General features: G+C 72.2%; 46 protein-coding genes (2 of these 46 running past the window's edge). 17 read left to right on the top strand and 29 right to left on the bottom strand.

Annotation, left to right across the window (positions count from 1 at the left end; all coding sequences use genetic code 11):
• A protein-coding gene (locus B4N89_RS06745) for a DUF3093 domain-containing protein (protein WP_078974948.1) crosses the window boundary here: on the top strand, positions 1 to 219 show its end. It extends 231 nt beyond the left edge of the window; 219 of the gene's 450 nt are visible here — the last part of the coding sequence; its start codon lies beyond the left edge, outside the window; the stop codon is at positions 217 to 219.
• Positions 220 to 483: 264 nt separating this feature from the next.
• Here B4N89_RS06745 and B4N89_RS06750 read toward each other — a convergent pair whose 3' ends face one another.
• Entirely contained in the window at positions 484 to 780 is a 297-nt protein-coding gene (locus tag B4N89_RS06750; protein ID WP_078974949.1) for a DUF4193 domain-containing protein, read from the bottom strand.
• Positions 781 to 1,030: 250 nt separating this feature from the next.
• Here B4N89_RS06750 and B4N89_RS06755 point away from each other — a divergent pair, with 250 nt between their 5' ends.
• The 3 genes from B4N89_RS06755 to B4N89_RS06765 all read left to right on the top strand — a co-directional run bounded on the left by B4N89_RS06755 (position 1,031) and on the right by B4N89_RS06765 (position 3,858).
• Positions 1,031 to 1,549 carry a gamma carbonic anhydrase family protein gene (locus B4N89_RS06755; protein ID WP_201260799.1) on the top strand — a complete coding sequence of 173 codons (519 nt, stop codon included), beginning with the start codon at positions 1,031 to 1,033 and terminating at the stop codon, positions 1,547 to 1,549.
• Positions 1,550 to 1,669: 120 nt separating this feature from the next.
• Positions 1,670 to 2,668, top strand: a complete 999-nt coding sequence (locus B4N89_RS06760; RefSeq protein WP_078974950.1) for an ABC transporter ATP-binding protein — start codon at positions 1,670 to 1,672, stop codon at positions 2,666 to 2,668.
• A complete protein-coding gene (locus tag B4N89_RS06765) occupies positions 2,665 to 3,858 on the top strand; it encodes an ABC transporter permease (RefSeq protein WP_161500650.1) in 1,194 nt (397 codons plus the stop codon). Before B4N89_RS06760 ends, B4N89_RS06765 begins: the two co-directional genes overlap by 4 nt.
• Positions 3,859 to 3,931: 73 nt before the next feature.
• Here the strand turns inward: B4N89_RS06765 and B4N89_RS06770 are convergent, their stop codons facing one another.
• From B4N89_RS06770 to B4N89_RS06780, 3 genes are all read right to left on the bottom strand, one after another.
• The gene (locus B4N89_RS06770; protein WP_078974952.1) at positions 3,932 to 4,882 is read right to left on the bottom strand and encodes an acyl-ACP desaturase; all 951 of its coding nucleotides are present in this window, start codon (positions 4,880 to 4,882) and stop codon (positions 3,932 to 3,934) included.
• 246 nt (positions 4,883 to 5,128) lie between these two features.
• A complete protein-coding gene (locus B4N89_RS06775; protein ID WP_101897009.1) occupies positions 5,129 to 6,646 on the bottom strand; it encodes a sensor histidine kinase in 1,518 nt (505 codons plus the stop codon).
• Positions 6,647 to 6,654: 8 nt separating this feature from the next.
• Positions 6,655 to 7,308, bottom strand: a complete 654-nt coding sequence (locus B4N89_RS06780; RefSeq protein ID WP_078974953.1) for a response regulator transcription factor — start codon at positions 7,306 to 7,308, stop codon at positions 6,655 to 6,657.
• A gap of 409 nt (positions 7,309 to 7,717) precedes the next feature.
• Here B4N89_RS06780 and B4N89_RS50650 point away from each other — a divergent pair, with 409 nt between their 5' ends.
• Positions 7,718 to 7,891 carry a hypothetical protein gene (locus B4N89_RS50650; protein WP_020555845.1) on the top strand — a complete coding sequence of 58 codons (174 nt, stop codon included), beginning with the start codon at positions 7,718 to 7,720 and terminating at the stop codon, positions 7,889 to 7,891.
• Between the two features lie 162 nt (positions 7,892 to 8,053).
• Here B4N89_RS50650 and B4N89_RS06785 read toward each other — a convergent pair whose 3' ends face one another.
• On the bottom strand, positions 8,054 to 8,845 hold the full coding sequence (locus tag B4N89_RS06785; RefSeq protein WP_078974954.1) for an inositol monophosphatase family protein: 792 nt from the start codon (positions 8,843 to 8,845) through the stop codon (positions 8,054 to 8,056).
• Entirely contained in the window at positions 8,842 to 10,017 is a 1,176-nt protein-coding gene (locus B4N89_RS06790; protein ID WP_078979160.1) for a ferrochelatase, read from the bottom strand. The genes B4N89_RS06785 and B4N89_RS06790 overlap by 4 nt, the downstream gene beginning before the upstream one ends.
• A 176-nt stretch (positions 10,018 to 10,193) precedes the next feature.
• Between B4N89_RS06790 and B4N89_RS06795 the strand changes: the two genes are divergently transcribed.
• Positions 10,194 to 11,522: a D-arabinono-1,4-lactone oxidase gene (locus B4N89_RS06795; protein WP_078974955.1), complete on the top strand. Its 1,329-nt coding sequence runs from the start codon at positions 10,194 to 10,196 to the stop codon at positions 11,520 to 11,522.
• 23 nt (positions 11,523 to 11,545) lie between these two features.
• Here the strand turns inward: B4N89_RS06795 and B4N89_RS06800 are convergent, their stop codons facing one another.
• Positions 11,546 to 12,418 (bottom strand): hypothetical protein, encoded by an 873-nt coding sequence (locus B4N89_RS06800; protein WP_143657878.1) that lies wholly within the window; start codon positions 12,416 to 12,418, stop codon positions 11,546 to 11,548.
• A gap of 478 nt (positions 12,419 to 12,896) precedes the next feature.
• Here B4N89_RS06800 and sepH point away from each other — a divergent pair, with 478 nt between their 5' ends.
• A complete protein-coding gene (gene sepH / locus B4N89_RS06805; protein WP_078974957.1) occupies positions 12,897 to 14,027 on the top strand; it encodes a septation protein SepH in 1,131 nt (376 codons plus the stop codon).
• Between the two features lie 77 nt (positions 14,028 to 14,104).
• On the opposite strand, the gene B4N89_RS06810 is transcribed toward sepH, so the two are convergent.
• Positions 14,105 to 14,947 carry a sulfurtransferase gene (locus tag B4N89_RS06810; protein ID WP_078979161.1) on the bottom strand — a complete coding sequence of 281 codons (843 nt, stop codon included), beginning with the start codon at positions 14,945 to 14,947 and terminating at the stop codon, positions 14,105 to 14,107.
• Between the two features lie 110 nt (positions 14,948 to 15,057).
• Between B4N89_RS06810 and B4N89_RS06815 the strand changes: the two genes are divergently transcribed.
• The gene (locus tag B4N89_RS06815) at positions 15,058 to 15,837 is read left to right on the top strand and encodes a VOC family protein (protein ID WP_078974958.1); all 780 of its coding nucleotides are present in this window, start codon (positions 15,058 to 15,060) and stop codon (positions 15,835 to 15,837) included.
• A gap of 493 nt (positions 15,838 to 16,330) precedes the next feature.
• Here the strand turns inward: B4N89_RS06815 and B4N89_RS06820 are convergent, their stop codons facing one another.
• The 3 genes from B4N89_RS06820 to B4N89_RS06830 all read right to left on the bottom strand — a co-directional run bounded on the left by B4N89_RS06820 (position 16,331) and on the right by B4N89_RS06830 (position 21,373).
• Positions 16,331 to 17,497, bottom strand: coding sequence for an alkaline phosphatase family protein (locus tag B4N89_RS06820; protein ID WP_078974959.1), 1,167 nt, complete (start codon positions 17,495 to 17,497; stop codon positions 16,331 to 16,333).
• Positions 17,494 to 18,081, bottom strand: coding sequence for a DUF5998 family protein (locus tag B4N89_RS06825; RefSeq protein WP_161365428.1), 588 nt, complete (start codon positions 18,079 to 18,081; stop codon positions 17,494 to 17,496). Before B4N89_RS06825 ends, B4N89_RS06820 begins: the two co-directional genes overlap by 4 nt.
• 559 nt (positions 18,082 to 18,640) lie before the next feature.
• On the bottom strand, positions 18,641 to 21,373 hold the full coding sequence (locus tag B4N89_RS06830) for a bifunctional GNAT family N-acetyltransferase/acetate--CoA ligase family protein (protein ID WP_078974961.1): 2,733 nt from the start codon (positions 21,371 to 21,373) through the stop codon (positions 18,641 to 18,643).
• A 123-nt stretch (positions 21,374 to 21,496) separates the two neighbouring features.
• Between B4N89_RS06830 and B4N89_RS06835 the strand changes: the two genes are divergently transcribed.
• The 3 genes from B4N89_RS06835 to B4N89_RS06845 all read left to right on the top strand — a co-directional run bounded on the left by B4N89_RS06835 (position 21,497) and on the right by B4N89_RS06845 (position 24,843).
• The gene (locus tag B4N89_RS06835; protein WP_078974962.1) at positions 21,497 to 21,835 is read left to right on the top strand and encodes a VOC family protein; all 339 of its coding nucleotides are present in this window, start codon (positions 21,497 to 21,499) and stop codon (positions 21,833 to 21,835) included.
• Positions 21,836 to 21,865: 30 nt separating this feature from the next.
• Positions 21,866 to 22,876 (top strand): pseudouridine-5'-phosphate glycosidase, encoded by a 1,011-nt coding sequence (locus B4N89_RS06840; protein ID WP_078974963.1) that lies wholly within the window; start codon positions 21,866 to 21,868, stop codon positions 22,874 to 22,876.
• 245 nt (positions 22,877 to 23,121) lie between these two features.
• The gene (locus tag B4N89_RS06845; RefSeq protein WP_078974964.1) at positions 23,122 to 24,843 is read left to right on the top strand and encodes an AMP-binding protein; all 1,722 of its coding nucleotides are present in this window, start codon (positions 23,122 to 23,124) and stop codon (positions 24,841 to 24,843) included.
• Positions 24,844 to 24,915: 72 nt separating this feature from the next.
• On the opposite strand, the gene B4N89_RS06850 is transcribed toward B4N89_RS06845, so the two are convergent.
• Positions 24,916 to 25,623, bottom strand: a complete 708-nt coding sequence (locus B4N89_RS06850) for a hypothetical protein (RefSeq protein ID WP_078974965.1) — start codon at positions 25,621 to 25,623, stop codon at positions 24,916 to 24,918.
• A 164-nt stretch (positions 25,624 to 25,787) separates the two neighbouring features.
• On the opposite strand from B4N89_RS06850, the gene B4N89_RS06855 reads away from it, so the two are divergent.
• A complete protein-coding gene (locus B4N89_RS06855) occupies positions 25,788 to 26,192 on the top strand; it encodes a hypothetical protein (RefSeq protein WP_143657879.1) in 405 nt (134 codons plus the stop codon).
• A 446-nt stretch (positions 26,193 to 26,638) separates the two neighbouring features.
• On the opposite strand, the gene B4N89_RS06860 is transcribed toward B4N89_RS06855, so the two are convergent.
• From B4N89_RS06860 to B4N89_RS06875, 4 genes are all read right to left on the bottom strand, one after another.
• Entirely contained in the window at positions 26,639 to 29,131 is a 2,493-nt protein-coding gene (locus B4N89_RS06860) for an HAD-IC family P-type ATPase (RefSeq protein WP_235618496.1), read from the bottom strand.
• Between the two features lie 77 nt (positions 29,132 to 29,208).
• A complete protein-coding gene (locus B4N89_RS06865; RefSeq protein ID WP_078974967.1) occupies positions 29,209 to 30,573 on the bottom strand; it encodes a M16 family metallopeptidase in 1,365 nt (454 codons plus the stop codon).
• Positions 30,570 to 31,889: a M16 family metallopeptidase gene (locus tag B4N89_RS06870; protein WP_078974968.1), complete on the bottom strand. Its 1,320-nt coding sequence runs from the start codon at positions 31,887 to 31,889 to the stop codon at positions 30,570 to 30,572. The genes B4N89_RS06865 and B4N89_RS06870 overlap by 4 nt, the downstream gene beginning before the upstream one ends.
• Positions 31,890 to 32,017: 128 nt before the next feature.
• Positions 32,018 to 32,263, bottom strand: a complete 246-nt coding sequence (locus B4N89_RS06875; RefSeq protein WP_078974969.1) for a DUF2630 family protein — start codon at positions 32,261 to 32,263, stop codon at positions 32,018 to 32,020.
• A gap of 251 nt (positions 32,264 to 32,514) precedes the next feature.
• Here B4N89_RS06875 and B4N89_RS06880 point away from each other — a divergent pair, with 251 nt between their 5' ends.
• On the top strand, positions 32,515 to 34,983 hold the full coding sequence (locus B4N89_RS06880) for a DNA gyrase/topoisomerase IV subunit A (RefSeq protein ID WP_078974970.1): 2,469 nt from the start codon (positions 32,515 to 32,517) through the stop codon (positions 34,981 to 34,983).
• Positions 34,984 to 35,094: 111 nt separating this feature from the next.
• Here the strand turns inward: B4N89_RS06880 and B4N89_RS06885 are convergent, their stop codons facing one another.
• Complete coding sequence (locus tag B4N89_RS06885; protein ID WP_078974971.1) at positions 35,095 to 35,568, bottom strand: HD domain-containing protein; 474 nt, start codon at positions 35,566 to 35,568, stop codon at positions 35,095 to 35,097.
• A gap of 113 nt (positions 35,569 to 35,681) precedes the next feature.
• Between B4N89_RS06885 and B4N89_RS06890 the strand changes: the two genes are divergently transcribed.
• The gene (locus tag B4N89_RS06890; protein ID WP_078974972.1) at positions 35,682 to 36,611 is read left to right on the top strand and encodes a sucrase ferredoxin; all 930 of its coding nucleotides are present in this window, start codon (positions 35,682 to 35,684) and stop codon (positions 36,609 to 36,611) included.
• Here the strand turns inward: B4N89_RS06890 and B4N89_RS06895 are convergent.
• The 3 genes from B4N89_RS06895 to B4N89_RS06905 form a co-directional block, all read right to left on the bottom strand.
• Positions 36,605 to 38,218 carry a solute symporter family protein gene (locus B4N89_RS06895; protein WP_078974973.1) on the bottom strand — a complete coding sequence of 538 codons (1,614 nt, stop codon included), beginning with the start codon at positions 38,216 to 38,218 and terminating at the stop codon, positions 36,605 to 36,607. The two genes, B4N89_RS06890 and B4N89_RS06895, sit on opposite strands and share 7 nt — an antisense overlap.
• Entirely contained in the window at positions 38,215 to 38,595 is a 381-nt protein-coding gene (locus B4N89_RS06900) for a DUF485 domain-containing protein (RefSeq protein ID WP_235618497.1), read from the bottom strand. The genes B4N89_RS06895 and B4N89_RS06900 overlap by 4 nt, the downstream gene beginning before the upstream one ends.
• Before the next feature lie 403 nt (positions 38,596 to 38,998).
• The gene (locus B4N89_RS06905; protein WP_078974975.1) at positions 38,999 to 41,119 is read right to left on the bottom strand and encodes a DNA gyrase/topoisomerase IV subunit B; all 2,121 of its coding nucleotides are present in this window, start codon (positions 41,117 to 41,119) and stop codon (positions 38,999 to 39,001) included.
• Positions 41,120 to 41,505: 386 nt separating this feature from the next.
• Between B4N89_RS06905 and B4N89_RS06910 the strand changes: the two genes are divergently transcribed.
• Positions 41,506 to 41,736 (top strand): DUF7455 domain-containing protein, encoded by a 231-nt coding sequence (locus B4N89_RS06910; protein ID WP_020555816.1) that lies wholly within the window; start codon positions 41,506 to 41,508, stop codon positions 41,734 to 41,736.
• Between the two features lie 142 nt (positions 41,737 to 41,878).
• Here B4N89_RS06910 and B4N89_RS06915 read toward each other — a convergent pair whose 3' ends face one another.
• From B4N89_RS06915 to B4N89_RS50655, 6 genes are all read right to left on the bottom strand, one after another.
• Positions 41,879 to 42,745, bottom strand: a complete 867-nt coding sequence (locus tag B4N89_RS06915) for a S1 family peptidase (RefSeq protein WP_235618498.1) — start codon at positions 42,743 to 42,745, stop codon at positions 41,879 to 41,881.
• A 163-nt stretch (positions 42,746 to 42,908) separates the two neighbouring features.
• Positions 42,909 to 44,498, bottom strand: coding sequence for an RNA polymerase sigma factor (locus B4N89_RS06920; RefSeq protein WP_201260800.1), 1,590 nt, complete (start codon positions 44,496 to 44,498; stop codon positions 42,909 to 42,911).
• 270 nt (positions 44,499 to 44,768) lie between these two features.
• On the bottom strand, positions 44,769 to 46,424 hold the full coding sequence (locus B4N89_RS06925) for a SpoIIE family protein phosphatase (RefSeq protein WP_078974977.1): 1,656 nt from the start codon (positions 46,422 to 46,424) through the stop codon (positions 44,769 to 44,771).
• 310 nt (positions 46,425 to 46,734) lie between these two features.
• A complete protein-coding gene (locus B4N89_RS06930; RefSeq protein ID WP_235618499.1) occupies positions 46,735 to 47,589 on the bottom strand; it encodes a FadR/GntR family transcriptional regulator in 855 nt (284 codons plus the stop codon).
• A gap of 167 nt (positions 47,590 to 47,756) precedes the next feature.
• Positions 47,757 to 48,518, bottom strand: a complete 762-nt coding sequence (locus B4N89_RS49645; protein ID WP_078974978.1) for a hypothetical protein — start codon at positions 48,516 to 48,518, stop codon at positions 47,757 to 47,759.
• Complete coding sequence (locus tag B4N89_RS50655) at positions 48,515 to 49,993, bottom strand: ABC transporter ATP-binding protein (protein ID WP_201260801.1); 1,479 nt, start codon at positions 49,991 to 49,993, stop codon at positions 48,515 to 48,517. The genes B4N89_RS49645 and B4N89_RS50655 overlap by 4 nt, the downstream gene beginning before the upstream one ends.
• A 164-nt stretch (positions 49,994 to 50,157) precedes the next feature.
• On the opposite strand from B4N89_RS50655, the gene B4N89_RS06945 reads away from it, so the two are divergent.
• A complete protein-coding gene (locus B4N89_RS06945) occupies positions 50,158 to 50,610 on the top strand; it encodes a hypothetical protein (RefSeq protein ID WP_078974979.1) in 453 nt (150 codons plus the stop codon).
• Between the two features lie 138 nt (positions 50,611 to 50,748).
• Here B4N89_RS06945 and B4N89_RS06950 read toward each other — a convergent pair whose 3' ends face one another.
• From B4N89_RS06950 to B4N89_RS06960, 3 genes are all read right to left on the bottom strand, one after another.
• Positions 50,749 to 51,456: an NUDIX hydrolase gene (locus B4N89_RS06950; protein ID WP_078974980.1), complete on the bottom strand. Its 708-nt coding sequence runs from the start codon at positions 51,454 to 51,456 to the stop codon at positions 50,749 to 50,751.
• Positions 51,457 to 52,019: 563 nt separating this feature from the next.
• Positions 52,020 to 53,969: a glycogen debranching N-terminal domain-containing protein gene (locus tag B4N89_RS06955; protein WP_161500651.1), complete on the bottom strand. Its 1,950-nt coding sequence runs from the start codon at positions 53,967 to 53,969 to the stop codon at positions 52,020 to 52,022.
• Between the two features lie 128 nt (positions 53,970 to 54,097).
• Positions 54,098 to 55,309 (bottom strand): DUF4192 domain-containing protein, encoded by a 1,212-nt coding sequence (locus tag B4N89_RS06960; protein WP_078974982.1) that lies wholly within the window; start codon positions 55,307 to 55,309, stop codon positions 54,098 to 54,100.
• Between the two features lie 314 nt (positions 55,310 to 55,623).
• Between B4N89_RS06960 and B4N89_RS06965 the strand changes: the two genes are divergently transcribed.
• Positions 55,624 to 57,671: the 5' portion of a RecQ family ATP-dependent DNA helicase gene (locus B4N89_RS06965; RefSeq protein WP_235618500.1), read on the top strand. The gene runs 142 nt beyond the window's last position; 2,048 of the gene's 2,190 nt are visible here — the first part of the coding sequence; its start codon is at positions 55,624 to 55,626; its stop codon lies beyond the right edge, outside the window.

Genomic DNA, 57,671 nt, shown 5'->3' on the forward strand with positions numbered 1-57,671 from the left:
GCGCTCGGCGCGGGCGTCGCGCTCGACCCCGAGCAGGCGCGCGCGTTGCGGATGGAGAACGCCGACCCGCGCGCGTTCATGCTGTTGCGCGCCTACATTCCGGGGGCGGCGCGGATCGAGGTCGTCGACCCGGCCGATCCGACGCCCTACCTCTACCTGTCCTCGCGCAACCCCCGGCGCCTGGTCGACGTGGTGGCCGCGCTGCGCGCCCGCGCCTGACTCGGCCGCGGGCGGGCCCGGTCCGGCTCGATCGAGCCGAAGGGGCTCGATCCGGACCGGCGCCGACAGTCAAGAACGCCCGCCCTGTGCCGGCGGACGTTCGACTTCGTACGTCATGCGTGCGTTTTCGGTGTCTCCCGTGCTCCATGTCGTGTCCTTGTGTTCAAGGACGCTCGGCGAACGTCGACGGTCCAACTCCTGCCGGTACCCGTGTGGCGTGTGCAGGGTTGCCGTTCATCGCCGGTCGTCCTCGACCGAACACGGTCAGGCGCAGTCGCTGCAGATCGGCTGGCCGTCCTTTTCCTTGGCCAGCTGGCTGCGGTGGTGCACCAGGAAGCAGCTGGAGCAGGTGAACTCGTCGGCCTGCTTCGGGACGACCCGGACGGACAGCTCCTCGTTGGAGAGGTCCGCGCCGGGAAGCTCGAGAGACTCGGCCTGCTCGAACTCGTCGACGTCGACCGAACCGGCCGACTTGTCCACGCGCCGAGCCTTCAGCTCCTCGATGCTGTCTTCGTTGATGTCGTCGTCGGTCTTACGCGGGGTGTCGTAGTCGGTTGCCATGTACCTCTCCCCCTCCGGGTGGATCTGCGGTGCTCAGTCGTGCGGGCACCGCCCCTGAACCTTCATTGGACGATGCCTTCAGCGCTCGTAACGCGCGAGGGGCCGGAGTTGTGCCCGACCCGAAGCGCAGATTTTGCCTTACATCAAGGCTCGTTACGCAATCGACACCCAACCGAACCCCCAAAGAGGTGACTTGGTTGGATGGGGGGCCACTGTAACCCCGTACCGCCCTGCACAACCAGGAGGAATCGTGACGGTCTACGCGCTGGGTGATCAAGTACCCAAGGTGCACCCCGATGCGTATGTGCACCCGGACGCGGTCGTGATCGGCAGCGTGGAGATCGGCGCGGATTCTACGGTGTGGCCGGGCGCGGTATTGCGCGCGGACCACGGCCGCATCGTGATCGGCGAGCGCACGTCGGTACAGGACGGGTGCGTCCTGCACACCACGGCGCCGTGGCCGACGGTAGTGGGCGACGAGTGCGTGATCGGTCACATTGTGCATTTGGAGGGCTGTGTGATCGAGGATCGGTGCCTGGTCGGCAACGGCGCGGTGGTCATGCATCAGGCCGTGGTGCGGACGGGTGCGCTGGTGGGAGCGGGTGCGGTGGTCGGAAACCGGATCGAGGTGCCGTCCTACGCGATGGCGCTCGGGGTGCCGGCGAAGATTCGGGAGAACGCGGTCGCGCCCGGCGCGTTCGCGGAGGCGGTGCGCAGCTACATCGACAACGGCCGCCGATTCCGTCGCGACCTGCGCCGCCTGGACTGATCCGCCGCCGGCCCGCCCTGACCGGATGTGTCCGATCGCACACGCGGGCGCCGGTTTGAATGCCCGGATCGACCCGTATATAAGTGCGACACGGGGGGTTGAAACCATACGGGGAGATACGTGCTCGAGTTGGCCGGCCTGGACAAACGGTTCGGCGCGAAGGTCGTCCTGGACGACCTCTCGCTGACCGTACAGCCAGGCCAGATGTTCGGATTCGTCGGCACCAACGGGGCGGGCAAGACCACGACCATGCGCATCGCGCTGGGTGTGTTGGCGGCCGATCGGGGTGAGATCCGCTGGCGGGGCGCGCCCGTCGATCGCACGGTGCGACGACGCTGGGGATACATGCCGGAGGAACGCGGCCTGTATCCGAAGATGCGCATCCGGGACCAGCTGGTCTACCTGGCCGAGCTGCACGGGATGTCGCGGACCGAGGCGCAGGCCTCGGCCGCGCGCTGGTTGACCCGGCTGCGGGTGGCGGGCGCTCCCGGGGACCGGCTGGAGACCCTGTCTCTGGGCAATCAGCAGCGGGTGCAGTTGGCCGCCGCGCTGGTGCACGAGCCGGAGCTGCTGGTCCTGGACGAGCCGTTCTCCGGCCTGGACCCGGTCGGTGTGGATGTGATGGCGGGGGTGCTGCGCGAGCGCACCGCGGCGGGGGCCTCGGTGGTCTTCTCCAGCCATCAGCTCGAACTCGTCGAGTCGCTCTGCGACGCGGTCGGGATCATCAACGGCGGGCGCATGCACGCCTCGGGCACGGTGGCCGAATTGCGCGGCGACGATCGCGCGGTGCGCTATCGGGTGCGCGTCGCGGGGGCGCCGGCGGGCTGGGCGGACGCACTGCCGGGCGTGCGGGTGCTCGGCGCGGCCGAGGAGGACGCGGTGCTGGTCGAACTGCTGCCGGGAACGAGCGAGCAGGCGCTGCTCGACGCGGCCCGGGCGGCCGGGCGGGTGCTCGCGTTCGCTCCCGCCGCCCCCTCCCTCGCCGAACTCTTCCGCGAGGTGGTCAACGGCGAGGGCGCCGACCCGGAGGCCGGCGAGCCGCCGGTCTCGCACCCGGAGGCAGGCGGCACCGCGGGCGCGAACCCGACGGTCGGCAAGGAATCGGAGGTCGGCGCGTGAGCACCGGTGGCAGCACGTTTTGGTCCGCCGTGCGGCTGGTCGCGCGCCGCGAGTTCACCGAGCGCATCCGGGACCGGGGTTTCCAGATCTCGGTGGGCGTCATGCTGGTGATCCTGCTCGCCTCGGTGGCCATCCCGGCCGCGATCGGCGGCGGCTCGGAAAAGTACGACGTGGCCTTCCTGGGTCCGCAGCAGGCGCAGCTGGCGCAGACCGCCGAGCGTCAGGCGGCGCTGCTGGACGTGGACGTGCGCGTGGGCACGGTGGCCGACCGCGCGGCGGCGGAGAAGGCGCTGGCCGACGGCAAACTGGACGCGGTCGTGGCCGACGGCCGGATCCTGGTGGACACCACGCTGTCCGACCCGCTGGCGGCCGTGCTGCAGAGCGCCTGGGCCACCGTGGAGCGCGATCTGCGGCTGAGCGCGAGCGGCATCGACCCGGGCGCGGTGAACCAGGCGTCGGCGATCCGACCGATGCCCAAGACCACGCTGGATCCCGACGCCGACGAGCGCGACACGCGCAAGGGCATCGCCTTCGTCGGCACCCTGGTGCTGTACGGCATGTTGATGCTCTTTTGCATGTGGGTGGCCAGTGGCGTGGTGGAGGAGAAGTCGAGCCGGATCGTGGAGATCTTGCTGGCCACCGTGCCCGCCCGGGCGCTGCTGACCGGCAAGATCCTCGGGATCGGCCTGCTCGGGCTGCTGCAGATGCTGGTGACCGCGGTGGTGGGACTGGCCGCGGCGTCCGCGTTCGGCAGCGTCGAGTTGAGCGGGGCGATGATCTATCCGGTGGCGCTGGTGCTGCTGTGGTTCGTGGTGGGCTACGCGCTCTACGCGTGCATGTTCGCCGCGGCGGCGGCGCGGGTGTCCCGCCAGGAGGATCTGCAGAACGTGATCACGCCGATGACCTCGCTGCTGATCGCCTCGTTCCTGGCCGCGATCTTCCTCGGGCAAAAGGGCGGCACGATCGCCCACGTGCTGTCCTACATCCCGCCGTTCTCGGCGATGCTCCAGCCGCCGATGACCGCCGCCGACGAGGTGTCGGTGGTGGAGAACCTGGTCGCCTTCGCGATCGCGCTGCTCGCGCTGGTGGGCCTGGTTCGACTCGCGGCCCGGATGTACGAGGGCGCGGTGTTGCGGATGGGCGGCAAGGTCGGCTTCAAGGAGGCCCTCGGCACGGCCCGCAAGGGCTGACCCGGCACCGCGTACGACGGGCCCGCCGCCTCCGATCGGGAGGCGGCGGGCCCGTCGCGCGTCGTGGTGCCGGTCAGGCGCGGTTGGCCGCCTTGCGGGCCTCCAGGGCCAGCCGGCGCTCCTCGAAGCGGGTCGCCTGGGTGTCGAGGCCGCTCAGGAACACCGCGAGCTCCTCGCGGGACTTCTCGCCCTCCGGGCCCAGGTCGGTGCGCTCCATCACCTTGAGGTTGCGCAGCACCGGCAGCAGCACGTCGTTCTGGTGGATCGGCAGGTTGTACACGCCGCCCACGGCGAGCTTGACCGCCGCGCGCTCGAAGCCGCTGATCCCGTGTCCGGGCATCCGGAAGTCGGTGACCATGTCGGTCACCGCGCGCATCGCCTGGTCCGGCGCGATCTCGAAGGCGGCCTTGAGCAGGTTCCGGTAGAAGACCATGTGCAGGTTCTCGTCGGTCGCCACCTTCGCGAGCAGCTGCTCGGCGATCGGGTCGCCGCAGGTGCGGCCCGAGTTGCGGTGCGAGACCCGGGTGGCCAGCTCCTGGAAGGTCACGTAGGCGATCACGTGCAGCGGATTGTCCATGTGGTCGCCCTGGTAGCCGGCCTCCATGTGTTCCATCCGCGAACGCTCCAGCGCGACCGGGTCCACCGCCCGGGCGGCCATCAGGTAGTCGCGGATCGCGATGCCGTGCCGGCCCTCCTCGGCGGTCCACCGGTGCACCCACGTGCCCCACGCACCGTCGCGGCCGAACATCGCCGCGATCTCGTAGTGGTAGCTGGGCAGGTTGTCCTCGGTCAGCAGGTTCAGCGTCAGCGCTATCCGGCCGACGTCGGTGAGCCCCGACTCCTCCGGGGTCCACGCCTCGCCGCCCAGTACGCCGTCGAAGTCGCGGCCCGCGCTCCACGGCACGTACTCGTGCGGGAACCACTCCTTGGCCACGGCGAGATGGCGGTCGAGCTCGACGGCGACGACCTGCTCCAACTCGCGAAGCAGGTGCGGGCCGGTCGGTGCGGCGGCGAGAAGATTCATCGGCACTCCAGTGCATAGGCAGACAGCGTCGTACAGCGGCAGACACGGAGGACGACGCTGTGCATCGCCCGCACGACGCGTCCCTACGTTCCCGTAACTTACGACAGCGTAGGTTGGTTCCACCCCCAGACGGAAATGTGATCCCCGACTCTCGTACGTGCGTACGAATATGGGTGGTCGCGACGGCCCTCGACAGCGGGCCGCCGCCGGCCGGAAACAGCCGGTGACGACGGGGCGAGGGGGCGATCAGCCGACCGGGAACCCGATCCGCATCATCAGCCCGCCCTCTTCCCGGGGCTCGACCTCGATCCAGCCGCCGTGGGCGCGCACGATCGAACGCACGATGGACAACCCCAGGCCCACGCCCTTGTCGCTGGCGATCCGCTCGGTCCGCAGCCGCCGGAACGGCTCGAACATGTTGTCCACCTCGTAGGCGGGCACCACCGGCCCGGTGTTGGTCACGGTCAGCACCGCGACCCCCGCGCCCGACTCCGTGGAGATGTCGACGGTGCCGCCGGCCCGGTTGTAGCGCACCGCGTTCTGGATCAGGTTCATCGCGACCCGCTCCAACAACACGCCGTTGCCTTGGAGCACGGCCGGACCCAGCTCGTCGTGCAGGCTCACCTCGCGCTCGGCCGCCTCGGCGCCGGTCTGGTCCACCGCGCGGCGGGCCACCTCGGCCAGGTCCACCGGCTTGCGCTCGGTCAGCTCGTTGTCGCTGCGGGCCAACAGCAGCAGGCCCTCGATCAACCCCTCGCTGCGCTCGTTGGTGGCCAGCAGGGTCTTGCCGAGCTGTTTGAGCTCGACGGACGCCTCCGGGTCGCCGAGCGCGACCTCCAGGAGGGTGCGGTTGATCGCCAGCGGCGTGCGCAGCTCGTGCGAGGCGTTGGCGACGAACTTGCGCTGCGACTCCAGCGAGCGGTCGAGCCGGTCGAGCATGTCGTCGAAGGTGTCGGCCAGCTCCTTGAACTCGTCGTCGGGCCCCTCCAGGTCGATCCGCCGGTGCAGGTTGGATCCGGCCACCTCGCGGGCGATGGAGGTGATCCGCCCCAGCGGGCGCAACACCCGGCCCGCCATCACGTAGCCGAAGCCGAAGGCGATCACGGAGAGCAGCAGCAGCGCGAGCAGCGACTGCTGCAGGAGCGAACTCAGCGCCGCGTCGCGCTGGTGGATCTGCTGGAGGGTCTGCCACTGGTCGAACTGCTCGGGTGTCATCGGCACACCGTTGATGGTCATCAAGGTGTTCGGGGCCAGGCTCAGATTCAGCCGACCCTCGTTCAGGCTCTGCCGCACCAGCAGGTAGACGGTGGCGAGCAGGAGCACCCCGGCGATCAGGAACATGCCGCCGTACAGCGCGGTCAGGCGCATCTTGATGGTGGACCGCAGCAGGTCCGGGATCTGCGAGGGGGCCATCCGCGACAGCCGCGACATCTCCGCCGCGTCGTCGGCGTCGCGGCCCAGGATCAGCCGCCGACCGCCGGCGGTGGCGGGGCGCTGCGGATCGCGGCCCGCCTCGCGCGCGGGCTCCCGGTTCGGCCTGCGCGGCGCGCTCGGCGGCACGCTGGGGCGCGGCGGCTGGGGCGGCCGGCCCGGGCGCGGCGGCGGTCCTGAGCGGGCGGCGGCGGGCCGGGCCGAGGCGGGCGCGGTCGAGGCGCCCGCGGCCGGTGCCGCGGTCGACCCCGACGTCGGGGCGGGGGGTGTCGCCGCGGCCGGGGTCGCGGCGGGGCCGGCTTCCGCCGGGACGGCCCGAGAGCTGTCGTTCATGGCGGTCCTCAAATGCGGTATCCGGCGCCGGGCACCGTCAGGATGACGGGCGGCTCGCCGAGCTTGCGGCGCAGCGTCATCACGGTGACGCGGACGACGTTGGTGAAGGGGTCGGTGTTCTCGTCCCAGGCCTTCTCGAGCAGTTGCTCGGCCGAGACCACCGCGCCGTCGGCGCGCATCAGCACGTCCAGGACGGCGAACTCCTTGGGCGACAGGTGCACCGGCACCCCCTCGCGCAACACCTCGCGCCGGTTCGGGTCGAGTCGGATGCCGGCCCGCTCCAGGACCGGCGGCAGCGGGGAGACGGCCCGCCGGCCGAGCGCGCGCACCCGGGCGATCAGCTCGCTGAACGCGAACGGCTTGGGCAGGTAGTCGTCGGCGCCCAACTCCAGGCCCTCGACCCGGTCGCTGACGTCGCCGGCGGCGGTCAGCATCAGCACCCGCATCGGGATGCCGGTGTCCACGACCGCCCGGCACACGTCGTCGCCGTGCACGATCGGCAGGTCCCGGTCGAGCACCACCACGTCGTAGTCGTTGACGGCGATCCGCTCCAGCGCCGCCTCCCCGTCGTATACGACATCGACGGCCATGGCCTCGCGGCGCAACCCGGTAGCGACCGCGTCCGCCAGAAGCTGCTCGTCCTCGACTACGAGAACCCGCACCGGCTGTGCCTCCTGCTCGAAAGACTCGAAGGCTTCGCGGGATGCGAAGGATTCGAGGATGAAGACGGGGATGGAGATGGGGATGGAGATGGGATGGATCCGTTGTCCATCTTCCCTCGCGGCCCGGTAAAGCCCCGGTAAGCCGGCACGGGGCCCGCGGCCCGGCCCGAGCGGGCGCGGCCGGCCCCGGCGCACATGTCCGGTTGCCGACGTTACGGGACCCCCCGAGGGAGGGAAGGATTCCGGTACGCCCCGGAAAGTCCGACACCGGATCGTTGGATCGCACAAGTCCGCTGGTCAGACCCCTCCATCGTGGGGCCGCAAAGGCCCGCTTCGGTGGTTTCCCCGGCGTTGCAGAGGGGGTAGGACAACCGAAACCGGCGACGACGAGTGACATTGGGGCGGCCTTATGGACGAATTCACGGCCGGCGTACTGCGGCGCATACGTGAGACCGAACAGGCGTTGAAGCAGGCCTGCGACACCGGTGACGATTTCCTCGTCGAGGTCGAGCAGTCCGAGTTGGACGATCTTCTGCGGATGGCGTCGGAGCACGGCGTGCGGGTGCTGCCCGAGAGCGCCTGAGCCACTCCGCCGCACCGCCACGCATCACCGCGATACAGCAGCAGACACACCCCGTTCTTGTTTCCCCCGGCGAGGTCCCCAGCGGACGCCGGGGGTTCGGCTGTCCGGCCGAGACGCGTGAGGCCCGGATCACCCCGATCCGGGCCTCACGCGTGCGCGGGTCTACGCGTGCAGAGCGGCCAGGGCGGTCTGCAGCTCCGCGCGCAGCGCGGCGGGGGCGGCCACGCACATCGTCGAACCGTCCGCCTCGGGCCACAGGTCGACGACCACGTCGGCGCCGGCCTCGCGGGCGATCAGCGCGCCGGCCGCGACGTCCCACGGGTTCAGGCCGCGTTCGTAGTAGGCGTCGACCCGGCCGGCCGCCACCGAGCACAGGTCGATCGCGGCCGAGCCCGCCCGGCGCAGGTCGCGCACCCGCGGCAGCAGCGCGGCGATCGCCTCGGCCTGTCGGGTGCGCCGCTCGACGGTGTAGCCGAATCCGGTCGCCACCAGCGCCCGGGCCGAGGGGACCGCGGGCCGGCAGTGGATCGGCTTGCCGTTGCGAAAGGCGCCGCCGTCGCGCACGGCGTGGAAGGTCTCGCCGACCACCGGGACCTCGACCACGCCCAGGAGCGTGCCCTCGGCGGTCTCGGCGGCGATCGACACGCACCAGCCGGGCAGGTCGTACAGGTAGTTGACGGTGCCGTCGATCGGGTCGATCACCCACCGCACGCCGCTGGTGCCCTCGCTCGCGTCGCCCTCCTCGCCGAGGAAGCCGTCGTGCGGTCGATGCGCCCGGATGCGTTCGATGATCAGCTTCTCCGCGGCCGTGTCCATCTCGGTGACCACGTCGGTGGGGCTGCTCTTGGTCGCCGCGACGCCGAGGTCGGCGGGGCGCTCGTGCAACAGGAAGCCCCCGGTGTGGCGCGCCGCGTCGCGGGCGATGGCCAGGAGTTCCGCGGTGTCGATCGTCATGGGTCCATCCTGCCGGAGCGCTCGCCGAGCAGCGCCGCCCCGCGCGGCGCCCGCGCGGCCGCCTCCGGGTCGGCGGCCGACGCCCCGGGGCGCGGCCGCAGTGCCCGGGGGTCGGGACAGCAGCCGACCGGGCACACGTCGTGCGCGGCGCCCAGCCCGCCGAGCGCGCACCGCGCGGGCGCCTCGCCGCGCACCGTCGCGGCCCGCTCCAGCACGAGTTCGCGCACCGCGGCGGCGAACCTGGGGTCGGCGCCGGTGGTCGCGGCCCGGGCCAGCGGCAGGCCGATCCGCTCGGCGGTGGCGGCGGCCTCGACGTCGAGGTCGTAGACCACCTCCATGTGGTCGGACAGGAATCCGATCGGCACCAGTACGACGGCGGGCACCCCGGCCGCGCCCAGGTCGACGAGGTGGTCGTTGACGTCCGGCTCCAGCCACGGGACCTGCGGGGGGCCGCTGCGGCTGGAGTACACCAGGTCCCAGTCGTGTTCGCGGCCGACCGCGCGCGCGACGCCCTCGGCGACCAGGCGCGCGGTCTCCCGGTGCTGGGTGACGTAGGCGTTGCCGGCCGGGCCCGCGGTGCGCGCGGTGACGGTGGGGATCGAGTGGGTGACCATCACCAGGCGGGCGCCGGCCCGGACCTGCTCGGGCAGCCGCGTCAACGCGTCCGCCGTGTGGTCCACCAGCGGCTCGACGAAGCCCGGGTGATTGAAGAAGTGCCGCAGCTTGTCGAACACCGGGGCCCGCTCCCCCGCTTCGGCGCGGGCCGCGAGCAGGTTCTCGTGGTACTGCGCGCAGCCCGAGTAGGAACCGTAGGCGCTGGTCACCAGGACCGCGGCGCGTTCGATCCCGTCGTCGGCCATCCGGCGCACGGTGTCCGCCAGGTAGGGGCGCCAGTTGCGGTTGCCCCAGTAGACGGGCAGCCGCACCCCCTGGGCGGCGAGGTCGGCCTCGACGGCCGCGATCAGCGCGCGGTTTTGCGCGTTGATCGGACTGGCGCCGCCGAAGTGCGCGTAGTGGCCGGCCGCCTCCTCGAGGCGTTCGCGGGGGACGCCGCGTCCCGCGGTCACGTTCTCCAGGAACGGCAGCACCTCGTCGGGGGCGTCCGGGCCGCCGAAGGAGAGCACCAGGAGCGCGTCGAACGGCTCGGGATCGGGGGCCTGTGTCGCGTGCATGCCTGTGATCCTCGCATCGTGCGCCGCGCTCGCCCACATCACACCCCGTGCCGCGCGGGCGCGGTTGCGGGAAGCCGCGGGGAAGTTGCCGCCCATCCCCCGGCGACCCCTTCCCGGTCCGTTGACCGGCGGGTAATGTCCGGCAGATCCCGCGTCCGACCCCAGGAGGAATCCCGTTGAGCAGCGCCGGCCCCGCCGTCTCCAAGACGCCCCCCGCCTGGCGGAACTGGACCGGGAACCAGTCCGCGCGACCGCACTCGGTGCTCACCCCGCGATCGGCCGAGGAGATCTCGGCCGCGGTCCGCCGCGCCGCCGGGCAGGGGCTCCCGGTCAAGGCCGTCGGCGCCGGCCACTCGTTCACCTCGATCGCGGTGACCGACGGCGTACAGATCCGCCCGGAGGGGCTGACCGAGGTGCACGCGCTCGACCGCGCGGCGGGCACCATCACGGTCGGCTCCGGGATGCGGCTGAGCGACTTCAACACGCTGCTCACCGGATACGGCCTCGCGCTGACCAACATGGGCGACATCGCGGTGCAGAGCCTGGCCGGCGCCACCTCCACCGGCACCCACGGCACGGGTCGGGCGTCCGGCTCGCTGGCGGCGCAGATCCGCGGCATGGAGATCGTGCTGGCCGACGGCGAGATCACCACGTGCTCGCCGACCGAGAACGCCGAGTTGTTCGCGGGTGCCCGGGTCGGCCTGGGCGCGCTGGGCATCGTGACCGCGCTGACCTTCGGCGTCGAGCCGAGCTTCCTGTTGGAGGCGCGCGAGGAGCCGATGCGGTTCGACGCGGTGCTCGCCGACTTCGACGCGCTGTGCGCGGACAACGAGCACTTCGAGTTCTACTGGTTCCCGCACACCGACAACTGCAACGTCAAGCGCAACAACCGGATCGAGGGGCCGGCGAAGCCGCTGTCGAGGGCGCGTTTCCTGCTCGACGACGAGTTGTTGTCCAACGGGGTGTTCTCGCTCGCGTGTCGGGTCGGCCGCGCCGCGCCGCGCACGGTGCCCGCCATCGCCCGACTCTCCAGCCGCGCGTTGTCGGCGCGCACCTACTCGGACACCTCGCACAAGGTGTTCACCAGTCCGCGCCGGGTGCGCTTCATCGAGATGGAGTACGCGCTGCCACGCGCGGCGGCGACCGAGGCGCTGACCGAGGTGCGCGCCTTCGTGGACGCCGCCGATCTGCCGATCGGCTTCCCGGTCGAGGTGCGCGTGGCCCCGGCGGACGACCTGTGGATGTCCACCGCGTACGGGCGCGAGACCGCCTACATCGCGGTGCACCTGTACAAGGGGACGCCGCACGAGCGGTACTTCACCGAGGTGGAGAAGATCATGGTCGCCCACGGCGGGCGCCCGCACTGGGGCAAGATGCACACCCGCGACGCGCATCACCTGGCCGACCTGTATCCGAGGTTCGCCGACTTCACGGCGCTGCGGAACCGGGTGGATCCGGAGCGCCGCTTCGGCAACGACTACCTGCGTCGGGTGCTGGGCGACTGAGGCACCGGGGCGGCGGCGGTCGGTCAGCGGGTGCCGGCGCCCGACCCCGCGTTCGCGTTCGTACCGCCCCGGCCGCCCGCCTCGTTGCCGGCCGCCGCGCCGCCGCCGGCGTCCGGGTCGCCGCCGGCCGAGCCGCCCGCCGGGGGTTTGGTCGGGGACACGGGCGTGGTCGGCGGCGTGGAGCCGGTCGGGTTCGACGAGGGGCTGCCGCTCGGCCGGGTGGTCGGTGTGGTCGAGGGCACCGAGGTCGCGCCCCCGCCGCCGCCGTTCGGGGGCGACGTGCCCTTGTCGCCGGTGTCCGGGGCGTGGCTCGACGTCGATCCGGTCGATCCGGTCGGGCCGGGGGTGGCCCCGCCGGGCGACTTCGGGGTGTCGTCGCGGGTGCGCTTGTCGTCGACGATGCGCGAGATGGTCGAGCCGTCGTCGCCGTGCCCGAACAGGCTCGCGAAGGAACGGCCGATCGCGGTCTCGGCGAGGGTGACCACACCCATCGCCACCACGAACACCACCACCGCGCCGACCAGCGAACGCGCCAGCCAGACCCGCCGCTCGCCGGTCGGCGCCGCCCCGGACTCGGTCCCGGCGTCGCCCGGGGGCCGGGTGTACTCGCCGACCGGCAACAGCATCGTCTCGTCGCTCGCCCGCCCCGGATCGGCCACGCCCGTCGGCCGATCGGGAATCGCGGTCGGCTCGGTGGCCGGCCCGCCCCGGGGCGGCGGGGTCAGCGTCGCGCGCACGTCGCGCAGTTGTTCGCCGGTGCGCCGGAACAGGTGGACGTAGACCGCGCTTCCGACGGTGGCGACCACGCTCGCGAGCGCCGCGCCGATCACCGTCCCGGCGACACCGAGCGTGGAGAGCAGGAACGCCGAGGAGATGGCCGCCAGGGCACTGCCCACGACCTGCACTCCGTTGACATCGATCCGGCGACGTTCACGCTCGGTCCTTTCCGGCATCACTTTCCTTGCACGTTCGTTCACAACCGATGGCTAATCATGAAAAACACGACTTCACCCTGGTTACGACTGAACGGCCCAGCGACATCGTTCCAATCGGCCCAATCTTGTGATCGACATCACCCCGGACGGCCGAAAACGACTCGTCCGAACGGGACGCGCCGATGCGGCGCGGTGTGTCCCGGTAGAGCCCCCGAATGGAGTACTGTTCACGCCAGGTTCCGGAAAGGCCTGTGCGCGAAGGGGGAGGCGACCGACCGCAGGGGTCAGGGTGGGGCACCGCCCCGGTATCTACCCGAAATGGTGTAACCAAGGCAATTCGGCCAGTCAGGTAATAAATCCGACACGCCGGACAACTCGGTCAGGTTGTGGTCATGCCGAGGCTGGGCAGGTCACACTCGTAGCGGGAGCAACGACGCAGGTGACGTCGGCAGGCACCACCCGGGAGGTCCCCATGCCCGAACTGCGTGTCGTGGCCGTCAGCAACGACGGCACACGGTTGGTGCTGAAGGCTGCCGACGGCACTGAGTACATGTTGCCCATCGACGAGCGGCTCCGCGCCGCCGTCCGGGGCGACCGCGCCAGACTCGGTCAGATCGAGATCGAAGTCGAGAGCCAGCTGCGTCCGCGTGACATCCAGGCCCGGATAAGGGCCGGTGCCACCGCGGAGGAGGTCGCACAGCTCGCCGGCATCCCCGTGGACCGCGTACGGCGGTTCGAGGGCCCGGTGCTCGCGGAGCGTGCCTTCATGGCCGAGCGTGCCCGCAAGACCCCGATCCGCCGGCAGGGCGAGACCACCGGTCCGCTGCTCGGCGAGATCGTCACCGAGCGACTGCACCTGCGCGGCGCCGACTCCGAGTCGGTGCAGTGGGATTCGTGGCGCCGCGACGACGGCAGCTGGGAGATCCTGCTGCTGTACCGCGCCGACGGCGAGATGCGCTCGGCGAGTTGGAGCTTCGACCCGCCCCGGCGCCTGGTCACCACCAACGACGACGAGGCGCGTTCGCTGATCGGCGAACACCCGGCGGCATCCGAGACCCCGTTCCCGTTTCGCCCGCGCCTGGCCACCATCCCGCGCGAGAGCGACGACGACGCGATCACCAGCCTGCTCGACGCCGTACCCGGACTGCGCGGCGAGCCGGCCGCTCAGGAGCGACAGGCCTCCCCCGGGCCGATGCGGATCGACGTCACCGCGCTGGCCGAACGCCCGCGCGTGGGCAGCATCGAGCGTCCGGAGCGGCCCGAGCGCCCGGAGCGGATCGAACGTGTCGAGCGGCCCGAGCGGATCGAGCGCGTGGAGCGGGCGGAACGCCCCGAGCGCGCCGAGCCGATCGAGGAGGAGGAGACCCAGGCCCCCGCCGCGGCGGCGGGCGCGGGCAGCGCCTACGAGAACGTGCTGGTGCCGCGCGGTGTGGTCGGCCCGCACCGCGAGCGCCTGGTCGGCAGCACCGACCGGCAGGCCGAGGCCGACGGGGTGCGCCCCGGGCGCCGGGCGACCGTGCCCAGTTGGGACGAGATCGTCTTCGGCAGCAGGCGCAAGCGGCGCGAATAGCCACACGACAGCGGGAAAAGGAGCCGAGGTTTTCCTCGGCTCCTTTTTCGTGCCCCGGCGACCTCGACCGCTCGCGGCTACTCGCCCGTGGCCACCGGGCGTTGCGGGTCGGAGATCCAGTCGCTCCACGAACCGGCGTACAGCGCGGCGGGTACGCCGATCACGTGCAGCGCCAGCACCTCGTGCGCGGCGGTCGCGCCGGAGCCGCAGTAGGCGGCCACCCGCACGCCGGGAACCACGCCCTTGGCCGCGAAGTACTCCGCCATCTCGGCGGGTTCGCGGAACCGGCCGTCGGCGTGGGTGTACTCGGTCGCGGGCGCGCTGATCGCGCCGGGGATGTGGCCGGCCTTGGCGTCGATCGGCTCGCTCTCGCCGCGGAAACGTTCCCCGGCGCGGGCGTCGAGCAGCACGCCGCCGCCCGCCACGAACGCCGCGGTCTGGTCCGCGTCGAGCCGGGTCGTGCCGCCGGGGCGCGGTACGAAGGTGCCCGGCTCGGCGGGTTCCGGCACCACGTCGGTGACCGGCAGGTTCGCCGCCGTCCAGGCACCGAGGCCGCCGTCGAGCACGCGCACCCGGTCGTGACCGAAGTGGCGCAACAACCACCACGCGCGCGCCGCGGCGACGCTCTGTCCCGCGTCGTAGACGACCACGTCGGTCTCCGGGCCGATCCCGTACCGCCGCATGGCCGCGCCGAACGCGGCCGGTTCGGGCACCGGATGCCGGCCGCCGGCGCCGGTCGGGGTGTGCGGTCCCGACAACTCCTTCGCGAGGTCGACGAAGTGCGCGCCGGGCACGTGTGCGACCCGGTAGGCGTCGATGCCGGGCGGGCCGCCCAGTTGCCAGGAGACGTCGAGCACGATCGGGGGCGACGAACCGTCCAGGGCGGCGGCCAGGTCGGCCGCGCTGATCAGGGAACTCATGACGGCATCCTGCCCCGTGGAACGGCTCGGCGACGAGCACATGCGGCACGCGGCCGGCAGCATCGATGTCGTATCGTCCCCGATTGTCACCTTCTGCCGAGGAGGCAGCGATGAGTGTGTGGACCTCGCGATATCCCACCGGCGTGCCGTGTTGGGTGGACCTGGCCGTGCCCGATGTCGCGGCCGGTCTGGCGTTCTATCGCGGACTGTTCGGCTGGGACGACGAGATCGAGCCGGCCCCGCCCGGCGGTTACACGACCTGCACCCTCGGCGGGCGGCCCGTCGCCGGTCTGCTCGACCGGCTGCCCGAGCGGTCGGGGCCGATCGCCTGGACCACCCACCTCGCGGCGGACGACATCGACGCGGTGGCCCGAGGGATCGTCGCCGCGGGCGGCGAGGTGTCGGTGCCGCCGACGGACGTGCGCACACTCGGCCGCACGGCGGTGGCCACCGACCCGACGGGCGCGGTGTTCGCCGTCTGGCAGGCGCGCGAACACATCGGCGCGGGGGTGGTGGACGAGCCCGGCGCGGTGGTGTGGAACGAGCTGTACACACCGGACAGCGGTCGGGCGAAGCGGTTCTACACGGATGTGTTCGGCATCACCTTCCAGGACATGTCCGACGCCGACTTCGACTACGCCACCTTCCATGTCGACGGTGTGCCGCGCGGCGGGCTCGCGGGGGTGCGCAACGGGCCGCCGCCGCGCTGGGCCGTCTACTTCGCGGTGCGCGACGCGGACGAGAGCGTCGCACGGGTCGACGACCTGGGCGGCACCGTGCTGCGCGGGCCGGAGGAGTCCCCCTACGGCCGGGTGGCCGCCATACGGGATCCGCAGGGCGCGCTGTTCAACGTGATCGCGGTGGCCTCGAATCCGAATGGTCCGGAATAGTCGACTGCTTCCGATCCGCCGCCCGGTCGGGCCCTACCCGGCCGCCACTCCGACCGGAAACCGCTCCCCCCTTGAACCAAACGGGTGACGTAGAGTCGAGCTTGACGGGCTTCCGACCGGAGCGGGGTCCGGGATCAGCGGGACCCGTGCGCCTACGTACACACGGGCCGCGCCACCCGCGACCTTCCCCGACCGGGAGACGCACCATCGTTTCGACCATCGAGGGGGTCCATTTCCATGGGCAAGCTGTTCAAGATCGTCCTGCTGCTCGCCGCCGCCGCGGGTGTCGCGCTCGCTGTGCAGAAGAAGCGCAACCAGGCCTGAACCGGCGGTGATTCGGCACAAAGGGGCGACCCCCATCGGGGGCCGCCCCTTTAGCTTGTGGCAAAGCCGCGCTCGCAAACAAGCCGCCTCGCCGAGAAAGCTGAGCCCACCGAGATGCCGGACCCACCGAGACGCGCCGCGCCGGCCGAGTCCGGCGCGCGCGCAGGCGCTAACTCCGCACTTCGAGCAGCGGGATCAGTTGTTCGGCCGCGGTCATCGAGCCGTGCACGCCGGTGAGCCGCGACTCGCCGGGCTCGCGCCGGGAGGCGACCACCGCGACGTCGCCGAAGGCGGCCGCGACGATGTCGCCGATGCGCTCGCGGACCCGGTCCTCGACCTTGGGCCCGAACCACCCCGACTCGATCGCCTCGTCGCGGGTGACCACCCACATCCGATCGCCGAGCATGTCGTCCCAGATCGCGTACACGTCCCGGGCCGCGCCGGGCCGGGTGTAGACGTGCCGGGCACGCGCCTCGCCGCCGAGCAGGGCCACTCCGGCGGACAGGCCGGGGTCGGCGTCCACGTCGACCCGCTGCTCGGGGGCGACGTCGACCATGCCGTGGTCGGCCGTGACGTACAACACCGAGTCGGCGGGCAGCCCCTCGGCCATCGCCCGGACCACCCCGTCGATCCGGCGCAACTCGGCGCGCCACTCGGGCGAATCGACGCCCATGCCGTGCCCGACGCGGTCGAGCTCACTCGCGTACGTGTAGATCAGCACCGGACCCGGCTGCGCCAACTGCCGGTGTACGGCCTCGATCCTGGGGGCGCCGAACTCGGCGCCGAAGTAGCGACCGCCGGCGAGCGCCGCCCTGGTCAGCGGCGTGTGCTCGAACATGGCGTCGTTGACCTGCGCGACGGTGATCCCGGCCGCCGCGGCGCGTTCGAGGACGCTCGGATACGGCTGCCACGCCCGGGGTTCGATGTCGCCGGCCCAGCGCAGCTGGTTCATCAGCCGGTCCCGGCCGGGCATCGCCACCGCGTAGCCGACCAGGCCGTGCACACCGGGGGTGAGCCCGGTGCCGAACGACGCGAGACTGGTCGCGGTGGTCGCCGGGAAGCCCGCGGTGAGCGGTGTGCCGGTGCCGGCGAACGAGCCGGCCAGGAGCGAGTGCAGATACGGCGCCTCGACGGGATGCGCCCGCAGCACCTCCCACCCCAGTCCGTCGATCAGGAACACGCACGCGGCGCGCGCGGGCGCGAGGCCGAGGATGTTCCGCTCCCCCGCCATGCCGAGGGAGGCGGCTATGGAGGGCAGCAGGTCGCACAGCGCCCCGGCCCCGTAGCGGGGCAACGGGACCGGGGGTTGTTCGTCGAGCCAGACGGAAGTGCTCACTGGTTGATGCCGGCCACGGCCTCGGACAGCGCGCGGGCGAAGGTGAGCGTGCGCTCCACCGCCTCGGGGCCGTCGGCGGCCTCGCTCACCCGCAGCGACAGGTCGTCGGCGGTCAACGAGCCGGTGTAGCCGTGGTCGACCTCACAGTTCGGGTCGGCGCACCCGGCCGGTTCGAGGTCGATGCGGCCGACCGCGCCCCAGCCGATGGTGAGCACGGCCTCGCGCGGCGGGGCCCCCGGCACGTATTCGGCGGGGTTGCCCACGACCCGACTGACCACGACCGACTCGAGTCGGTCGATGCGCACGGTCTCGGTGGACGTGGTCGCGTAGGGCGTGGGCGACGTGTCGTCGGGTGCGTGTTCGTCGGTGTGGCTGACCAGGAATCGGCCTGGCGTGAGCACCAGAACGGTGATGTGGCGGCGGACCTCATTGGAATCGAACGTGGTCTCCTGGTGCACCAGGAAAGCGTCGACCGGCTCGGTGCCGATCGTGGACTCGACCGCGTCGGCAACGAGGCTCGGGTAGTAACCGCTGCGCTCGATGGCCGTGCGCAGCCCCTGGGTCGAGGTGGTGGTCTTAGCCATACCCCCCATCCTGGCACCTCCGAGGGCGCCCGTGCGCCATCCACCTCGTCCGAAGATCGGGTCGGACACCGGCCGTTGCCGAATGGTGACGGTTTGTCGACGTAATGACAGGACCGAACGGGTGAGCTGGATGCGCACTGTTGGGGCGCCCTCTACGGATCGCCACCGTGCGCCTTTCGTGCGCCCTCCCGTTCGACGGCTCGGCGGGGTTGACTGATCTCTCGAGAGACCCGGCCGGGGCAACAGGGACGCGCCGTGCAGACGGTGGCACCGGCGGATCTCTCGCGACACTCGTTTCCCCCGGGCGGGGGACGAGTGACACCGCCTCACCGCCGGGGACACTCGGGGAAACGACCGGCGCGGGGCGGCTCGGTCCGGACAGCGTGAACGGCATGAGATGCGCAGCCATGTGGAGGGTAGGCGCGGAGGGGCATGCCGCGGAGCGGATCCGGCCCGGAGCCGTCGCCGTACGTAGGTGCCACAGCTCGGGGTGGCATGTGAGTACGGCGGCGGTTCCACATGTCCGGGCGGGCACGAGGAATCCGGGCGACCTCGTTCACTACGGCCGCGACAGTGCCCTCGGGCCCAGGTCGGTGCGCGCCGGTGGGCGGGACAGCCGGATCCGCGCGCCCAGCACATGTGCGCCCTCGGCCGCCACCACCACCGGGTTCAACTCGACCGACGTCACCTGCGGCAGGTCGTCGGCGAGCCGGGACAGGCGCAGGAGTACGTCCTCCAGCGCGGGTACGTCCACCGGTCGGGCGCCGCGATACCCGAACAACATCGGCGCCGCCCGTACCTCGCGGACCAGATCCGCCACGTCCTGGTCGGTGGCGGGCACCAGGCGGTGGGCCACGTCGCCCAGAAGTTCGCTCGCCGGTCCGGCCAGGCCGAAGGACAACACCGCGCCGAACGACTCGTCGTAGGTGAGCCCGAGCACCGTCGCGATCCCGTGTGGCGCCATCGACTGCACCACGAGCCGGGCCTGGTCCGGGCCGCCGAGGCGGGTGGTCAACTCGCGGAAGACCCGGCGCAGTCCGGCCTCGGCGCCGATGTCCAGGCGCACGCCGTCCACGTCGACGCGGTGACGCAGGTGTTCGGCGATGGTCTTGAGCGCGACCGGATAGCCCAGCTCGGCCGCCGCGCGCACCGCCGCGTCCTCGCTGTCCACCCGCACCGCCGGGCGCAGCCGAATGCCGTAGCAGTCCAGGAGTTCGGCGGCGTCGGCCGGCGACAGGCCGACCGCGTCCGCGCCGCCGAGTCGGGCCCGCACCAGCGCGCGGGCCTGGTCGGTGCGTACCTCGGGGTGTTCGGGCACCCGGCCCGTGGGCCGCCGGCGCCAGGCGGCGTAGCGCACCACCTCGGCCAGCGCGCGCACCGCGTTCTCCGGGGCCGGGTAGGAGGGCACCGAGCCGAACGCGGGCACGCCGTCGGCGTCCAGCCGGCGCAGCTGCGTGGGCAGTCCCTCGTGCGCGAGGTAGGTGGTCAGCAGCGGTTTGCCGATCTTTGCCGCCTGACCGGCCATCTCCGCGATGGCGCTCGCGACCTCGTCGCCGGAGGTGGTCAGCGGCGGGATGAACACGGTGATCACCGCGTCGGTCTCGGCATCGGCCAGCGCGTCGGCGAGCGCCGCGCGGAAGTCGTCGGCGGTGGCGCCGGTGGTCAGGTCGACCGGGCGCAGCGGGCGCAGGCCCGCGCTCGCGCAGGCGTCCTGGCTGAGCAGGCCGAGCGAGTCGGAGTTGCCGATGATCGCGATCCGGTCGCCGGCGGGCAGGGGTTGGTAGGCGAGCAGTTGGCCGACGTCGAACAGTTCGGCGACGGTGGGTACGCGGATCACGCCGGCTTGGCGAAAGAGCGCGTCGACGGCCGAGTCGGGCAGGGTCAGCGCGCGGGTGACGTGGCCGAGCGGGACGCCCTGGCTGTGCCGTCCGGACTTGACCGCGACCACGGGTTTGGTGCGCGAGATCCGGCGGGCGAGGCGAGTGAACTTGCGCGGGTTGCCGATCGATTCGAGGTGCAGCAGCACCACGTCGGTGGCGGGGTCGTCCTCCCAGTACTGGAGCAGGTCGTTGCCGGAGACGTCGGCGCGGTTGCCGGCGGACACGAAGGTGGAGAGCCCGATCCCGCGGCCGACGGTGGATTCCAGGATGGCGATCCCGAGCGCGCCGGACTGGGCGAACATGCCCACTCGGCCGCGGCGCGGCATCCGGGGCGACAGGCTCGCGTTGACCCGCAGGTCGGGGTCGGTGTTCAGCACCCCGAGGCAGTTGGGGCCGATCACCCGCATGCCGCGCCGGCGGGCGGCGCGGACCAGGCGGCGCTGGCGCTCGCGCCCCTCGGGTCCGGTCTCGGCGAAGCCGGAGGACACCACGACCAGGCCGTGTACGCCCTTGCGGCCGCATTCGTCGACCACCCGGCGTACCGCGTCGGCCGGGACGGCGACGAGCGCGAGGTCCACCTCGCCGGGGATGTCGGACACCGACGCGTAGGTCGGCACGCCGTCGATCGGTTCGCCGGCCGCCTTCGGGTTGACCGCGTAGACCTCGCCGGTGAACTCGCCCGCGCGCAGGTTGGTCAACAGCGTGTGGCCGACCGTGCCCTCGTGCCGGCCGGCGCCGATCACGGCGACCGATCGGGGGGTGAGCAGGCGGGCGATCGAGCGTGCCTCGGCCCGGTGTTCGCGCCCGAGCATCACGCCGAGCGAGGTCTCGGTGGGGGCGAGTTCGAGGTTCAGCCGGACCACGCCGTCCTCGAACGCGGACTGCTGGGTGTAGCCGGCCTCGGTGAACACGGTGACCATGCGCCGGTTCGAGGGCAGTACGTCGGCCACGAAGCGGCGGATGCCGCGCTCGCGGGCGACCGCGGCGATGTGTTCGAGCAGGACCGATCCGACGCCGCGGCCCTGCTGGTCGTCCTGGACCAGGAAGGCGACCTCGGCGGTGGAGGAGCGGCCCTGGGGACCGGTGCGCACGGAGCGGCCGTCGGGGCCGATCCGGTCGTAGCGCACGATCGCCACCATCTCGTCGCCGACGAACAGTCCCAGGCCCACCCGGTCGACCCAGTCGTGCGTGGTGAAGCGCCGCACGTCGCGGTCGGACAGGCGGGGGTAGGGGGTGAAGAAGCGCAGGTATTTCGACTCGGCGGACACGCGCGCGTAGAAGTCGACGAGGCGACCGGCGTCGTCCGGGCCGACGGGGCGCAGGTGGGCGGTCGCGCCGTCGCGCAGCACGACGTCGGCCTCCCAGTGCTCGGGGGGCTTCGGCGGGGGACCTGCGGTGTCGGTGGGCTCCACGTTTGCGAGGCTAACCCCTGTGTCGTGCCGCCGGCGGATTCGAGGCGCCCCGACTCGGTTGGTGTCCGGCACGCCTGATAGACCATCAGATACCGTTCCCGGTCTCACTCCAGGAGGCAACCCATGTCCGCTCAGGGCCTGTCCGCCGCTTTCCCCGTCGCCGACATGGCCGCCGCGGTGCGGTTCATGACCACCGTGCTCGGGGCCGAACCGACCTTCGTCGACGGGGAGCGCTGGGCGCAGTTCGACGTGGCCGGCGGCCGGCTGGCGCTGGCGGGTACCGACCGCGAGGGCGACGCGGCGTCGGTGATGGTCAAGGTCGCCGACCTGGAGGCGGCGCTCGCGCCGCTGCGCGAGGGCGGGTTCACGGTGGGCGAGCCGGTCGAGGGGCCGCACGAGGTGCGGGTCCGGGTGAGCGGGCCGGACGGCTGGGCGGCCGTGCTGTACCAGCCCCGGCGCTGACCCCGCGTCGGGGTGGAACGGTGAATTGCCATGATCATCGGAGTATCCGAGCGTCGGGGTGAGGCCGAGCCGGCACGTCCCGGCGCGTATGCCACCCCGCTGCCGCTCGCGCCCGGTAGCGTCCTTCCGGTGAACGGCTTGCGGATTCTGCCGGAGGTCGCCGACGCGCTGGCCGCGGGGCGGCCGGTGGTCGCGCTGGAGAGCACGATCATCGCGCACGGGCTGCCGCGGCCGGACAACCTGCGGATCGCGCGGGAGATCGAGGGGCGGGTCCGGGCCGCGGGCGCGGTGCCGGCGACGATCGCGGTCGTGCACGGGCGCCCGTCGATCGGCCTGGACGCCGAGACGCTCGAATTCGTGGCCGGCTCCCGGGAGGTGCTCAAGGCCGGGATCCGGGACCTGGCGCCGGTCGCGGCGCGGGGCGGGCACGCGGCGACGACCGTGGGGGCGACCGCGCATCTGGCGTATCAGGCCGGGATCAGGGTCTTCGCCACCGGCGGCCTGGGCGGGGTGCATCGCCAGGCCCGGGACAGCTGGGACGAGTCGGCCGACCTGGTCGCGCTGACCGGGTGCGGGCTGACCGTGGTGTGTTCGGGGGTCAAGTCGATCCTGGACGTGGGCGCGACGCTGGAGCGGTTGGAATCGCTCAACGTCACCGTCCTGGGCTTCGGTACGCACGCCTTCCCCGGGTTCTATCTGGCCGACTCCGGCCATCGCCTGGAGTGGCGGGTGGACACCGCCGACGAGGTGGCCGACGTGGTGCGCGCGCACGAGGCGCTGGGGTTGGGCCGTAGCGCCGTGGTGGTGGCCAATCCGGTGCCTCGGGGCGATCAGATGGATCCGGGTCTGCACGATCGGGTGCTGGAGCGGGCGCTGGCCGCGCTGGCGGACAGCGGGGTGCGCGGCAAGGCGGTCACCCCGTTCCTGCTGGAGTTCTTCCACCGGGAGACCCGCGGCGCGAGCCTGGCCGCCAACATCGCGCTGATCCTGGGCAACGCCGACCTGGCCGCGCGGATCGCGAGGGCGTTGACCATCACCTGACCGGGCCCGGGCCGATCGGCGTGCGAGCGGACCTGGTCGTCACGGCCGGGTCGCGCCCGGGCGCGGGTGTTGTCGCACGTCCACAACCGGGGCCGCATCGCGGCCGAGGCCGTCGACTTCTAGGCGCCGTCTTGCCCGGTCTCGGTCGTTGACCGCTCGGACGGGTGATGCGAGGGTGCGTTTCTGCACGTGCGACGCCGTGTTGCGGTACAGCGAGACCACACGACAGACGGAGGAATTCGGCGATGACGACGGGTGCGACCGAGGCGTTTCGCGCTGCGCGCGACTTCCTGCTCGAACACCGCGAGGACCAGCCCACCGCGTGCCGGGACTTCCCGCGCCCCGAACCCACCGAATTCAACTGGGCGCTCGACTGGTTCGACGCGATCGCCCGCGACAACGACGCCACCGCGCTGTGGATCGTGGCCGAGGACGGCACCGACACCAAGGTCTCCTTCGCCGAGTTGTCCCGGCGTTCCGACCGGGTCGCCGGCTGGTTGCGGGCGCGGGGGGTGCGGCGCGGCGACCGGATCCTGCTCGTGCTCGGCAACCGGGTCGAGTTGTGGGAGGCGATGCTGGCCGCGATGAAGCTCGGCGCGGTGATCATCCCGGCCACCACGATGCTGGCGCCGGCCGACCTGACCGACCGGGTCATCCGGGGCGGCGTCGCGCACGTGATCGCCGAGTCGGCGGTGACGGCGGGCTTCGCCGAGGTGCCGGGCAAGTGGACCCGGATCGTGGTGGGCGAGCCGACCGAGGGCTGGCTGTCGTTCGACGACGCGCGGGAGTGCGACGACCCGTTCGCGCCCGACGGGCCGACCGCCGCGAGCGATCCGCTGCTGCTCTACTTCACCTCCGGCACCACCGCGCAGCCCAAGCTGGTCGGGCACACCCAGGCCAGCTACCCGATCGGGCACCTGTCCACCATGTACTGGATCGGCCTGCGGCCCGGCGACGTGCACCTGAACATCTCCTCGCCCGGCTGGGCCAAGCACGCGTGGAGCAACTTCTTCGCCCCCTGGAACGCCGGTGCCACGATCCTGATCGTGCGTCAGGAGCGGTTCGCCGCCCGCCCGTTGCTGGACACCATGGTGCGCTGCGAGGCCACCTCGTTCTGTGCGCCGCCGACCGTGTGGCGCATGCTGGTCCAGGAGGACCTGGGCGCGTGGCGCACCTCGCTGCGCGAGGTGATCGGCGCGGGCGAGCCGCTGAACCCCGAGGTGATCGAACAGGTGCGGGCTGCCTGGGGGTTGACCATCCGCGACGGCTTCGGGCAGACCGAGACCACCGCGCAGATCGGCAACGCGCCCGGGCAGGAGGTGCGTCCGGGGTCGATGGGCCGTCCGCTGCCCGGATACACGGTGGCGCTGGTCGACCCGATCTCCGGCGAGGTGGTCACCGGCACCGACGCCGAGGGCGAGATCTGCCTCGAACTGGCCGCGCGCCCGCTGGGTCTGATGGCGGGCTACCTCGACGACCCGCGGCGCACCGCCGAGTCGATGCGCGACGGTTACTACCACACGGGCGACGTCGGCACCCGCGACGCGGACGGCTACATCACCTACGTGGGCCGCTCCGACGACGTGTTCAAGGCGTCCGACTACCGGATCTCGCCGTTCGAGTTGGAGAGTGTGCTGATCGAGCACGACGCGGTGGCCGAGGCCGCCGTGGTGCCCTCGCCCGATCCGGTCCGGCTCGCGGTGCCCAAGGCGTACGTGGTGCTCGCCCCGGGGCACGAGCCCACCCGGGAGACGGCGTTGTCGATCCTGCGGCACGCGCGCGCGGTGCTCTCGCCGTACAAGCGGGTGCGTCGGATCGAGTTCGCGGACTTGCCCAAGACCATCTCCGGCAAGATCCGTCGGGTCGAACTGCGGGGTCGCGAGCGCGAGTTGCACGAGGAGGATCTGGCCTCGCGCGGCACCTCGGAATGGTTCGAGGAGGACTTCCCAGAGCTCAAGGGCAGCTGAACCCCCCGGGGGGGCGTACGAACAACCGGGATCGCGCGGGGGCCGAGTCGAGGCCGGCCCCCGCGCGGCGGCTCAGATCTTGTCGGCGATGATCTTCGCGATCGCGATGTGCTGCGCGCGCGGCAGATTCTTCGCGGCGGGTGCCAGGCTGACGTGCATGTCGACGATCACGTCGCCGTGCGTCTTGGCGAAGTAGACCTCGGGGACACCGGGCGCCGGGTAGTTGCCGCCACCCGGCACGTACAGCGTGGGGAACGCGCCGAGGTCGGTGATCGGCTTGCCGTACTTCGACACCTCGTTCTTGGCCACCACGCTCTCCGGCGTGTCGGCGCCCTTGCTGCTGCGGAGGAAGTACTGCAGCGTCACCAGGCCGGAGTCGTCGGGCCCGTAGTAGCGGCAGGTGCGCAGCGTGTCGTCGTTCTTGGTACGGGTGACCTCGGTGTTCAGCACGCCCTTGAGTTCGGCGGGCGTGAGCAGGTTGCAAAACGCCTTCGGGTCGAGGTCGCCCGTGCCACCGGGCTTGGTGGTGCCGGGCGCCGTCGCCGGCGCGGTGCCCTTGCCCCCGCCGGGCGCGGTCGCGGGCGCGCCGGTCGCGCCGCCGGTCGAACCGCCACCACCACCGCTCGGCTGCGGCGCGGTCGTGGCCGGATCCTTCTTCTTCTTGTCGTCGTCGCCCTTGACCTTGTCGGCCAGGCCGCAGCCGCTCGAAAGAGCGATGACGGACGCGGCGACGAGCAGTCCCGAAAGGGCAGGCTTACGCAGGTACAACTGGTTCTCCATCCCCGTGTGGCGACCCGGCGCCTTCCTCCACCCCCGTGGACGCGTGACGGGACGTCACGTCGGCGCCGCTCGCTCGATGTTGCCGGTGCGTGTGTCGGCAGGGTGAGGCTAATGCAGGAAATGGTCCGCCGCTGAAGTGCCGTGGGAGCGATACCGTGCCTGATGTGACGATTACCGCAGGTGACTTCGATCGGCTCCAGCGGGCGGCCGCGCTCGCTTGGGGCGGTGCCCGCACGGCACTGGGGGTGGTCGCGCTGCTCGACCCGCCCCGGGTGGCCCGCCCCTGGATCGGCGACGACGCGGACCGCGTCGGAGCGCTGGTGTTCGCCCGCGCACTGGGCGGCCGCGACCTGGCGCTCGGCGTCGGCACCATGGTCGCGGCGGCACGCGGCGAACCGGTCCGCCTATGGGCCCTGACCGCCGCGGCCGCCGACCTCGGCGACGTCCTGATCACCGCAAAACACGCCAGGGCCCTCCCCCGAGGCCACCGCACCTTCATCGCCACCCTGGCCGCCGGCTCGGCCCTGTTCGGCGCGGCTCTGGCAATCACGGAACGCCAAAAACCCTGAAACAACACCCCCGCCCGAAGCACCCCCACGCCAGGCGCGAGGCACCGCACGCCAGGCGCGAGGCACCCCCCGTGGCGCGTCAGCGCCCACGACAAGGGCCACCCACGCGATCGACGCGCGAAGCGCGGAGAGCGGCGGAGCCGCAAACCTTGGGCTGGGCGACCCGGAGCGAAGCGCAGGGGCGCCCAGCCCCGAGCGAGGGGCCACTTTTCTGCGGAGGAGCGAAGCGGGGGAGCAGAAAAGTGGCCCCTCGCGAGCCGGCGCGAAGCGCCCAACAAAAAGCCGCCGCCGCCGACATGCCCCCGCCCCGCCCGCTTCCCGGCCGGGCCCTCCCGACCGACCCCCTCACCAGCCGGCACAAGGCACCCAACAAACACCCCCGCCCCGATCGCCAGGCGACCGGGGCGGAGCTCATACCCTCACACCATCACACCGAAATCACACGATCACGCCGAAACAGCCGGCGCCCCCGCCGCCGCGACCTCCAGAGCCAATCGCCGCTTATTCCAATAGGCGACCACCTCCAGCAGCAGCCCCGCGGCAATCGCCAGACCCACCGCGGTCCACGGCATCCGCGTACCGACCAGCTTGAGTTCGAAGAACCGCTGCAACCACGGCACCGTCAGCACCACGGCGAATCCGGCACCCATCACCAGAACCAGCGCTATCCGCCACCAGGTATACGGCCGCGCGATGATCGCCAGCACCCACAAGCCGACCAGGAACAGCGTCAGCGTCGCGATCGAGGTCTCCGCCGTACGCGTGGCATCCGTCGCCCCGTAGTGCGAGCGGGCCAGCAGATATGCGGTGAACGTCGCGGTGCCCGCGATCACGCCGGAGGGTCCGGAGTAGCGCAACACCCGCTTGACGAAGCCCGCCCGGGCCCGCTCCTTGTTCGGCGCCAGCGCCAGGAAGAACGCCGGCGTGCCGATCGTGAACCAGGCGAGCAGCGTCAGGTGCCGCGGCAGGAACGGGTACGGCACGTTGGCGATGACCACCAGGATGGCCAGCAGTACCGAGTAGGCGGTCTTGGTCAGGAACAGGTTCGAGACCCGCTCGATGTTCCCGATCACCCGCCGGCCCTCGCCGACCACCGACGGCAGCGTGGCGAAGCTGTTGTCCAGGAGCACGATCTGCGCGACGCCCTTGGTGGCCTCGCTGCCCGAGCCCATCGACACGCCGATGTCGGCGTCCTTGAGCGCGAGCACGTCGTTGACGCCGTCGCCGGTCATCGCCACGTTGTGGCCGCGCGACTGGAGCGCGGCGACCATGTCCCGCTTCTGCTGCGGGGTGACCCGCCCGAAGACCGTGTTGGCCTCCAGCACGTCGGCCAGCTCGTTCTGGTCGGTGGGCAGCGTCCGGGCGTCCACCGGGTGGTCGGCGCCCTTGATGCCGAGCTTGGCGGCCACCGCGCCGACCGAGATCGCGTTGTCCCCGGAGATGACCTTGGCGGCCACGCCCTGGTCGGCGAAGTAGTCCAGCGTCGCGCCGGCGTCGTGCCGCAACCGCTGCTCCAGCACGACCAGCGCCGCGGGCGTCACGTCGGCCCCGTCGGGGCCGCCGACCAGCGCGTCGACCGTGTCCGCGAGCGAGGCGTCGGTACGCACGAGCAGCAGGACCCGCAGGCCCTGCGCGCCGAGCCGCTCGGCCTCGCCCAGCAGGTCGCCGTGCGCCTGCGTGGTCACCAGCACCTCGGGGGCGCCGATCAGCCACGTGGCACGGGCACCGGCCACCTCGAAGGTCGCCCCGCTGTACTTGCGCGCGGAGGAGAACGGCACGCTCTCCACCGAGGCCCAGCCCTGCTCGGCCGGGCACTCGTCGATGATCGCGGCCAGGCTCGCGTTCGGCCGGGGCTCGGTGGTGCCGAGCGCGCCGAGCGCGGGGCGCACCGGCAGGCCCTCGGCCAGCTCGCGGACCTCGGCGACGTTCATCCCGCCCTCGGTCAGCGTGCCGGTCTTGTCCAGGCACACCACGTCCACCCGGGCCAGGCCCTCGATCGCGGGCAACTCCTGGACCAGGCACTGCTTGCGGCCCAGGCGCACCACGCCGACCGCGAAGGCCAGCGAGGTGAGCAGCACCAGGCCCTCGGGCACCATCGGCACGATGCCCGCGATCATCCGGGTCACCGCCTCGCGCCAGGTGGTGTCCTCCAGCCGGTACTGGCTGATGATCAGCGCGATCGAGGCCGGGAAGAGGATCCAGGTGACGTACTTGAGGATCGTGCTGATCCCGTTGCGCAGCTCGGACGCCACCAGCGTGAACTTGCTGGCCTCCTCCATCAGCTGCGCGGCGTACGCCTCGCGACCCACCCGGGTCGCGGTGAACGCGCCGTTGCCGGCCACCACGAAGCTGCCGGACATCACCGGGTCGCCGGGGCGCTTGATCACCGGGTCGGCCTCGCCGGTGAGCAGCGACTCGTCGATCTCGAGGTTGTCGGCCTCGACCACGACGCCGTCCACGGCGGCCTTGTCGCCCGCGCCCAGCTCGATCACGTCGTCGAGCACGAGGTCGGACGGGGACAGCGCGATGGCCCGTCCGTCGCGGCGCACCACCGGCTTGGACTCGCCGATCACCGCGAGGCGGTCCAGGGTGCGCTTGGCGCGCATCTCCTGGATGATGCCGATCCCGGTGTTGGCGATGATCACGAAGCCGAACAAGCCGTCCTTGACCGACCCGACGGACAGGATGATCAGCCAGAGCACGCCGATGACGGCGTTGAACCGGGTGAAGACGTTCGCCTTGACGATCTCGGTGGTGGATCGGCTCGACCGCACGGGGACGTCGTTGACGTCGCCCCGCGCGACCCGTTCCGCGACGTCCGCGGTGGTCAGTCCGACGCCGAGGCGTACGTTCGGTTCGCTTTCTTTCCCGTCGGGTCTGTCGACCGGCGGGATGGCTGTCGTCTCTCCGGGCCCGGCGCCCGGCAACGGCTGAGTCATGGGTCTACCGTAAGTGGCCGGGGGGATCCCGGTTGGCGGTGGGCCGACCGTTGTGGTCCGCCCACCGCCGGAGCGCCCTATTCGACGACCGTGACCGGTCCCAGGTCGAGGGCTTCCAGGGGTTCGCGGATCTTGTCCGCGTCGCCCACGAGCACCGCCACCAGGCGCGCGGGATCGAACCCGCCCGACGCCGCCTCGGCGGCGTCCTTGGTGGCCACGTCCGCCAGCTTCAGGTAGAGCTCGGGCAGGTAGCCGTCGGGCAGCCGCTCGGCGGCCATGTCGGCGAGCGAGTCGCACACCGCGCGCGGCGTCACGTACTTCAGCGGCGCGACGCCCACGATGCTCTGCACGGCCGCGTCCCGCTCGCCGTCGGTCAGGCCCTCGGCGGCGAGTGTGCGCAGCACGGTGACCAGGTCGGCGACGGCCGGTCCGGTGACGTCGGTCTCCACCGAGCCGTGGATGGCCAGCAGCGAGCCGTTCGGCAGCGACTGGTTCGCCGCCCGCACGCCGTAGGTGTAGCCCTTCTCCTCGCGCAGCACCCGGTCCAGGCGCGAGGTGAGGGTGCCGCCGAGGCAGTAGGTGCCGATGGTCAGCGCCGGCCACGAGGCGTCCTCGCGGCCCGGGCCGATCCGGCCGACCAGCAGTTGCGTCTGCACGCTGCCCGGGCGGTGCACGATCACCACGCGCGCGTGGTCGTCGGCGACCACCGGTCCCGGCCGCGAGGGCTCGGCGGCCGACGCGCTCCAGGTGCCGATGGTGCGCTCCAGCACGCCGGTGACATCGACGCCGGCGAAGTCGCCGACCACCACGAGGGTGGCGGTCTGCGGGCGCACGTGCGCGGTGAAGAAGTCCCACACCGCCGCCCGGTCCACCCGCGCGACGCTCTGTGCGGTGCCCGCGCGCGGCCGGGACAGCCGCACCGCGTCGTCGAACAGCGTCGCGTTCAGCGCGAACGCCGCGCGCCGGGGCGGGCTGGCCATCTCGTGCACGATCTCGTCCAGCCGCTGGCGCACCAGACGGTCCACCTCGGCGGCCGGGAAGGCCGGCGCCCGGACCGCGTCCGCGAGCAGCCCCAGGGCCCGCTCCAGGCGCGAGGCCGGCACGTCGAGCGCGACCCGCACACCCGGGTGGTCGGCGTCGGTGTCGATCGTCGCGCCGCAGCTCTCCAGTTCGGCGGCGAACTCCTCCGCGCCCATCCGGTCCGTGCCCTCGGTGAACGCGCGCGCCATGATCGTGGCGACGCCCTCGCACTCGGTCGGCTCGGCGGCCAGCGGCGAGTCGAGCACCAGCTCGACCGCCACCACCTTCTGCCCGGGCCGGTCCACGCGCAACACCGCGAGGCCGTTGCCGAGCACCGAGCGCTCGGGCGCGGGGAAGGTCCACTCGCGGGCCGCTCCCGCGCCGGGGCGCGGGTGGAACACCATCTCGCCGGTCTGGGTCACGCGACCTGCTCCTCGTTCTCGTCCGCGTCGTCGGTCGGTTCGTACACGAGCACCGCCCGGTTGTCCGGCACCAGGCGCTCGGCGGCCACCGCCCGCACCTCCTCGGCCGTGATGTCCAACAGCCGATCCAGCGCGGTGAACGCCAGGTTCGCGTCACCGAACAGCGTCGCGTAGCGGCACAGTTCGTCGGCCCGGCCGCCGACGGTGGCCATCGTGTCCAGATAGGCGCGCTCCAACTGGGCCTGCGCGCGCTCGAGTTCGGCCGGGGTGGGACCCTCCTGGGCGAACCGGGTGAACTCCTCGGCCAACGCCGTGTCGATCGCCGCCACCGCGCCCGAGCCGGACGCCTTCACGTCGAGCATGGCCACCGAAGCGGTCCCGGACAGCCGCATCAGGCCGACCCCGGCGTACACCGCGAGTTCGTCGTGCCGCACCAGGCGGGTGTTCAGCCGCGAACTCTCCCCCTCGCCCAGCACGGTCAGCGCGATGTCGGCCGCGTCGGCGCCCCGGGTGCCGTCGGCCGGCATCCGGTAGGCGGCCATCAGCGCGGGCGAGGGCACCTCCTCGTGCACCGTCTCGCGCAACTCCTCGCCGATCACCGGCGCCAGCGCGCCGTCGGCCGGCACCGGCTTGCCGTCGTGCGCGGGGATCGTGCCGAAGTACTTCTCCACCCAGGCCAGCGTCTGCTCCGGGTCCACGTCGCCCACGATCGCCAGGACCGCGTTGTTCGGCGCGTAGTAGGTCCGGAAGAAGGCCCGGCAGTCCTCCAGGGAGGTGGCGTCCAGGTCGGCCATCGAGCCGATCGGCATGTGGTGGTACGGGTGGCCCTCCGGGAAGGCCATCGCCACGAGCCGCTCCCACGCGGTGCCGTAGGGCACGTTGTCGTAGCGCTGCCGGCGCTCGTTCTTGACCACGTCGCGCTGGTTGTCCAGGCTCTCCTCGGTCAGCGCCCGCAGCAGCCCGCCCATGCGGTCCGCCTCCAGCCACAGCGCGAGTTCCACCTGGTGCGCGGGCATCGTCTCGAAGTAGTTCGTGCGCTCGAAGCTGGTGGTGCCGTTGAGCGAACCACCCGCGGACTGCACGAACTCGAAGTGCTCGTTGCCGTGCACGTTGGCCGAACCCTGGAACATCAGGTGCTCGAAGAGGTGCGCGAGCCCGGTCCGCCCGGGCTTTTCGTGCCGTGAACCCACGTCGTACCAGAGGCAGACGGCGGCCACGGGGTCGACGTGGTCCTCCGAGAGCACCACGCGGAGCCCGTTGCCGAGGGTGTGCGTGGTCGCGGTGAACCCCAACGATGCAGTCGCCGGTCCTGCCATAAGCCCATCCGTCCTCTCCTGGAGGGTGACCGCCGCGACGGCGGCCACCCTCACCCTAACGACGCGCGGGACCGGTTCGACTCCCGCGCGCGGGGCTGTTCGCGACCAGCGAAGCGGGGCGCGCGGAGCTACTGCTGGTAGCCCTCGACCTGGCGCGCGGGACGCACCGCGGCGGTCTCCGGGTCCGCGCCGGCGTCGCGCAACGCCTGACGCTGCCTCAGCAGATCCCAGCACCGGTCCAGTTCGGCCTCCACCTCGGCGAGCCGCCCGTGTTCCTCGTCGGTGGTGAGCGCGCCTTGCGCAAGTCGGTCGCGCAGGGCACGCTCCTGCTCGACCATGTCGGTGATGCGGTCGCGGATCTGCTTGTCGTCCATCGGGCGGAACCCTTCTTCCTCCTGCTCGAACGGCGGCCGGGAACTGCGGCACAACCGTGGGCCAAAGGGCTGTCCTTCCCCCCTCGCACGGCCCTCAAGCACGCTGTCACCCGGGTCGATGCACTCACTTGTCGCACCGGCGCGCCACAATGGGCACGCCGTGCGGGCCGTCCCCGGCCGCGCCGCCCTCGGGCGGACACGGGAGACACGGCCCGGCGCCGGCCCGAAGAAGCAAAGGAGCAACGCCGCGCATGGCCCGCCGTAGTACGAAAACCTCCGGTCCGCAGCCACCCGACGACTTCGAGGAACGCATCCTCGACATCGACGTCGTCGACGAGATGCAGGGCTCCTTCCTGGAGTACGCCTACTCGGTGATCTACTCGCGGGCACTGCCGGACGCCCGCGACGGGCTCAAGCCCGTACATCGCCGCATCCTGTACCAGGCCGCCGAGATGGGCCTTCGCCCCGACAGGGGCTACGTCAAGTGCGCCCGCGTCGTGGGCGAGGTGATGGGCAAGCTGCACCCGCACGGTGACGGCCCCATCTACGACACCCTGGTGCGCATGGCGCAGCCGTTCTCGATGCGCCTGCCGCTGATCGACGGCCACGGGAACTTCGGCTCCCTCGGCGGCGACGACCCGCCCGCCGCGATGCGCTACACCGAGTCCCGGCTGTCCGCGGCCGCGATGTTGATGGTCGACTCGATCGACGAGGACGTCGTCGACTTCGGCCCCAACTACGACGGCCAGGAGCAGGAACCGGGCGTGCTGCCCGCCGCGTTCCCGAACCTGCTCGTCAACGGCGCGTCCGGGATCGCGGTCGGCATGGCGACCAACATGCCGCCGCACAACCTGGTCGAGGTGGTCGCCGCCGCCCGGCACCTGATCCGCCACCCCACCGCCGACCTCGACGACCTGATGCGCCACGTGCCCGGCCCCGACCTGCCCACCGGCGGTCGGATCGTCGGCCTGGGCGGTGTCCGCGACGCCTACGAGAAGGGCCGCGGCACGTTCAGGATCCGGGCGACCGCCACGGTCGAGTCGGTCACCGCGCGCCGCAAGGGCATCGTGGTCACCGAACTGCCGTACAACGTCGGCCCGGAGCGGGTGATCGCCAAGATCAAGGAGCTGGTGCAGTCCAAGAAGGTCCAGGGCATCGCCGACCTGAAGGACCTCACCGACCGCTCGCACGGGCTGCGCCTGGTCATCGAGATCAAGAACGGCTTCAACCCCGAGGCGATCCTCCAGCAGCTCTACAAGCTGACGCCGATGGAGGAGACGTTCGGCATCAACAACGTCGCCCTGGTCGACGGCCAGCCGCTCACCCTCGGTCTGAAGGAACTGCTCCAGGTCTACGTGGACCACCGCTTCGAGGTGGTCCGCCGGCGCAGCGAGTTCCGCCGCCGCAAGCGCCAGGAGCGCCTGCACCTGGTCGACGGCCTGCTGGTCGCGCTGATCGACATCGACCGTGTGATCGAGCTGATCCGCTCCAGCGACAACTCCGCCCAGGCGAAGGAACGCCTGATGGAGACCTTCTCGCTGTCCGACATCCAGGCGTCCTACATCCTGGACACCCCGCTGCGCCGGCTCACCCGGTTCGACCGGATCGAACTGGAGGCCGAGCAGGAGCGGCTGCGCGCCGAGATCGCCGAGCTGACCAAGATCCTGGACGACGACAAGCTGCTGCGGAAGGTCGTCTCCGACGAGTTGGCCGCGGTGTCCAAGAAGTACGGCACGCCGCGCCGCACGGTCCTGCTCGAATCGGCCGACGTCCCCGCCGCGGCGGTTCCGCTGCAGGTCACCGACGCTCCGTGCACGGTCCTGCTGTCCTCGACCGGCCTGCTGGCCCGTACCTCCACCGGCGGCCCGCTGCCGCCCGAGGGGGGCCGGGCCAAACACGACCTGGTGGTCTCCTCGGTCGCGGCAACGGTGCGCGGCGAGGTCGGCGCGGTCACCAGTACCGGCCGGCTGCTGCGGATCAACGTGGTCGACCTGCCCGCGCTCCCGGAGACCGCGACCGCGCCGAACCTGGCCGGCGGCGCCCCGCTGTCCGAGTTCGTCTCGCTGGAGTCCGACGAACGTGTGGTGTGCCTGACCACGCTCTCCGCCGACTCCCCCGGGCTCGCGCTCGGCACCGCGCAGGGGGTGGTCAAGCGGGTCGTGCCGGACTATCCGGCCAACAAGGACGACCTAGAGGTGATCGCGCTGCGCGACGGCGACTCGATCGTGGGCGCGGTCGAGTTGCGCACCGGTGAGGAGGACCTGGTCTTCATCACCGACGACGCGCAACTGTTGCGCTTCCAGGCGTCCATGGTCCGGCCCCAGGGCCGCCCGGCCGGCGGCATGGCCGGCATCAAGCTCGGCGACCGGCAGTCCGTGCTCTCGTTCACCGCGGTCGACCCGGGCGCCGACGCGGTGGTGGTCACCGTGGCCGCGTACAGCGGCGACGCGCTGTTCGGCGCGGAACACGGCACCTGCAAGGTCACCCCGTTCGCCGAGTATCCGCGCAAGGGTCGGGCCACCGGCGGCGTGCGCTGTCAGCGCTTCCTCAAGGGCGAGACCACGCTGCGTCTGGCCTGGGCGGGCCCGGCGCCGGCACGCGGCTCCGACGCCAAGGGGCAGCCGGTCGAGCTGCCCGCCCCCGACCCCCGTCGGGACGGCTCGGGCACTCCGCTGGCCAAGCACGTCGAGGTGGTCGGCGGCCCGCCCGGCACGGTCTGACCGAGGAGCCCGCCGCACGGGCGGGCTCCCACGAAACGGGCCCCCGCGGCGTCCCTCGCCGCGGGGGCCTCTCCCGTCCCGGAGCGTCCCGGCCACGGCCGGGACGCCCGCTCAGCGCGCCGCGAACCGCTCCAGGAGTTCGATCGAGCGCGTGTACTTCTCGCGCAGTCGCACCTGCGTCGCCGGATCGAGTTGGCCCAGACGGGCCTCGGACCGGTTGTCCGCGATGTCCGCCCGCTTGACCACCAGCGCGATCGGGTCCGCCGCCGCGCGGGCCATGCTGCGCTCCAGCGGCTCGCCCGGCAGCTTGGACAGCGCGATCACCGCGACCACGACCTGCTCCGGCACCCCGGCGGCGCGCAGGTCGTCCGCACCCACCGGCGTGTCCTCGATCACATCGTGCAGGACCGCCGCCATCCGCGTGTAGGTCCCCTCGACGTGCTGCATCACCCGAAGCGGGTGCGTGATGTACGGGTGACCACCCTTGTCCAATTGACCGTCGTGCGCGGCCCTGGCGAGCGCCACCGCGTCGTCCAACGTGAAGCCGGCTATCGCCGCGCTTCCGTCGGTCCGTCCCTGGGGCATGGCCGCCTCCCATCGTTACCGTGTGCAACAACCGTACCGGGATCACCCGATCGTGGCGCCCGGGGCGGGGTCGATCCGGTGGTCGCACCGCTGCGGCTGTACCGTGCACGGTCGTGGAAACCTGCGTCTTTGCCTCGCACGAACTGGCCGAGCCGATGGCCGGCACCGCTCCCACCACGCGCGGATGGTTGCTGATCGAACATCCCGGGCCGTGGGCGGCGAAGGCGCTGGTGGACAGCCGGGGCCTGGCCGACGGCGTGGGTCGCGAACTGGAGGCGCGCGCGGCACGGGCGGGCTTTCGCGCGACGCTGATCCGCAGGCCCGACGAGGCGGGCGCGCGAGCCGAGGCGGAGCCGGTCGAGCCCGACGCGCCGCGCACGGTCTTTTTGGCCTGGACCGAGCCGGGCGCGACCTGGCTGCGCCGACTGTGCGTGAGCGACGTCGCCGAACTGCTCGCCCACGACCTCGCCGCGCTCGCCGGACCGGTCGAGCCCTCGGTGGGCGAAGCGGTCGCCGAGCCGCTGATGCTGGTGTGCACGAACGGCAAGCGCGACCGCTGCTGCGCGGTCGAGGGCCGCCCGCTCGCCGCCGCCCTCGCCGCGAGGTTCCCCGAGGCCACCTGGGAGGCCACCCACCTGGGCGGGCACCGTTTCGCCCCGACGGCCGTGGTGCTGCCCCAGGGCTACCTGTACGGCCGCCTGGACCCCCTCGCGGCCGGCGCCGTGCTCACCGCCGCTCGCCGGGGCGAGATCGCGCCGGAGCACTGCCGGGGCCGGGCCACCTGGTCCCGGGCCGGCCAGGCGGCCGAACTCGCGGTCCGGGAGGAGTGCGGCGAGCGCCGGGCCGACGCCCTGTCGGTGCACGACGAGCGGGCCGAGGACGACGGCGGGTGGACCGTGCTCGTCCACCACGTCGACGGGCGCCGCTGGACCGTGGTGGTGAACCCGCGCGAGGAGGCCCCGGCCCGGCCGGAGAGCTGCGGCAAGGGCGGCGCCCTCCCGACCAGCATGCGGGCCAGGGTGGCGGCGACCTCGCGTCAGTAGGCGCCCGCCCCGGTCAGCGAACGCACCTCCATCTCGGCGTACTTCGCCGCGTCCGCCTCCTCGTCCGAGCGCAACGTGCCGATCCAGCCGCACAGGAAGCCGATCGGGATGGACACGATCCCCGGGTTCTCCAGCGGGAACCAGTGGAAGTCGACGCCGGTCACCAGCGGCGTCTTGCCCCCGGAGACCACCGGCGAGAACAGCACCAGCACCAGGGCCGAGCCGAGCCCGCCGTAGATCGCCCAGACCGTGCCGTTGGTGTTGAACCGCCGCCAGAACAGCGTGTAGAGCAACGTGGGCAGATTCGCCGAGGCGGCCACCGCGAAGGCGAGCGCGACCAGGAAGGCGACGTTGAGCTTTTGCGCGGACAGGCTCAGCCCGATCGCGATCCCGCCGATCACGATCGCGGACAGCCGTGCCGCCCGCAGTTCGCTCTTCTCGTCGGTCTCCTCCTTGCGGATCACGTTCGTGTACAGGTCGTGCGCGAACGACGCCGAGGAGGCCAGGGTCAGCCCGGCCACCACCGCCAGGATGGTCGCGAACGCCACCGCCGCGATCACCGCGAGCAGCACCACGCCGCCGAACGTGTCCGGCCCGCCGCCCAGTTCCTCCGCGAGCAGCGGCAGCGCGGTGTTGCCCGCCGCGTTCGACTTGCGGATCCGGTCCGAGCCGAGCACCGCCGCCGCACCGAACCCGAGCACGATCGTGAGCAGGTAGAACGTGCCGATCAGTGCGATCGCCCACATCACCGAGTGCCGCGCGGCCCGCGCGGTGGGCACGGTGTAGAACCGCACCAGGATGTGCGGCAGCCCCGCGGTGCCGAGCACCAGGGCGATGGCCAGGCTGATGAAGTCCAGCCGGCTGGTCAGGTTCTTCCCGTACTTCAGGCCCGGTTCGAGGAACTGCTGCCCGTGGCCGCTGGTGCGCGCGGCGGTGTGCAGCAACTCGTCGAGGTCGAAGTGGAAACGCCACAGGACCAGCAGGGTCATCAGGATCGCGCCGCCGAGCAGCAACACCGCCTTGACGATCTGGATCCAGGTCGTGCCCTTCATCCCGCCGAAGGTCACGTAGACCACCATCAGCGCGCCGACCCCGACGATCGTCCAGGTCTGCGCCGAGCCGCCGCTGTCGCCGAGCAGCAGCGCCACCAGCGTGCCCGCGCCGACCATCTGGGCGATCAGGTAGAAGATCGAGACCACGATCGTCGCGGCGCCGGCGGCGGTGCGCACCGGCTTGCGGCTCATCCGGAACGCCACCACGTCGGCCATGGTGAACCGGCCGCAGTTGCGCACGAGTTCGGCCACGAGCATGAGCACGACCAGCCACGCGACCAGGAAGCCGATCGAGTACAGGAAGCCGTCGTAGCCGAACAGCGCGATCAGCCCGGCGATGCCCAGGAAGGAGGCCGCCGACATGTAGTCGCCCGCGATCGCGAGCCCGTTCTGCGCGCCGGAGAACTCCCGTCCGCCGGCGTAGAAGTCGTTGGTCGTGCGGTTGTTGCGGCTGGCCCACACGGTGATGCCGAGGGTGATCAGCACGAAGACCACGAACAGCAGTCCGGTCAGGCCGCGATGGCCGGCGGCGGCCGCCAGGTGCGGGCCGGTCATCGGAACATCTCCTGGGTCTCCCAGCGCAGGTTCAGCGCCGCGCGGTCGCGCTTGGCCCGGGCGTTGCGCGCGTACGCCCACGTGATCAGGAAGGTGCTCGCGAACTGGAGCAGCCCGAACGCCAGCGCGACATTGCACGCGCCCAGGAGGCGGTGCGCCATGAAGTGCCGCGCGAACGTGGACGCGAACACGTAGAGCAGGTACCAGGCGAGGAAGGCCAGCGACATCGGGAAGACGAAGTCGCGGTGGCGGCGCCGAATCTCCTGGAACTCGGGGCTCGCCTGCACGCGCAGGTAGATCTCCGCCCGCGGATCCGGCTCCGGGTCGCCGAACGGCACACCCAGGCTGGGTGTGGGTCGGTACGAACTGGTCGTCACCGTAGCTCTCCTCGTCGATCGCCGAACCGCGCGATGCCTCCCGGTCCGAGCGCCGACACAGGCGTTCGATGGGACTGGTGTTCAGCATGGTCAGCGGGCGCGGGCCGCACGGCCAGGTTCTGCGCGATTCACCTGTACGGATGAATCACCGGCACGGCCGCACCCCTGGCTCCGCCATGCGTCGTGGAATCGTCTGGCCAACGAGGGGGCGAGGCTTCCCGATACGGGAGACCGGCCGGTCACACGCCAATGAGTGACATTCGTCCTTCTATCGCAGATATACGGACCGTTTGGCCCTGATGTCCCGATCGAAAAAAGCCGGGCCCGGCGGGACGTATCCCACCGGGCCCGGCGTGTGCGCGTCGCGGGAGCGGGACCGGGATCCCCGGCCCGCGGCCCTCGATCAGGCGTCGATGCGCGACCGGTCGAGCAGCGACGCGGAGTTGGTGATGAACTCCTTGCGCGGCGCGACCTCGTTGCCCATCAGCAGGTCGAACACCCGCTCCGCCGCCTCCAGATCGCCGAGGTTGATGCGGCGCAGGGTGCGGTGTCGGGGGTCGACCGTGGTCTCCGCGAGTTGATCGGCGTCCATCTCGCCCAGGCCCTTGTAGCGCTGGACCGGGTCCTTCCAGACCACGCCCTTGCGCTGGAACTCCAGCAGGGTGCGCTTCAGTTCGGCGTCGGAGTAGGTGTAGACGTACTTGTCCTGGCCCTTCTTCGGCCGGGACAACTCGATCCGGTGCAGCGGCGGGACCGCGGCGAACACCCGGCCGGCCTCGACCATCGGGCGCATGTAGCGCTGGAAGAGGGTCAGCAGCAGGCAGCGGATGTGCGAGCCGTCGACGTCGGCGTCGGCCATGAAGATGATCTTGCCGTAGCGGGCCTGGTCGATGTCGAAGGTGCGCCCCGAGCCCGCTCCTATCACCTGGATGATCGCGGCGCACTCGGCGTTCTTGAGCATGTCCGACACCGACGCCTTCTGCACGTTCAGGATCTTGCCCCGAATCGGCAGCAGCGCCTGGAACTCCGAGTTGCGGGCGAGCTTGGCGGTGCCGAGCGCGGAGTCGCCCTCGACGATGAACAACTCGCTGCGGTCCACGTCGTCACTGCGGCAGTCGGCCAGCTTGGCGGGCAGCGCCGAGGTCTCCAGGGCCGTCTTGCGACGCTGGGCCTCCTTGTGCTGCCGCGCGGCGATCCGGGTGCGGGCCGCCGAGACGACCTTCTCCAGGACGGCGCGCGCCTGCGCCTTGTGGTCGCGCCCGGTGGAGGTCAGGAACGCCTTGAGTTCCTTGGACACCACGTTCTGCACGATCCGCGCGGCGGCCGAGGTGCCCAGCACCTCCTTGGTCTGCCCCTCGAACTGCGGCTCGGCCAACCGGACGGTGACCACGGCGGTCAGCCCCTCGGTGGCGTCGTCCTTGGTGATGTCGTCCTCGGCCACGCGCAGCAGCTTGGCCGAGCGCAGCGCGTCGTTGACCGTGCGCCGCAGCGCCTGGTCGAATCCGGCGACATGGGTGCCGCCCTTGGGGGTGGCGATGATGTTCACGAACGAGCGGAGCGTCGAGTCGTAGCCGGTGCCCCAGCGCAGCGCCACATCGACGCCCAGCTCGCGCTGGACCTCGGTGGGCACCATGTGCCCCTGCTCGTCGAGCACGGGCACGGTTTCCTTGAACGTGCCGGAGCCGGTGAAGCGCAACACGTCGCAGAGCGCGCGGTCGGGGGCGAGGTATTCGCAGAACTCGCTGATCCCACCGGAGTAGTGAAAGACCTGTTCGTCTACTTCGCCCTGATTCGCCCCATTGCGCTCGTCGCGAACAACGAGGGTCAGTCCGGGCACCAGGAACGCGGTCTGGCGGGCGCGCGCGTGGAGCAGTTCGAGGTCGAGCGCGGCGTCCTTGAGGAAGATCTGCCGGTCCGCCCAGTAGCGGGTCCGGGTACCGCTGCGGGTCTTGGGGATCTTCTTGATCCGGCGCAGTCCGTTACCACTGCTGAACGGAGCGTCGGCGCCGAGGTCGGCGAACTCGCCGGGCACGCCGCGGCGGAACGAGATGGCGTGCGTGTGCCCGCCCCGGTCCACCTCGATGTCGAGTCGGGCGGACAGGGCGTTGACCACCGAGGCGCCGACGCCGTGCAGGCCGCCGGACGCGGCGTAGGAACCGCCGCCGAACTTGCCGCCGGCGTGCAGCTTGGTCATGACGACCTCGACACCGGACAGGCCGGTCTTGGGCTCCACGTCGACGGGAATACCGCGACCGTTGTCCCGAACCTCCACCGAGCCGTCCGCGTGCAGGAGCACCTCGATCCGGTCGCCGAAGCCCCCGAGGGCCTCGTCGACCGAGTTGTCGATGATCTCCCACAGACAGTGCATCAGGCCCCGGCTGTCGGTGGAGCCGATGTACATGCCGGGGCGCTTGCGGACCGCGTCCAGACCCTCGAGGACGAGGAGGTGCCGTGCGGTGTAGTTCGAGTGGTCGGGCTCGCCCGCCAGGAGCGCGGTGGACTGCGCGGTCGTCTGGGCGGTCACGCGGTGCAACTCCTCGCATGTAGTCGAGTAGTCGGATCGCCGCGTACGCGTCGATCCGTACGGCGCGTTCGCGATGTGTCGAACCCACGGAAGTGGGGCCGATGATCACCCTCGTAGCGCCGGAGAGCAAGGCTACCGGGGCCGGAAGACAGCCCGGCCACGGCTCGCCGCCGCATACTAGCCGGCATCCGAACACATCTTCGACCACCCGATCGGGTGGCCGGCATGAACCGTACGCACACAGGGCACGTCCTATGCACAAGGAACGAGTTGCAAAAGGGGTGTGCCGAGAAGCTGTTGAACATGACACGATCACCCCGGGAACGTTCGAGGCTGATTTGATGTTGGACATCGATGAAGGCTTCGTCGAGTAGAGAAGAGGCGACGTGAATTCGGTTCTGACACCCGCCAGTCCGTTGACGGCCGCCGACCGTTGTGATCGGTGCGGCGCCCAGGCATACCTTCGGGTTGTCCTTTCCAGCGGCGGCGAACTGCTGTTCTGTGCGCACCACGCCCGCAAGTTCGAGCCGGAACTTCGGAAGGTGGCCGTGGAGATACAGGACGAGACCGACCGCCTCACGGCGGTCCCCGTTACCGCACCGGACGACGACAACTGACCAAACAGCCGACCCTCTGAGATCCCGACGAGCAGACATCGCGCCGATGGCGGCCACCGAGGTGGCCGCCATCGGCGTCTGTCCCGCGCAACCCGCCCGCTTCAGGGAGGGTCGTCGAGGTCCGAAACGTGCGTGATATCCCTCACAATCCGGCGGCATCCCGGATGTCCCGGGCGAACGCGGCGACCCGGGTGTACACGCCCGGCTTGCCCGCCAGCGCGCACCCGTCGCCCCAGGACACGATCCCGGCGACCCGTCCGCCGATCAGCAGCGGTCCGCCGCTGTCCGCGCTGCACGCGTCCTTGCCGCCCCGCTTCTCCCCCGCGCACACCATCGACGCGGCGTCGTAGGTGCCGTAGATCCCGCCCGGATAGGCGGTGCTGCACGCGGCGTCGGACACCAGCGGCACGGTGACCTGACGCAGCGTCGGGGAGTAGTCGCCCCGTCCCGTGGTGTCACCCCAGCCGACCACCGTCGAGGGGGTGTCGGCGGCGTACACGTCCTCGTCCGCGCCGACCAGCGACGCGCTGCCGGTGCTCAGCGGCTCGTCGAGGGTCAACACCGCCCAGTCGCCGGAAATCCAGGTGGCGTCGAAACCCGGGTTCACGTACACCGAGCCGACCGCGACCTCGCGGCCCGTGGTGGTGCGTAGATCCGTCCGGCCCTGGATCACCTTGAGATCCGGGCGATCGTCGCGTTTTCCGTTCTGATCGAACATGCAGTGCGCGGCGGTCAGCACCTTCGTGGGTGCGATCAGCGTGCCGCCGCAGAACTGCCCCGATCGCGCGGAGCCGTACTCGGCACGACTGGAGAGGGCCACCGCCCACGGATAGGTCGCGGTGTCGGCGGGCGACCCGCCGACCACGCCGCGCGGGGGCCCGGCGGGCGCGGAGGGCGCGGCCCCCGTCAGGACCGCCGCAACCACGATCGCGGCCAACGCGGCCGTCGATCCTCGGATGTACCGCCGGAAACTGCTGCGTTCGTTCCGCTCGGGCGCTCGCACCATCATGGGGAACCTCTCGCCGGCTACCGTCAGGTAGTGTCCGGTGCCCAGGCGTGACGATCCGGAATCCTTCGCCCCGGCGAACGGGTGACTGAGCCGCGCCCGCGCACACGAAGGCCCCGGATGGTGTATCCGGGGCCGTGCGGACGGATCGATCGTGGCGGTGGGATCAGTCGAGGTAGTCGCGCAGCACCTGGGAGCGCGAGGGGTGGCGCAGCTTGGACATCGTCTTCGACTCGATCTGCCGGATGCGCTCGCGCGTCACGCCGTAGACCTTGCCGATCTCGTCGAGCGTCTTGGGCTGACCGTCGGTGAGCCCGAAGCGCATCGACACCACACCCGCCTCGCGCTCGGAGAGCGTGTCGAGCACCGAGTGCAGTTGCTCCTGGAGCAGCGTGAAGCTGACCGCGTCGGCGGGCACGACCGCCTCGGAGTCCTCGATCAGATCGCCGAACTCGCTGTCCCCGTCCTCGCCGAGGGGGGTGTGCAGCGAGATCGGCTCGCGACCGTACTTCTGGACCTCGACGACCTTCTCCGGCGTCATGTCGAGTTCCTTGGCCAGTTCCTCCGGGGTGGGCTCGCGGCCCAGGTCCTGGAGCATCTGGCGCTGCACGCGGGCGAGCTTGTTGATCACCTCGACCATGTGGACCGGGATGCGGATGGTCCGCGCCTGGTCGGCCATGGCCCGGGTGATCGCCTGCCGGATCCACCACGTGGCGTAGGTGGAGAACTTGTAGCCCTTGGTGTAGTCGAACTTCTCCACCGCGCGGATCAGACCCAGGTTGCCCTCCTGGATCAGGTCCAGGAAGAGCATGCCGCGGCCGGTGTAGCGCTTGGCCAGCGAGACCACCAGGCGGAGGTTGGCCTCCAGGAGGTGGTTCTTCGCCCGCCGGCCGTCCTCGGCGATGATCTCCAGCTCCATCCGGAGCTTGGGTTGCACCTTCTCGCCGGAGCCCAGCTTGTCCTCGGCGAACAGGCCCGCCTCGATCCGCTTGGCGAGGTTGACCTCCTGCTCGGCGTTGAGCAGCGGGACCTTGCCGATCTGCTTGAGGTAGTCCTTGACCGGGTCGGCGGTGGCGCCCGCGGCGGCGACCTGCTGGGCCGGCGCGTCGTCCTCGTCGTCGGAGAGGATGAAGCCCTTGTTCTCCGGCTCGTCGGGCGCCGCGTCCTCGACGACGACGTCGGGCTCGTCGGGCAACTCCTCGGCGTCCGGCTCGGCTTCGTCGGCCTTGCCGGCCGTCTTCTTGGCGGCGACCTTCTTCGGCGCGGCCTTCTTGGCACCGGCGGCGGTCTTCTTCGCGGCGGCCTTGCGCGGCGCGGCGGCAGGTGCCGAGGCGGCCTCGGCGATCGGGGTGGCGTTCTCGTCGGGTGTCGTGGCGTTCGCAGGCGGCTCCGCGGTGATGCCCGGCGCGGGGGCGGCCGGCACGGGGGCGACCGCGGCGCGGTTGGTGACGACGGTCTTGGTCGCGGTGCGCTTGGCCGCGCTCTTCGCCGCCACGCTCTTGCGACTGCGCTTGGGTGCCGCCGAGTCCGCGGCACTGACCATGATGGTCACCCCCTCCTGGTCGAGGACCTGGTTGAGGCTGCGCAGGACGTTCTTCCACTGGGTGGCCGGAATCTGGTCGGCCTCGAACGCCTGGCGCACCTCGTCGCTGGCGATGTACCCCTGGGCCTCACCCCGCTCGATCAACGACTTCACGTTGACGAATTCGGCGATCTCGGGCGGGAGCGAACGGGATGTGCTGGCCGACACAAACAACCTCTCGACGATCTGGACGGCGTCACGGCCTGGTGAACAGGCAGGCGCCGCCAAGCGAACGACACTCGGGCGGACAGCGCGTGGTTCCGGCAAACCGGTTGCACTCGAGTCAGCGCTTCGGCTTGTTTTGCTATTCCCGAACGGCTGCCACCTTCGTACTCATCGGGCCAGGCGAAGAAGTGTTACGCGCCCCTTCAGTGGCGCAGCTCACACGATTCCCCCTTGCGGTGCGCGCCACACCCTGTGTGAGGGATGTATGCGCGATCCGCCTCAATCGTCGCCGGTGATCCGCACCCCCAGGATGGTCACGTCGTCGTCGCGGCCCCGGTCGCCGATGAGTCCGTCGAGGATGGCCGTCAACAGCGGCTCCAGGCCCTCGTTGGCCCCCCGGGCCATCTCGACGAGGTCGTCCAGCCCCTCGTCGATGCCGCGACCGCGCGTTTCCACCAGCCCGTCGGAGAAGCCGATCAGAATGTCGCCGGGATCGAGGCGCACGGTGTGCTGGGTGCGGTGTTCGGCCACCCCCAGGGGCGTGGACTCCTCGCCGATCTCGACCAGTCGGGACTTGCCGTCGGCCGAGACGACCACCACCGGCAGGTGCCCCGCGTCGGCGAGGTCGAGCAGACCGGTGGTGGGGTCGACCACCGCGTAGACGAGCGTGGTCAGCGACTCGTCGTCCTCGGTGGCGGTGAACAGCCGGTCCAGGCCGGTGAGTACGGCGGCGGGTTCGGGATCGGTGAAGGCGAGCGCGCGCAGCGCCGAGCGCACCCGGCCCATGCCCGCCGCCGCGGTCAGCCCCTTGCCGATCACGTCGCCGACCACGATCGCCACCCGCCCGTCGGGCAGTTGGAACACGTCGTACCAGTCGCCGCCCACCTCGAAGTCGGGCGCGCCCGGCAGGTAGCGGAAGCCGAACTCGACCCCGGGCACCGCGGGTAACCGATCCGGCAGCAGGCTGCGCTGCAGGGCGACCGCGGTGCGGTGTTCGCGCTCGTACAGCCGGGACCGCTCGACCGCGAGGGCGCACTGTCCCGCGAACGCCTCCAGGAAGATCCGGTCGTCCGCCCCGAACGCCCGTCCGTCGTCGAAGGTGTAGCGCAGTACGCCCAGCGGCGCGCCGGAGCCGACCAGCGGCAGGACCGCCCGGGAGGCGCCGGGGCCGTCGGCGCAGGTGTACTGCGCCACGCCGTCGGTGACCGCCGCCACCAGGTCCGCCGGCCAGTGCGCGGGCATGCCCCGGCGGCGGCCGACGGTGCGCTGCGCGGGCACGTTCGGCCACGGATACACCGGTGTGGTCTCGTCCAGGAGGTACGCCTCCGAGCACACGGCGGCGATGCCGGCGCCGAGTTCGCCGACCGCGACCTCGACCTCGGGCACGCTCAGGGTGCCGGCGATCCGCGCCGTCATCGCCTGGAGCCCGGCGGTGCGCCACTGCCCGGCGCGCAACAATTCCGCGCAGCGACGCTGCTCGGTGACGTCGCGTACCACCAGCAGCACGCCGACCGCCGGGCCGTCCCGGTCGGCGGGATCGGGAACGGGCAACCACTGTGCCTCGTAGACCCGTTCGTGCCCGTCCGCGGGATCCGGCCGGGCCCGGTCGCCGGAGTCCGCGGAATCCGGGGCGTCCGCGGCGCCGTCGGGGCCGGTCGCGTGCGGCTCGACGTGGGGTTCACCGTCGGCAAGCACCCGGGACAACACCGCCTCGATCCGCCGACCCCGCGCGTCCGGGGAAACCTCGCCGGGACGCCTGCCGAGCAGATCGGCGGCGGCGCGCCGGTGCATCCCGGCGAGCGCGCCGCTGACCCGCCGACAGCGCAACTGCCGGTCGTAGAAAGCGAATGCGATGGATCCGTGGGTGCTCAAGGTGTCGAGCAACGCCGCGTCGATGTCCGCGGGCCGCGCGCTTCCGCCCTTGTCGTCGTTCATTGCCTCACAACCCCACCTGTTGGCGATTACGGGCCGGCGAGTCGGATCGAGTCGGATATCGAGAGTACGCACGCGAACCGCCTCACCGGGAGGATTGCCCCGAACTCTCCGTGTCTCGCGCGGCCCGTGGCGCGCCGCCTCGCGAACTGCCGCGCCGCAGCCGACGGTTCGCGACTCGTCGTCGACGCCCCGGCGGGCCGCCGGGGGCAGGATCGGACCGGAGCGCGGGGCATACGCGCGCCCCTCCGTCGACCCGGGCGGTGGGTCGGCGAAGGGGCGGTGCGCGGTATCCGGGACGCGGTGGCGCGGGTCATCCCTCGCGGGGGGCGGGAAACTGGCGGTCCACCTCGGGGTGTACCGCGAGCAGCGACCGCATGGCGGTCTCGGCACTCTCCCCGTCGCCGGCGGCGACCGCGTCGACCAGACGCGCGTGCAGCGCGACCGACGCCTCCGACAGGTGTTCGCATCCGGCGACATGCCCGCCCGACACCTGGAGGGCGGCGGCCAGGATGCTCGCGAGGTGGTCGAGCATACGGTTGCCGGCGACCTGGAGCAGCAGGCCGTGGAACTCGGCGTCGGCGCGGCTGAAGGTCAGCGGATCGGGCTGGGCCACCGCCCGCTGCATGATCTCCACCACGTCGCCGAGCCGACGGACGATCTCCGGGTGGTTGCGACACGCGGCCATGTGTGCGGCCAGCGGCTCGATCCCCCAGCGCAGTTCGAACAGTTCGCGACGCTGCGAATCACGCTGCGGGCCGCACGCGCGCCACTCGATCACATCGGGGTCGAGCAGGTTCCAGTCGCTCACCGGGCGCACCCGGGTGCCGACGTTGGGCCGGGCGCTGACCAGGCCCTTGGCCTCCAGGACCCGGAGCGATTCGCGCACCACGGTCCGGGAGACCTCGAAGCGCTGGCCGATCTCCTCGGGCACCAGCGGGCGTTCGGCGCCCACCTCGCCCGCGACGATCATCTGGCCGAGCTGCTGGACGAGTTGGCCGTGCAGTCCCCGCCCCCGGCCGACGCCGGGTTTGCGGACGGCGCGGGCCGGTTCGAGGTCGGGTCCGTCCCACACGTACGGCCGGCGGGACATCGGGTCGGTGCCGGCGGCGCCCGGCTCGCCGGCGCGGAACGCGTCGGCCGGGCCGCTCGCCGGGGCGTGGGTCATTGTCTGATGGGCAGCGATACTCACGCTCTCCATCTCGGCCTCGAACGGGTCGGGCTTGAGCCGCAAACCCGCTCCCGGCTGAAAAACACACGAAAGGGTGATCTACCTTGCGGGTCGATCGTCCGAAAGTGTGAAGCCCGCACAACCCCACGAAGCGGCCCCCGTGCTCAGGCCCGCCGACGACCGAACGTCACCATCGCCAGTACGACGACCACACCCGTGAGCCCGGCCAGAGCCGCGCCGTCGACCAGCGGCGACCACCCGTCGCCCTCGCCGACCACGAGCATCCGGTCGGCGGCGCGGAACGGAAGGTAACGCACCAGGTCCCGCTCCGCCGGCGGAGCACCGGCCCGGATGGCCGCCGCGATCAGCCGTTCGGCACCCGCGGGCAGCGCCGCGACGGCGACCGCGATCAGCGGTGCGCCGCGGGCCAACACCCCGACGGCCAGGCCGAGTACGGCGCCGAGCACCACGTAGCCGACGAAGCCGACCAGGATCCGCGGCGCCGGAGGGTCGATCGCCGCGAGGTCCGGGAAGGTCGGACCGAACACCGCGCGGGCGGTGAGCAGGCCGGCGCCGACCGCCAGGACCGCGACCAGCGCGGCGGCGAGCGCGGTGCCGACGACCTTGGCCAGGAACACCCGGTTGCGTCGGGGCAGGGCGATGAAGAGCGTGGGCAGCGCGTCACGACGCTGCTCGCTCGCACACGCCAACGCGATCGAGAGCATGATCGCCGGGACCAGGACCGGGGTGTGGCCGGGGCCCGCGGTGAGCAGGTTGGCCGCCTCGCCGGAGCCGATCGGTACGGCCCCGGCCTGGCGGGCCGCCACCCATGTGCTCCCGGCGGCGAGGGCGATCAGCGCCGACGCGCCGCACCAGGTGGCGCGCAGGCTCCGGGCTCGCGCGAGTTCGTACCGGATGGCGCTCATGCGCTTTTCACCTCGTCGGTCTGTGGGGCGCGGTCGGCGGAGCGCCAGGTGCGGGCGAACCGACGCCTCGGCGGACGTGCGGCGGGCGGGTCCTCGGGGGCCGGCCCGGGCTCGTCGAGCGGGCGCGCCTCGGGCGCGGCCGCCGGGGCCGGTTCGGCGCGTCGGGGGTCGGGGGTGACCGTGGCCCGGGGGAGGTCGGCGCGGGTGGGGGCGTCGAAGCGGGGGGCGGGTTGGGCGAGCGTGGACTCGGCGAGGGCTTCGGTGAGGTGATCCGTCGTCGCCGGGGTGGGATCGACGCGGTGGGCGGTGAGGGATCCGGGGGTGGGTGCGAGTGCGGGGCCGGGCGCGGGCGCGGGGTCGGCCGGGTGGTGGTCGGCGCGGGCCGGGTCGCCCGTACGGGTCGGGTCGTCGGTACGGGCCGCGCCGTCCGTCTGTCCCGGGTCGGCGAGGTGTGGTGTCGCTCGGTCCACGCGTGGCGGATCGGCGCGGCGTTCCGTTTCGCCGGGCACCGCGTCGGCGGAGTGCCCGGCGCCGGCGGGTTCGGTCGTGACGGCCGCGCGCTCGCGGCGGCGGGTGATCGCGTCGGCGAACGCGTCGCCCACGCCCGGCTCGCGTTCGGCCAACTCGTGCAGCAGCACGCCGCCGCGGAAGGCGATCTCGCCGACCCGGGCCCGATCCGCGCCGATCGCGGTGAGCGTGGTGCCCCCGGGGCGCGTGGTGTGTACCCCCTCGGCCCGCAACAGCGCGGACAGCCGAGCCACCTGCGGAGTCCGTACCGCCACCCCCGTGCGCACCCCTCGACGCAGGAAGTCGGCGGCCGACTCGTCCGCGACCAGCCGACCACGACTGATCACCAGCACGCGATCGGCGCAGCGCGCGGTCTCGGCCAGGATGTGCCCCGCGACCAGGACGGTACGACCCTGGGCGGCATAGGCGCGCAGGAAGTCGCGCAGCCACCGCACCCCCTGCGGGTCCAGGCCGGCGGCCGGTTCGTCCAGGATCAGCGTGTCCGGGTCGCCGAGCAGCGCCGAGGCGAGCGCGAGTCGGCCGAGCGCGCCGGTCGAGAGCACCCGGGCGCGGGCGCCGGCCACGGGGGTCAGGCCGACCAGGTCCAGCACCTCGTCCACCCGACGCGCCGGGATGCGCCCGGCTGCGGCGAGCATTCTCAGGTGGGCTCGCACGCGTCGGCCCGGGTGGGCCGCGCCCGGGCCGACGCAGGCGCCGACCACGGTGCCGGGTCGACGCAGTCGGCGATAGCGGCGGCCGTCGTACCGCGTCTCGCCGCCGCCCCGTTCGAGGTCGAGCATCAGCCGCAGCGTGGTCGTCTTGCCCGCGCCGTTGGGCCCGAGCAGGGCGGTCACCTTGCCCGGCAGCACATCGAAGGAAAGATCGTCGACGGCCACGATGCCGCCGTATCTCTTGGTCAGCGCACGTGTCTGGATCATCGCCATCGCCATCGCTCCCGGTCGTCCCATGCGTGGGAGATCTTTGGATCTTTGGCAACATACCGGCGAAATCGCTATTTTCCCGGCATTTGATCCTGTATCGGCGAGCTGTGGAAAAGTCCCCCGAACCTGGACAGGTCGTGGGGTGCGGGAGGACCATCGAACTACCGCCGAGCACGTCTCTGGAGGTCGGCATGTCCCTTCCCGATCCGGGCGTCCTGGACGCCGTCCGCCGCAGGCGGAGCGATCTCGACGACGCGTTGACGATCGTTCGTGACGGTCTGGTCGCCGACCGCGCGGGTTCGCGCCGGATGGCCGCGCTGTGCGCGGGGCTGCGGCAGTTGCGGGCCGATCTGTACGAACACGTCGCGGCCACCGAGGGGCCCGACGGGCTCTACGAGGAGGTGCGCCGCGCGGATCCCAGGTTCGAACCCACGGTGTGGCGGCTGCGGGATGAACACGCCCGGCTCGGCCTGCTCCTCGACGACCTGCTCTCGGGCCTCGCCTACGGCCCGCAGGACGCGGCCGGCTGGCCGGCACTGCGGCCGAGGGTGCTGGAGCTGCTCACCCAACTGGTCCGCCACCGCAGCCGAGACGCCCAGCTCGCGTATGACGCGGTCGCGTTGGACCTGGGCGGACAGGACTGACGGGGGCGCGGTGGGGGTCCCCGCCGCGCCGCACCATCTGGGCCTGACGATCGGGCAGGGCCCGGCAATGGGGCAGGTCCGGCAATGGGGCAGGTCCGGCGATGGGGCCGGGTCCGGCGACCGGACAGGGCCCGGTGATCAGGCCTCGGGACGCAACATCGGCGGGTTGAGCTTCTCCGCGGAGCCTCGACGGAACAGCTGGGCGGGGCGACCGCCCTGGCGCGTGGTGGTGCCACCGGTGGGCACCAGGAAGTCGGGCGTACCCGTGACCTTGCGGTGGAAGTTGCGTGGGTCCAGAGCCACGCCCCACACCGACTCGTAGACCCGGCGCAGCTCGCCCACGGTGAACTCCTCGGGGCAGAACGCGGCGGCCAGCGAGGAGTATTCGATCTTGGACCGGGCCCGCTCGACACCGTCCTCCAGGATCCGCGCGTGGTCGAACGCGAGCCGACCGCCGTCGCCCAGCAGTTCGCCGACCGAGGACCAGCGCGCGCCCGCCGCGTCTCCGCCGGGGCGCGGGGCGGGCAGGTCGGGGGCCAGGACCAGGTAGGCGACGCTGACCACGCGCATCCGGGGGTCCCGGCCGGGGTCGCCGAACGTGGCGAGTTGTTCGAGGTGCACGGGCAGCCGATCCAGCCCGGTCTCCTCGGCCAGCTCCCGCGCCGCGGCGGCTTCCAGACCCTCCCCCTCCCGCACGAATCCCCCGGGCAACGCCCAGGCCCCCTGGAACGGCGGCTCGCCCCGACGAATGGTCAGGGCACTCAGAGCGTGCTCGCGCACCGTGAGGACGACAAGATCCACGGTGACTCCGAAGGGCGGGAAGAGCGAGGTCTCGGAGCGCGGCATGGAGCGATCCTAGTGCCCGGGAGCCACTAGCTGTCTGGCTGACGATAAAACCACCGCCAACCTCACCCTTCCCGCAGGCCCCTCGAACAACATCCGGGCACACCCCGAAGCGGAGCGACGTTCCGCCGCCGAAGTGCCCCACCGATCGGCGGGGGTCGCGCGCGACGGGACAGCGCTGTGGTACCCGACCGAGGCCTGCGCGGGTGGGCCACGGACCGGCCTGGGCCGACGGGGTGGCGGGGGCGGTCGCCGGCGGACGCGAATCGGGCCGGCTCGGTGGGCACTCCACGGCTCACGACCCCGACTGTTCGCGCAGTCCGGGTCGCGCCCACGGCATCCGAGCACGAGTGCACCCGCCGGCGGCGTGCCTGCCGCGAGGTGGGCCGGGGGCTCGTTCGGATGGCGGGTGTGGGGCGGCGGCGGGCGGGATCCGACGGCGTCTCGGTCGGTCCGTCGTGGGCCTCGTCGGAGCGACAGGTGGTGATGAACGACCGCCGCACCGGCGCCTGTGGAGCGGTATGTGGTGGTGGTGTCGGGGCGGTGGAGGTGCTGTCAGGGGTAGGTCATGTGGAGAGTTGGAGGGATTCGGGGGCCTCTTCGATGATGGGTTGGCCGGCGCGGTTCACCCGGACCGTGAAGGGGTCGCCGGCGATGCGCAGGTCGCGGAGTTCGAGTTCGCCGATGTCCAACGGGCCGCCCGGGCGCACGGTGACGCGGCCGGTGGGGGCGTCGGGGCGGATGCCGGCGAGGGCTACCAGGACCGGCAGGACCGCGCCGGCGGCGCGGGCGAGGGGGCGGCAGGCCAGCGGGTGGGCCACCGGTGCGTGGCCCTCGGCGCGTTGTTCACCCGCGTGCATCTCCGGCAGCCGGTACTGGAACCACGGCGCGGCGTCGAGCAGTCCGGCGAACAACCGCTGTGCGGCGTCGGGATGACCGGCCTCGGCCAGCCCGGCCACCGCCACGCAGGTGTCGTGGGTGCGCACCACGCCGCCGCGCGCGGCGAGCGGGTGATAACCGGGCGTCCGGGCCGAGGTGCCGCGCAGGCCCCAGCCGCAGTCCAAGTCGGGCGCGGTCAGCCGACGGGCCACCGCCTCGCTGCCGGTGTCGTCCAGGATGCCGCTGCCGGGCAGGTGCGCCATCGCCGAGGAGGCCACCGGGATCGGCCGACCGCCGGGGTCGAGCGCCGCCGCGTAGTACTCCCCCGCCGCGTCCTCGGCCCGGAACGCCCGGCGAAACGCCACGGCCAACTCTTCGGCCCGCTCGCGTAACGCCGCCCCGCCCGGCAGGTCGTGCGCGTCGAGGAGTGCCGCGCCGTGCCGCGCGGCCTCGTACGTCTGGGCCTGGAGTTCACACGGCGCCGGCCCCTCGGGCCCGAGCCTTGCGAAGTCGCCGGGTCGCTCGCCCAGCGTCCGGGTCAGATGTCCGAGCGCGCGGCCGAGCGCGGGCAGCAGCGCGGCGGTCTCGGTGGCGGGCAGCCCCCACCGCCACGCCTCGCCGAGCAGCGTGACGAACAGCGCGGTCGAGCCCACACAGTCGTAGCGCACGTGCTCGCCGCTCCGCCCCAGGGTGTGCGGGATGCGCCCGGGCTCCTCGCCGACCCCGGGTCGCGACCGCACCCCCTGACGTGACGCGAGCAACCGCAATACGCCGCTCGCGAAGCGGGTGCCCAGCGGCAGCAGCATCCGGGCCGTCCACAGCGCGTCGCGCCCGGCGGGGGCGAGTTGCCAGGGCGCGCCGACGACGGGCAGCGCCGCGGTCGGCAGATCCGGATCGGGGACCACGAGCAACGCCCGCAGATCGCGCAGGCCCTGATCGACCCAGGCCGCCACCCGTACGTCGTCGCAGCGCACCCGCGGCTCGGTCCACGGCGGCCGGCCCGAGACCGCGCGCGGGCCGGACCGCCCGGGCACCGGCTCGGCGAGCATGCGCAGTTCGACCGACCATGAACGGGCCGGCTCCAGCGCCACCTCCCAGCGCAGCGTCGCGGTGGCGGCCAGCGCGGTGTCCGGTGCGGGCTCGGCCACCGCGCGCACCGACATGCCGTCCGGCGCGCTCCAGCCCAGGCCTGCCGCCGCGACCCGGGCGGGCAGTTCGGCCGGCCGGTATCCGGCGCGCAGCGCGTCGAGCGGCATCAGGTCGGCGCCCAGCACCATCTCGACCGGGAAGCTCAGCGGCCGGCGACCGGTGTTGCGCACCACGATCCGCTCCCGGCCGTCGGCGAACCGGGTGCGCTCGACCACGAGGGCGGGGTCGGGCGTGGTGTCCGCGGCGAATCGGCGCATCGCCAGGTATCGCACGGCCCCCGCGGCGACCACGTGCCCGGACAGCGGCTCCGGCTCGATGCCGCCGAGGGTCAGCACATTGCGCGAAAGCGTGCGTCGCCCGTCGTGGTACACGCCCTCCACGCCCCGACCGCGCAGTTGCCCGTCGCGACCGCCGATCGCCATGCCCGGCGCGTCCACGCAGACGAGCGCGTCGTGCGCGACCGGATGTGGAATCGTGCTCACCGTCACGCTCTCGCCTCCCGCTTCTCCCAGGTCCCACGCGGCGCCGGAATCGCGCCGTTCCATCCGGACGGCGGCGGCGCGTCGAGCCGCACCGCACCCCCGCGTTCGTCAACCGGCCCCCGGCCCCCCAACGCTCACGGCGCCCGGTTGGTCACGGCATCGCGAAAGATCCGCCGCCGCACCTCGGCGGCGCTCAGGGGGCTGTTGATCGCCGAGTGCAGCAGCCGCGCCATGGTGTATCCGGGATCGGCGCGCAGCGCCCCGGTCACCGCGACCCGGGCCAACACGCCGTCGTGCGCCGTCCAGGCCGCCCACGCGGCGAGGGTGAGCGGCGGCGCGGACGCGGGCGCGAAGGCCCGACGCGCGAGCACGGTCCACAGGGCGAGCAACGCGCGGTCGTCGGCCTCCCCCGGCGTCTCCCCGTGCCACGCCATCACCTCGTCGCGCACCCGCGCGTCACCGAGCCCCAATACCAGTCGCGCCGCCTCCTCCGGCTCGATCTCGGTATTCCCGGCCCGAAACCGAATCCGGTGGCCCGCCAACGCAATCAACGTGCGCCCCGGCTCGAAGCCGGCGGAATCGCCACGCACGTCGGTGTACGCACGCAGTATCCGCTCGCGCATCGCATACTCCGGCGGCCGAAACAGCCGCATCAGATCGGTCAAGGAGGCCGGCTCCGGCAACCCGGCCCAGACCGCGGTGGCGGCCACGGTCGAATTACGTTCGGTACGCAACGGCGTACCTTCCATCGGACAACACCGCGCATCGTCGCACCCATAGGACCACCACCGCCCGGCGGTGACACACACCGCTTCCCGAACCTCGATCCCACGAGCCGCACACTCGCGCGCGATCGCCTCATGCAGAGGCCGCAGCCGGCCGACGGTCGCGGGCAGGTCATCGAGGGGGGCGGAGGAAGAACCGGGCAACCCTTCCGCCGTCCCGGAAGCCTCCGGGGCGTCCGGGGCACCCGACCCATCGGATCCATCGGAGGCGTCGCCCGCACGCGACGTCCCGGCCGCCTCCGCCCCGCTCATCCGGCCGCTCTCCCCGTCGGCGTATATCGCCACCGCGACCCCACGCGCGCCGGTCCGCACCAGCAGGCGGGCGAAATGCCGGGCGGCGTTCACGAAGTCGGCCGGGGCCGGAAGGTCGTGCCGCAACACCGGCCCGACCCGGCTCCGATCCCCCGGCAGGATCCCGAGCAGCACCACGCTGTCGGTGGGCCGCACGCCGATCAGATACGGCACGGCCTCCACCAGATCGGCGGGCGAGCGAACCCGCAGGACGGATTGCGGGGTCATGGCCACATAGGGCGGGCGGTCGAACCCGTCGGTGTCGTTCATGCATCGAGCGTCCGCTCGACACCACTGCCGACCGGACTCCCGCAACCCGGCCGTGCACAACTCGCCCCTTGTGGACCGCCGACTCGACAACACCGAACCCCAGCGTCCCAACGAACGAGGTCCAAGCGACCCGTCGGCGAGCGGACGAATCCACGTCAAGCCTGTGGAGTCGCACGGCGAAGGGGGCCGGCCGGGTCTATCGGGCGCGGCGAGGGTGGTTGCCGGCGGGGTGGCCGATGGGTAGGCGACGCGTTTCTGCACAAAACCGTGCACCTGCCCTCCTCCCCGTCGGGGTGGGGGGTTACAAAGGGGGCATGAAACAGGACGACGCCGGCACCGGCCCAAGCGATACCGAACCGGGCGGCACCGATCGCGCCCGGTCCGACACCGGATCCGCCGCGGGGACCGAGTTGCGCGATCGTGCCGACGCCGTGTTGCGGGAGCTGGTGGGGGGCGAGGCTCGGCTGCGGGAGGATCAGTGGCGGGCCGTCGAGGCCCTGGTCGCGCGGCATCGGCGGGTTCTGGTGGTGCAGCGCACCGGGTGGGGCAAGTCGGCGGTGTACTTCGTGGCCACCGCGCTGCTGCGTGCTCGTGGGGCGGGGCCCACCGTGATCGTTTCGCCGCTGTTGGCGCTGATGCGCAATCAGGTCGACGCCGCCGCCCGCGCCGGGATCCGGGCCCGCACCATCAACTCGGCCAACGTCGACGATTGGGACGCGGTGCAGGCGGAGGTCGCCGGCGGCACGGTGGATGTGCTTCTGGTCAGCCCGGAAAGGCTCAACAATCCCGATTTTCGGGACACCGTGTTGCCTAAGTTGGCCGCCACCACCGGGCTGCTCGTGGTGGACGAGGCGCACTGCGTCTCCGACTGGGGGCACGACTTCCGGCCCGACTACCGTCGCCTGCGCACCCTCCTGGAGGAGTTGCCGGCGGGCGTTCCGGTCCTGGCCACCACCGCCACCGCGAATGCCCGGGTGAGCACCGACGTGGCCGAACAACTGGACCCGACCGGCGACGCGTTGGTCCTGCGCGGCGCACTCGATCGGGAGAGCCTGTCGCTGGGCGTGTTGCGCCTGCCCGATCCGGCCGAGCGGCTGGCCTGGCTCGACACGCACCTGCCCGAGCTGCCGGGCTCGGGGATCGTCTACACGCTGACCGTCGCCGCCGCCGAGGAGGTCACCGCGTTCCTGCGCTCGCGCGGCCACGCGGTCGCCTCCTACTCGGGCCGCACCGAGGACGCCGAGCGACGGGTCGCAGAGGCAGACCTGCTGGCCAACCGGGTCAAGGCGCTGGTGGCCACCTCCGCCCTGGGCATGGGCTTCGACAAGGGCGACCTGGGCTTCGTCGTACACCTGGGCGCCCCGCAGTCGCCGATCGCCTACTACCAGCAGATCGGCCGGGCCGGGCGCGCGGTGGAGCGCGCCGACGTACTGCTGCTGCCCGGCCGCGAGGACGAGGCGATCTGGCGCTACTTCGGCTCGCTCGGCTTCCCCGCCCGCGAGCAGGTCGAGCGCACCCTGGCCGCCCTGGAGGGCGCCGGGCGCCCGCTGTCCACGCAGGCCCTCGAACCCCTCGTGGAACTGCGCCGCAACCGCCTGGAGCTGATGCTCAAGGTGCTCGACGTCGACGGCGCGGTCAAGCGGGTGCGCGGCGGCTGGATCACCACCGGCCACCCCTGGGTGTACGACGCGGAGCGCTACGCGCGCGTGGCCGCCGCCCGCGAGCACGAACAGCAGTCCATGCGCGACTACCAGGCCGACGGCACCTGCCGGATGGAGTTCCTGCGCCGCTGCCTGGACGACCCGGGCGCCGCCCCGTGCGGGCGCTGCGACACGTGTGCCGGGCCGCGCCACGACGCGCGGGTGGATCCCGCCTCGCGCGAGGCGGCCCGCGCCGCGCTGGGCCGGCCGGGCGTGGAGGTGGAGGCGCGCCGGATGTGGCCCACCGGCATGGCGGTCACCGGGGTCGCGTTCAAGGGCCGCATCCCCGACGGCGAGCAGGCCGCGGCGGGCCGGGCCCTGGGCCGCTCCTCCGACATCGGCTGGGGCAACCGGCTGCGCCCGATCCTGGCCCCCGGCGCACCCGACGGCCCCGTCCCCGACGCCGCGTTCGCCGCCGTCGTCGAGGTCCTGGCCGGGTGGGGCTGGCAGCGGCGCCCCGGAGGCGTGGTCACCATCGCCTCGCACACGCGCGGCACGCTGATCGACAGCCTGGGCGAGCGGCTGGCCGAGGTCGGCCGGCTGCCCTGGCTGGGGCGGGTGGAATACGCGCCGGGCGCCGGCGGCCCGGCTCCGCGCAGCAACAGCGCCCAGCGGCTGCGCACGGTCGCCGACGCGTTCGTCCTGCCGCCCGACGTCGCCGA

The organism is Embleya scabrispora (genome assembly GCF_002024165.1).
GTDB classification, from domain to species: domain Bacteria; phylum Actinomycetota; class Actinomycetes; order Streptomycetales; family Streptomycetaceae; genus Embleya; species Embleya scabrispora_A.

What these genes read in the sequence shown, in the direction of transcription:
- B4N89_RS06750 (WP_078974949.1), bottom strand. Translation starts at nt 780, where the DNA reads ATGGCAACCGACTACGACACCCCGCGTAAGACCGACGACGACATCAAC.
- B4N89_RS06770 (WP_078974952.1), bottom strand. Translation starts at nt 4,882, where the DNA reads ATGAATCTTCTCGCCGCCGCACCGACCGGCCCGCACCTGCTTCGCGAG.
- B4N89_RS06775 (WP_101897009.1), bottom strand. Translation starts at nt 6,646, where the DNA reads ATGAACGACAGCTCTCGGGCCGTCCCGGCGGAAGCCGGCCCCGCCGCG.
- B4N89_RS50650 (WP_020555845.1), top strand. Translation starts at nt 7,718, where the DNA reads ATGGACGAATTCACGGCCGGCGTACTGCGGCGCATACGTGAGACCGAA.
- B4N89_RS06785 (WP_078974954.1), bottom strand. Translation starts at nt 8,845, where the DNA reads ATGACGATCGACACCGCGGAACTCCTGGCCATCGCCCGCGACGCGGCG.
- B4N89_RS06790 (WP_078979160.1), bottom strand. Translation starts at nt 10,017, where the DNA reads ATGCACGCGACACAGGCCCCCGATCCCGAGCCGTTCGACGCGCTCCTG.
- B4N89_RS06810 (WP_078979161.1), bottom strand. Translation starts at nt 14,947, where the DNA reads ATGAGTTCCCTGATCAGCGCGGCCGACCTGGCCGCCGCCCTGGACGGT.
- B4N89_RS06815 (WP_078974958.1), top strand. Translation starts at nt 15,058, where the DNA reads ATGAGTGTGTGGACCTCGCGATATCCCACCGGCGTGCCGTGTTGGGTG.
- B4N89_RS06825 (WP_161365428.1), bottom strand. Translation starts at nt 18,081, where the DNA reads ATGGCTAAGACCACCACCTCGACCCAGGGGCTGCGCACGGCCATCGAG.
- B4N89_RS06835 (WP_078974962.1), top strand. Translation starts at nt 21,497, where the DNA reads ATGTCCGCTCAGGGCCTGTCCGCCGCTTTCCCCGTCGCCGACATGGCC.
- B4N89_RS06840 (WP_078974963.1), top strand. Translation starts at nt 21,866, where the DNA reads ATGATCATCGGAGTATCCGAGCGTCGGGGTGAGGCCGAGCCGGCACGT.
- B4N89_RS06845 (WP_078974964.1), top strand. Translation starts at nt 23,122, where the DNA reads ATGACGACGGGTGCGACCGAGGCGTTTCGCGCTGCGCGCGACTTCCTG.
- B4N89_RS06850 (WP_078974965.1), bottom strand. Translation starts at nt 25,623, where the DNA reads ATGGAGAACCAGTTGTACCTGCGTAAGCCTGCCCTTTCGGGACTGCTC.
- B4N89_RS06860 (WP_235618496.1), bottom strand. Translation starts at nt 29,131, where the DNA reads ATGACTCAGCCGTTGCCGGGCGCCGGGCCCGGAGAGACGACAGCCATC.
- B4N89_RS06870 (WP_078974968.1), bottom strand. Translation starts at nt 31,889, where the DNA reads ATGGCAGGACCGGCGACTGCATCGTTGGGGTTCACCGCGACCACGCAC.
- B4N89_RS06875 (WP_078974969.1), bottom strand. Translation starts at nt 32,263, where the DNA reads ATGGACGACAAGCAGATCCGCGACCGCATCACCGACATGGTCGAGCAG.
- B4N89_RS06880 (WP_078974970.1), top strand. Translation starts at nt 32,515, where the DNA reads ATGGCCCGCCGTAGTACGAAAACCTCCGGTCCGCAGCCACCCGACGAC.
- B4N89_RS06885 (WP_078974971.1), bottom strand. Translation starts at nt 35,568, where the DNA reads ATGCCCCAGGGACGGACCGACGGAAGCGCGGCGATAGCCGGCTTCACG.
- B4N89_RS06895 (WP_078974973.1), bottom strand. Translation starts at nt 38,218, where the DNA reads ATGACCGGCCCGCACCTGGCGGCCGCCGCCGGCCATCGCGGCCTGACC.
- B4N89_RS06915 (WP_235618498.1), bottom strand. Translation starts at nt 42,745, where the DNA reads ATGATGGTGCGAGCGCCCGAGCGGAACGAACGCAGCAGTTTCCGGCGG.
- B4N89_RS06925 (WP_078974977.1), bottom strand. Translation starts at nt 46,424, where the DNA reads ATGAACGACGACAAGGGCGGAAGCGCGCGGCCCGCGGACATCGACGCG.
- B4N89_RS06930 (WP_235618499.1), bottom strand. Translation starts at nt 47,589, where the DNA reads ATGACCCACGCCCCGGCGAGCGGCCCGGCCGACGCGTTCCGCGCCGGC.
- B4N89_RS49645 (WP_078974978.1), bottom strand. Translation starts at nt 48,518, where the DNA reads ATGAGCGCCATCCGGTACGAACTCGCGCGAGCCCGGAGCCTGCGCGCC.
- B4N89_RS50655 (WP_201260801.1), bottom strand. Translation starts at nt 49,993, where the DNA reads ATGGGACGACCGGGAGCGATGGCGATGGCGATGATCCAGACACGTGCG.
- B4N89_RS06945 (WP_078974979.1), top strand. Translation starts at nt 50,158, where the DNA reads ATGTCCCTTCCCGATCCGGGCGTCCTGGACGCCGTCCGCCGCAGGCGG.
- B4N89_RS06950 (WP_078974980.1), bottom strand. Translation starts at nt 51,456, where the DNA reads ATGCCGCGCTCCGAGACCTCGCTCTTCCCGCCCTTCGGAGTCACCGTG.
- B4N89_RS06960 (WP_078974982.1), bottom strand. Translation starts at nt 55,309, where the DNA reads ATGAACGACACCGACGGGTTCGACCGCCCGCCCTATGTGGCCATGACC.